General features: G+C 58.5%; 54 protein-coding genes, 1 tRNA gene, 2 pseudogenes and 1 riboswitch (2 of these 58 only partly in view). Of the genes and pseudogenes, 16 read left to right on the forward strand and 41 right to left on the reverse strand.

Annotated features, from left to right (window positions below):
* Positions 1–1,628, forward strand: partial view of a bifunctional UDP-sugar hydrolase/5'-nucleotidase UshA gene (gene ushA, locus CYR55_RS08230; protein WP_101815670.1) — the 3' portion only. The gene continues 25 nt to the left of window position 1, outside the view; only the last 1,628 of its 1,653 coding nucleotides appear in the window; the start codon falls outside the window, past its left edge; it ends in the stop codon at positions 1,626–1,628.
* 30 nt (positions 1,629–1,658) lie between these two features.
* Here the strand turns inward: ushA and ybaK are convergent, their stop codons facing one another.
* The 3 genes from ybaK to copA all read right to left on the reverse strand — a co-directional run bounded on the left by ybaK (position 1,659) and on the right by copA (position 6,079).
* The gene (gene ybaK / locus CYR55_RS08235) at positions 1,659–2,141 is read right to left on the reverse strand and encodes a Cys-tRNA(Pro)/Cys-tRNA(Cys) deacylase YbaK (protein ID WP_101815671.1); all 483 of its coding nucleotides are present in this window, start codon (positions 2,139–2,141) and stop codon (positions 1,659–1,661) included.
* Positions 2,142–2,405: 264 nt separating this feature from the next.
* Entirely contained in the window at positions 2,406–3,221 is an 816-nt protein-coding gene (locus CYR55_RS08240; protein WP_101815672.1) for a TraB/GumN family protein, read from the reverse strand.
* 110 nt (positions 3,222–3,331) lie between these two features.
* On the reverse strand, positions 3,332–6,079 hold the full coding sequence (copA, locus tag CYR55_RS08245; RefSeq protein WP_101815673.1) for a copper-exporting P-type ATPase CopA: 2,748 nt from the start codon (positions 6,077–6,079) through the stop codon (positions 3,332–3,334).
* Positions 6,080–6,186: 107 nt separating this feature from the next.
* Here copA and cueR point away from each other — a divergent pair, with 107 nt between their 5' ends.
* The gene (gene cueR, locus CYR55_RS08250; protein ID WP_101815674.1) at positions 6,187–6,609 is read left to right on the forward strand and encodes a Cu(I)-responsive transcriptional regulator; all 423 of its coding nucleotides are present in this window, start codon (positions 6,187–6,189) and stop codon (positions 6,607–6,609) included.
* A gap of 3 nt (positions 6,610–6,612) precedes the next feature.
* On the opposite strand, the gene CYR55_RS08255 is transcribed toward cueR, so the two are convergent.
* The 5 genes from CYR55_RS08255 to tesA form a co-directional block, all read right to left on the reverse strand.
* Positions 6,613–7,068 carry an NfeD family protein gene (locus tag CYR55_RS08255; RefSeq protein WP_101815675.1) on the reverse strand — a complete coding sequence of 152 codons (456 nt, stop codon included), beginning with the start codon at positions 7,066–7,068 and terminating at the stop codon, positions 6,613–6,615.
* A 2-nt stretch (positions 7,069–7,070) separates the two neighbouring features.
* A complete protein-coding gene (locus CYR55_RS08260) occupies positions 7,071–7,976 on the reverse strand; it encodes an SPFH domain-containing protein (RefSeq protein ID WP_101815676.1) in 906 nt (301 codons plus the stop codon).
* A gap of 202 nt (positions 7,977–8,178) precedes the next feature.
* Positions 8,179–9,036 (reverse strand): co-chaperone YbbN, encoded by an 858-nt coding sequence (locus CYR55_RS08265; RefSeq protein ID WP_101815677.1) that lies wholly within the window; start codon positions 9,034–9,036, stop codon positions 8,179–8,181.
* 73 nt (positions 9,037–9,109) lie between these two features.
* Positions 9,110–9,889 (reverse strand): SDR family oxidoreductase, encoded by a 780-nt coding sequence (locus tag CYR55_RS08270; protein WP_101815678.1) that lies wholly within the window; start codon positions 9,887–9,889, stop codon positions 9,110–9,112.
* Between the two features lie 28 nt (positions 9,890–9,917).
* Positions 9,918–10,553 carry a multifunctional acyl-CoA thioesterase I/protease I/lysophospholipase L1 gene (gene tesA, locus CYR55_RS08275; RefSeq protein WP_165699557.1) on the reverse strand — a complete coding sequence of 212 codons (636 nt, stop codon included), beginning with the start codon at positions 10,551–10,553 and terminating at the stop codon, positions 9,918–9,920.
* On the opposite strand from tesA, the gene ybbA reads away from it, so the two are divergent.
* Both ybbA and ybbP read left to right on the forward strand, forming a co-directional pair.
* A complete protein-coding gene (gene ybbA, locus CYR55_RS08280; protein WP_101815680.1) occupies positions 10,524–11,210 on the forward strand; it encodes a putative ABC transporter ATP-binding protein YbbA in 687 nt (228 codons plus the stop codon). The two genes, tesA and ybbA, sit on opposite strands and share 30 nt — an antisense overlap.
* Positions 11,207–13,639: a putative ABC transporter permease subunit YbbP gene (gene ybbP, locus CYR55_RS08285; protein WP_101815681.1), complete on the forward strand. Its 2,433-nt coding sequence runs from the start codon at positions 11,207–11,209 to the stop codon at positions 13,637–13,639. Before ybbA ends, ybbP begins: the two co-directional genes overlap by 4 nt.
* Positions 13,640–13,733: 94 nt before the next feature.
* On the opposite strand, the gene purK is transcribed toward ybbP, so the two are convergent.
* Both purK and purE read right to left on the reverse strand, forming a co-directional pair.
* Positions 13,734–14,798, reverse strand: a complete 1,065-nt coding sequence (gene purK / locus CYR55_RS08290; RefSeq protein ID WP_101815682.1) for a 5-(carboxyamino)imidazole ribonucleotide synthase — start codon at positions 14,796–14,798, stop codon at positions 13,734–13,736.
* Positions 14,795–15,304 carry a 5-(carboxyamino)imidazole ribonucleotide mutase gene (gene purE / locus CYR55_RS08295; RefSeq protein ID WP_101815683.1) on the reverse strand — a complete coding sequence of 170 codons (510 nt, stop codon included), beginning with the start codon at positions 15,302–15,304 and terminating at the stop codon, positions 14,795–14,797. Before purE ends, purK begins: the two co-directional genes overlap by 4 nt.
* Positions 15,305–15,481: 177 nt before the next feature.
* Here purE and CYR55_RS08300 point away from each other — a divergent pair, with 177 nt between their 5' ends.
* Entirely contained in the window at positions 15,482–16,093 is a 612-nt protein-coding gene (locus tag CYR55_RS08300) for a MiaE family protein (protein ID WP_101815684.1), read from the forward strand.
* Position 16,094: 1 nt separating this feature from the next.
* On the opposite strand, the gene lpxH is transcribed toward CYR55_RS08300, so the two are convergent.
* On the reverse strand, positions 16,095–16,817 hold the full coding sequence (lpxH, locus tag CYR55_RS08305; RefSeq protein WP_101815685.1) for a UDP-2,3-diacylglucosamine diphosphatase: 723 nt from the start codon (positions 16,815–16,817) through the stop codon (positions 16,095–16,097).
* A 15-nt stretch (positions 16,818–16,832) separates the two neighbouring features.
* Positions 16,833–17,327, reverse strand: a complete 495-nt coding sequence (gene ppiB / locus CYR55_RS08310; protein WP_101815686.1) for a peptidylprolyl isomerase B — start codon at positions 17,325–17,327, stop codon at positions 16,833–16,835.
* A 257-nt stretch (positions 17,328–17,584) separates the two neighbouring features.
* On the opposite strand from ppiB, the gene cysS reads away from it, so the two are divergent.
* Entirely contained in the window at positions 17,585–18,970 is a 1,386-nt protein-coding gene (gene cysS / locus CYR55_RS08315; protein ID WP_101815687.1) for a cysteine--tRNA ligase, read from the forward strand.
* A gap of 78 nt (positions 18,971–19,048) precedes the next feature.
* Here the strand turns inward: cysS and ybcJ are convergent, their stop codons facing one another.
* Positions 19,049–19,261, reverse strand: coding sequence for a ribosome-associated protein YbcJ (gene ybcJ / locus CYR55_RS08320; protein WP_101815688.1), 213 nt, complete (start codon positions 19,259–19,261; stop codon positions 19,049–19,051).
* 74 nt (positions 19,262–19,335) lie between these two features.
* A complete protein-coding gene (folD, locus tag CYR55_RS08325) occupies positions 19,336–20,202 on the reverse strand; it encodes a bifunctional methylenetetrahydrofolate dehydrogenase/methenyltetrahydrofolate cyclohydrolase FolD (protein WP_101815689.1) in 867 nt (288 codons plus the stop codon).
* A 254-nt stretch (positions 20,203–20,456) separates the two neighbouring features.
* Here folD and CYR55_RS08330 point away from each other — a divergent pair.
* Positions 20,457–20,533 (forward strand) — tRNA-Arg (locus CYR55_RS08330).
* Between the two features lie 21 nt (positions 20,534–20,554).
* On the opposite strand, the pseudogene CYR55_RS08335 reads toward CYR55_RS08330, so the two are convergent.
* Positions 20,555–21,139 (reverse strand): annotated as a pseudogene (locus tag CYR55_RS08335) (site-specific integrase); the annotation flags it as partial.
* A 73-nt stretch (positions 21,140–21,212) separates the two neighbouring features.
* On the opposite strand from CYR55_RS08335, the pseudogene CYR55_RS08345 reads away from it, so the two are divergent.
* Positions 21,213–22,003: pseudogene (locus CYR55_RS08345) on the forward strand (IS3 family transposase); the annotation flags it as partial.
* 738 nt (positions 22,004–22,741) lie between these two features.
* Here CYR55_RS08345 and CYR55_RS08350 read toward each other — a convergent pair.
* The 3 genes from CYR55_RS08350 to CYR55_RS08360 are packed head-to-tail and all read right to left on the reverse strand — an operon-like array spanning position 22,742 to position 24,892.
* Positions 22,742–23,971: a hypothetical protein gene (locus CYR55_RS08350; protein WP_146000968.1), complete on the reverse strand. Its 1,230-nt coding sequence runs from the start codon at positions 23,969–23,971 to the stop codon at positions 22,742–22,744.
* Positions 23,946–24,425 carry a hypothetical protein gene (locus tag CYR55_RS08355; RefSeq protein WP_101815692.1) on the reverse strand — a complete coding sequence of 160 codons (480 nt, stop codon included), beginning with the start codon at positions 24,423–24,425 and terminating at the stop codon, positions 23,946–23,948. The genes CYR55_RS08350 and CYR55_RS08355 overlap by 26 nt, the downstream gene beginning before the upstream one ends.
* Before the next feature lie 11 nt (positions 24,426–24,436).
* Complete coding sequence (locus CYR55_RS08360) at positions 24,437–24,892, reverse strand: hypothetical protein (protein ID WP_101815693.1); 456 nt, start codon at positions 24,890–24,892, stop codon at positions 24,437–24,439.
* A gap of 499 nt (positions 24,893–25,391) precedes the next feature.
* On the opposite strand from CYR55_RS08360, the gene CYR55_RS08365 reads away from it, so the two are divergent.
* Positions 25,392–25,928, forward strand: a complete 537-nt coding sequence (locus tag CYR55_RS08365) for a sterol desaturase family protein (protein ID WP_241522112.1) — start codon at positions 25,392–25,394, stop codon at positions 25,926–25,928.
* Here CYR55_RS08365 and crtB read toward each other — a convergent pair.
* The 7 genes from crtB to CYR55_RS08400 all read right to left on the reverse strand — a co-directional run bounded on the left by crtB (position 25,861) and on the right by CYR55_RS08400 (position 33,584).
* Positions 25,861–26,790 (reverse strand): 15-cis-phytoene synthase CrtB, encoded by a 930-nt coding sequence (gene crtB / locus CYR55_RS08370; RefSeq protein WP_101815694.1) that lies wholly within the window; start codon positions 26,788–26,790, stop codon positions 25,861–25,863. The two genes, CYR55_RS08365 and crtB, sit on opposite strands and share 68 nt — an antisense overlap.
* Entirely contained in the window at positions 26,787–28,268 is a 1,482-nt protein-coding gene (locus tag CYR55_RS08375) for a phytoene desaturase (protein ID WP_101815695.1), read from the reverse strand. The genes crtB and CYR55_RS08375 overlap by 4 nt, the downstream gene beginning before the upstream one ends.
* Positions 28,268–29,434, reverse strand: coding sequence for a lycopene beta-cyclase CrtY (gene crtY, locus CYR55_RS08380; RefSeq protein ID WP_101815696.1), 1,167 nt, complete (start codon positions 29,432–29,434; stop codon positions 28,268–28,270). Before crtY ends, CYR55_RS08375 begins: the two co-directional genes overlap by 1 nt.
* Positions 29,431–30,714 carry a glycosyltransferase gene (locus tag CYR55_RS08385; protein WP_101815697.1) on the reverse strand — a complete coding sequence of 428 codons (1,284 nt, stop codon included), beginning with the start codon at positions 30,712–30,714 and terminating at the stop codon, positions 29,431–29,433. Before CYR55_RS08385 ends, crtY begins: the two co-directional genes overlap by 4 nt.
* A complete protein-coding gene (gene fni / locus CYR55_RS08390) occupies positions 30,711–31,754 on the reverse strand; it encodes a type 2 isopentenyl-diphosphate Delta-isomerase (RefSeq protein ID WP_101815698.1) in 1,044 nt (347 codons plus the stop codon). Before fni ends, CYR55_RS08385 begins: the two co-directional genes overlap by 4 nt.
* Before the next feature lie 80 nt (positions 31,755–31,834).
* Entirely contained in the window at positions 31,835–32,740 is a 906-nt protein-coding gene (locus CYR55_RS08395) for a polyprenyl synthetase family protein (protein WP_101815789.1), read from the reverse strand.
* A 280-nt stretch (positions 32,741–33,020) separates the two neighbouring features.
* A complete protein-coding gene (locus CYR55_RS08400; RefSeq protein WP_101815699.1) occupies positions 33,021–33,584 on the reverse strand; it encodes a YtfJ family protein in 564 nt (187 codons plus the stop codon).
* A gap of 287 nt (positions 33,585–33,871) precedes the next feature.
* Between CYR55_RS08400 and manD the strand changes: the two genes are divergently transcribed.
* The 3 genes from manD to CYR55_RS08415 all read left to right on the forward strand — a co-directional run bounded on the left by manD (position 33,872) and on the right by CYR55_RS08415 (position 37,499).
* Entirely contained in the window at positions 33,872–35,086 is a 1,215-nt protein-coding gene (gene manD / locus CYR55_RS08405) for a D-mannonate dehydratase ManD (RefSeq protein ID WP_101815790.1), read from the forward strand.
* A 14-nt stretch (positions 35,087–35,100) separates the two neighbouring features.
* Positions 35,101–36,144 carry a Zn-dependent oxidoreductase gene (locus tag CYR55_RS08410; RefSeq protein WP_101815791.1) on the forward strand — a complete coding sequence of 348 codons (1,044 nt, stop codon included), beginning with the start codon at positions 35,101–35,103 and terminating at the stop codon, positions 36,142–36,144.
* Between the two features lie 68 nt (positions 36,145–36,212).
* Positions 36,213–37,499 carry an MFS transporter gene (locus CYR55_RS08415; RefSeq protein WP_101815700.1) on the forward strand — a complete coding sequence of 429 codons (1,287 nt, stop codon included), beginning with the start codon at positions 36,213–36,215 and terminating at the stop codon, positions 37,497–37,499.
* Between the two features lie 69 nt (positions 37,500–37,568).
* Here the strand turns inward: CYR55_RS08415 and CYR55_RS08420 are convergent, their stop codons facing one another.
* The 11 genes from CYR55_RS08420 to gatZ form a co-directional block, all read right to left on the reverse strand.
* On the reverse strand, positions 37,569–38,666 hold the full coding sequence (locus tag CYR55_RS08420; protein WP_101815701.1) for an NADH:flavin oxidoreductase/NADH oxidase: 1,098 nt from the start codon (positions 38,664–38,666) through the stop codon (positions 37,569–37,571).
* Positions 38,667–38,848: 182 nt separating this feature from the next.
* Positions 38,849–39,001 (reverse strand): DUF2474 domain-containing protein, encoded by a 153-nt coding sequence (locus tag CYR55_RS08425; RefSeq protein WP_101815702.1) that lies wholly within the window; start codon positions 38,999–39,001, stop codon positions 38,849–38,851.
* Positions 39,002–39,036: 35 nt separating this feature from the next.
* Entirely contained in the window at positions 39,037–40,044 is a 1,008-nt protein-coding gene (cydB, locus tag CYR55_RS08430; RefSeq protein WP_101815703.1) for a cytochrome d ubiquinol oxidase subunit II, read from the reverse strand.
* Between the two features lies 1 nt (position 40,045).
* Positions 40,046–41,470: a cytochrome ubiquinol oxidase subunit I gene (locus tag CYR55_RS08435; protein WP_101815704.1), complete on the reverse strand. Its 1,425-nt coding sequence runs from the start codon at positions 41,468–41,470 to the stop codon at positions 40,046–40,048.
* A gap of 418 nt (positions 41,471–41,888) precedes the next feature.
* The gene (locus CYR55_RS08440; RefSeq protein ID WP_101815705.1) at positions 41,889–42,767 is read right to left on the reverse strand and encodes a LysR family transcriptional regulator; all 879 of its coding nucleotides are present in this window, start codon (positions 42,765–42,767) and stop codon (positions 41,889–41,891) included.
* A 670-nt stretch (positions 42,768–43,437) separates the two neighbouring features.
* Positions 43,438–44,292, reverse strand: coding sequence for a tagatose bisphosphate family class II aldolase (locus CYR55_RS08445; RefSeq protein ID WP_101815706.1), 855 nt, complete (start codon positions 44,290–44,292; stop codon positions 43,438–43,440).
* 60 nt (positions 44,293–44,352) lie between these two features.
* Positions 44,353–45,402 carry a galactitol-1-phosphate 5-dehydrogenase gene (gatD, locus tag CYR55_RS08450; RefSeq protein WP_101815707.1) on the reverse strand — a complete coding sequence of 350 codons (1,050 nt, stop codon included), beginning with the start codon at positions 45,400–45,402 and terminating at the stop codon, positions 44,353–44,355.
* A gap of 47 nt (positions 45,403–45,449) precedes the next feature.
* Positions 45,450–46,826 (reverse strand): PTS galactitol transporter subunit IIC, encoded by a 1,377-nt coding sequence (locus CYR55_RS08455; RefSeq protein ID WP_101815708.1) that lies wholly within the window; start codon positions 46,824–46,826, stop codon positions 45,450–45,452.
* Positions 46,827–46,831: 5 nt separating this feature from the next.
* Positions 46,832–47,116, reverse strand: a complete 285-nt coding sequence (gatB, locus tag CYR55_RS08460; RefSeq protein WP_101815709.1) for a PTS galactitol transporter subunit IIB — start codon at positions 47,114–47,116, stop codon at positions 46,832–46,834.
* A gap of 26 nt (positions 47,117–47,142) precedes the next feature.
* Positions 47,143–47,613, reverse strand: a complete 471-nt coding sequence (gatA, locus tag CYR55_RS08465) for a PTS galactitol transporter subunit IIA (RefSeq protein ID WP_101815710.1) — start codon at positions 47,611–47,613, stop codon at positions 47,143–47,145.
* A complete protein-coding gene (gene gatZ, locus CYR55_RS08470) occupies positions 47,600–48,901 on the reverse strand; it encodes a tagatose-bisphosphate aldolase subunit GatZ (RefSeq protein WP_101815711.1) in 1,302 nt (433 codons plus the stop codon). Before gatZ ends, gatA begins: the two co-directional genes overlap by 14 nt.
* Before the next feature lie 73 nt (positions 48,902–48,974).
* Here gatZ and CYR55_RS08475 point away from each other — a divergent pair, with 73 nt between their 5' ends.
* Both CYR55_RS08475 and CYR55_RS08480 read left to right on the forward strand, forming a co-directional pair.
* Positions 48,975–49,298 (forward strand): hypothetical protein, encoded by a 324-nt coding sequence (locus CYR55_RS08475; protein WP_165699549.1) that lies wholly within the window; start codon positions 48,975–48,977, stop codon positions 49,296–49,298.
* Positions 49,285–50,076 carry a DeoR/GlpR family DNA-binding transcription regulator gene (locus CYR55_RS08480; protein WP_101815713.1) on the forward strand — a complete coding sequence of 264 codons (792 nt, stop codon included), beginning with the start codon at positions 49,285–49,287 and terminating at the stop codon, positions 50,074–50,076. The genes CYR55_RS08475 and CYR55_RS08480 overlap by 14 nt, the downstream gene beginning before the upstream one ends.
* A gap of 42 nt (positions 50,077–50,118) precedes the next feature.
* Here the strand turns inward: CYR55_RS08480 and CYR55_RS08485 are convergent, their stop codons facing one another.
* The gene (locus CYR55_RS08485; RefSeq protein ID WP_101815714.1) at positions 50,119–50,445 is read right to left on the reverse strand and encodes a hypothetical protein; all 327 of its coding nucleotides are present in this window, start codon (positions 50,443–50,445) and stop codon (positions 50,119–50,121) included.
* A 419-nt stretch (positions 50,446–50,864) separates the two neighbouring features.
* A complete protein-coding gene (locus CYR55_RS23530) occupies positions 50,865–51,017 on the reverse strand; it encodes a hypothetical protein (protein ID WP_165699550.1) in 153 nt (50 codons plus the stop codon).
* Positions 51,018–51,802: 785 nt separating this feature from the next.
* On the opposite strand from CYR55_RS23530, the gene cspE reads away from it, so the two are divergent.
* Positions 51,803–52,012, forward strand: coding sequence for a transcription antiterminator/RNA stability regulator CspE (gene cspE, locus CYR55_RS08490; RefSeq protein WP_146000969.1), 210 nt, complete (start codon positions 51,803–51,805; stop codon positions 52,010–52,012).
* Between the two features lie 59 nt (positions 52,013–52,071).
* On the opposite strand, the gene CYR55_RS08495 is transcribed toward cspE, so the two are convergent.
* The 3 genes from CYR55_RS08495 to crcB all read right to left on the reverse strand — a co-directional run bounded on the left by CYR55_RS08495 (position 52,072) and on the right by crcB (position 54,641).
* On the reverse strand, positions 52,072–53,262 hold the full coding sequence (locus tag CYR55_RS08495; RefSeq protein WP_101815716.1) for a multidrug effflux MFS transporter: 1,191 nt from the start codon (positions 53,260–53,262) through the stop codon (positions 52,072–52,074).
* Positions 53,259–53,861, reverse strand: coding sequence for a TetR/AcrR family transcriptional regulator (locus CYR55_RS08500; protein ID WP_101815717.1), 603 nt, complete (start codon positions 53,859–53,861; stop codon positions 53,259–53,261). The genes CYR55_RS08495 and CYR55_RS08500 overlap by 4 nt, the downstream gene beginning before the upstream one ends.
* 396 nt (positions 53,862–54,257) lie before the next feature.
* Entirely contained in the window at positions 54,258–54,641 is a 384-nt protein-coding gene (crcB, locus tag CYR55_RS08505; protein ID WP_101815718.1) for a fluoride efflux transporter CrcB, read from the reverse strand.
* A gap of 65 nt (positions 54,642–54,706) precedes the next feature.
* A riboswitch (Fluoride riboswitch) is annotated at positions 54,707–54,767 on the reverse strand.
* A 140-nt stretch (positions 54,768–54,907) separates the two neighbouring features.
* Between crcB and CYR55_RS08510 the strand changes: the two genes are divergently transcribed.
* Positions 54,908–55,580, forward strand: the 5' portion of a protein-coding gene (locus tag CYR55_RS08510; protein WP_101815719.1) for a deaminated glutathione amidase. 131 nt of this gene lie beyond the right edge of the window; only the first 673 of its 804 coding nucleotides appear in the window; it begins with the start codon at positions 54,908–54,910; the stop codon falls past the right edge of the window.

Consider the following 55,580-nt stretch of genomic DNA (forward strand, 5'->3'; position numbering starts at 1 on the left):
CCGCAGTGATGGCCGCCACGCTGGCGGGTCAGCCTGCCATCAGTTATGCCTGGGAAAAAGACAAAACCTACGACATCACTATTCTGCACACCAACGATCACCACGGCCACTTCTGGCAAAACCAGTATGGCGAATATGGGTTGTCGGCGCAGAAAACCCTGGTGGATGCCATTTGGAAAGAGGTAGCGGACAAGGGCGGCAGCGTGTTGCTGCTCTCCGGCGGGGACATCAACACCGGCGTGCCGGAGTCCGATCTCCAGGACGCCGAACCCGATTTCCGCGGCATGAAAATGATCGGCTATGACGCGATGGCCATCGGCAACCATGAGTTTGATAACCCGCTGAGCGTGCTGCGTCAGCAGCAGAAATGGGCCGGTTTCCCGCTGCTCTCCGCCAACATCTACCAGAAAAGCACCAACACCCGGCTGTTCCAGCCCTATGCGATTTTCCAGCCGCAGGGGCTGAAAATTGCGGTAATCGGCCTCACCACCGATGACACCGCCAAAATCGGCAACCCGGAAAACTTCACCGACATCGTGTTCCACAAACCGGCCGACGAGGCAAAAGTGGTGGTGGAGGAGCTGCGTAAAACCGAGAAACCGGACGTGATCATCGCCGCGACCCACATGGGCCACTATGATGACGGCAACCACGGCTCCAACGCGCCGGGCGATGTGGAGATGGCGCGCAGCCTGCCGCCCGGCTACCTCGACATGATTGTCGGCGGCCACTCGCAGGACCCGGTCTGCATGGCGGGTGAAAATAAAAAGCAGGTCGATTATGTGCCCGGCACGCCGTGTGCCCCTGACCGGCAGAACGGCACCTGGATTGTGCAGGCGCATGAGTGGGGCAAATATGTCGGCCGCGCCGATTTCACCTTCCGCAACGGCGAATTTACCCTCAAGCACTACCAGCTGATCCCGGTCAATCTGAAGAAAAAGGTCGAAAAAGCGGACGGCAGCAGTGAGCGCGTCTATTACACCCAGGCGATCGCCGAGAACAGCGACATGCTCAAATTGCTGACGCCGTTTGAAAACCAGGGCAAGGCGCAACTGGAGGTGAAAGTCGGCAGCGTCAACGGCCACCTGGAAGGGGATCGCAGTAAAGTGCGCTTTGTGCAGACCAACCTGGCGCACCTGATTCTCGCGGCGCAGAAAGAACGGGCCGGGGCAGATTTCGCGGTGATGAGCGGCGGCGGTGTCCGCGATTCGATTGAGGCCGGGGACATCACCTACAAAGATGTGCTGAAAGTGCAGCCGTTCGGCAACACGCTGGTGTATGTGGATCTCAAAGGCAGCGAAGTGGAGCGCTATCTGGCGGCGGTGGCCAATATGAAAGTCGATTCCGGTGCCTATGCGCAGTTTGTGGATGTCAGCCTCACGGCGGACGGCAAAGGCGTCAGTGACGTCACCATCAATGGCCAGCCGCTACAGGCGGACAAAACCTACCGCATGGCGACGCTCAGCTTTAACGCCACCGGCGGCGACGGCTACCCGAAAATCAGCGATCACCCCGGCTACGTCAACACCGGGTTTGTGGATGCGGAAGTGCTGAAACAGTACATCCAGACCCATTCCCCGCTAGATGCAGCCGCCTACCAGCCGAAAGGCGACATCCTGTATAAATAGCCGGACGGCCTGTGAAAGCAGGCCGTCATTTCAGGGCGACACGCGGGCGATATCCGCAAACACGCCGTTCAGCAGCCGTTGTAAATCCTGCGGGGCCAGTTCAATGTCCAGCCCGCGTTTGCCGCCGGAGACATAGATGGTGGCAAATTGCTGCGCCGGGCTGTCGATAACTGTCGGCAGCCGCTTCTTCTGCCCCAGCGGGCTGATGCCGCCCAGCAAATACCCGGTGGTGCGCTGCGCCAGTTCCGGGTCCGCCATGTCGGCTTTCTTCGCCCCCAGCGCTTTCGCCACTTTCTTTAAATCAAGCTGGCCTGCCACCGGCGTCACCGCCACCGCCAGCGCTTTTGCATCGCCGTTCAGCGCCACCAGCAGCGTTTTGTACACCTGGCGGGCATCCAGCCCCAGTTTGCGCACCGCCTCATCGCCAAAGTGGGTGTCATGGCTGTCATGCTCATAAGGATGAAGGGTGAATTTCACCTTCTGTTTCTCAAGGAGTGTAATTGCCGGTGTCATAGTCTCCGCCTGAAGTGGTTGCCGTTGCCGCTGAACATGCGGCCTGACGCAGGTTAAAAAAAGAGCCGGGTAATGTTTTGATTCGTTGCCGGAAAATAGCGTTTCTGCTATTGCCGGGCCGGAAAGCGCAGGATGAAGGTTGCAAACCTATTCACCGGGTTGATACCCTAGCGCCGCCGGCACCGCCTTCCGGGCGGGCTGAAGCCCATAATCAATAAAAAAGTCATTCCTCTTTGACGGCCAATAGCGATATTGGCCTCTTTTTTAGGCCGCGCCACTGCCCGCTTTCAATAACGCCGGCAAATTCCCTTCGCCATACAGATGCAGCGCCCCTACCGCCACCACATAATGCCCGGCCGGTAACGCCGCCAGTTGCTGTTGCCAGCGCTGGTTGCGCTGGTGCATCAGCACGTCATACAGATCATTACTGAAGGTTGAAGGCAGCACCTTCTTCAGCGCCCGGGGGGAGTTGTCCATCCACCAGCCCATCATGGTCTGCAACAGGCGGGCGTTGGTGTGCCAGTGGGTCAGGGTGTCTTCCAGCAGCATCAGCCCGTCCTGCGGCAGTTTCAGCAACAGCTCAACCTGCTGCTGCGGCCCCTCCAGCTCAATAATGCGTTTGTGCCCGGTGTGGGCGGCCGCAATCAACTGATAATCAACGCCATACTCCGGCCGCAGGCCGAGCTGTTGCGCCTGCCGCGCCTGTAACATCAGCGCCACCTGCCACGCGGGCAGCGGGTCAAGCTGCGCCTCATTGGCCGAAAGCGTGTCACAAATGGCGAGAAAGCGCTGATACTGGTCAGCCGGCAGGCGCTCGGCCAGCGGCGGTTGCGGTACCGGCTCGCCAAACGGCGACTCGCTGCCGCTGATGTCCGCTTCCACAATCAGCGCATCCGCCGTTTTCAGCCGCGCCAGCAACGTTTCCGGCAGCGGGGACATGTCCATGGTGCCCATATGGATGCTGCCCACCAGATGAAAATGGCGATCGCCCGGCAGGCTGAGGTCAATGGCCGGGTAGGCGTAAGCCATCGGCGAAATCAGGCCGAGAAAGGTGGCAAGACGGTACAGCATGTTACCCATACGACGAGGCTCCCAATCAGTAAGGGTTCCATGCTACCCGCTCGCGCCGCGCAGGTGTAGGGGGATTAGGCTGAATTCGCAGGCCGGGCAGGGTGCCCGGCCGGAACCGCTTATTTATTTCGTAAGGCTTTTTCAGGCGTAAAGCGCAGCAGCCGGTTGGCGTTGGCCACCACGGTAATGGACGAAAGCGCCATTGCCGCGCCGGCGATCACCGGGCTGAGCAGCGAGCCGGTGAATGGGTAGAGCACCCCGGCCGCCACCGGAATACCGAGGCTGTTATAGATGAACGCACCGAGCAGGTTCTGCTTCATATTGCGCAGCGTGGCGCGGGAGAGCGCAATCGCATCAGCGACCCCAGCCAGCGACGGCCGCATCAGCGTCACCGCGGCGGACTCTATCGCCACATCGCTGCCGCCGCCCATGGCAATGCCGACTTCCGCCTGCGCCAGCGCCGGGGCGTCATTGATGCCGTCACCCACCATCGCCACCCGGTGCCCGGCCTGTTGCAGGCGCAGAATGGCATCAGCTTTGCCGTCCGGCAGCACCCCGGCGATCACCTGATCAATCCCGGCCTCGCGCGCAATGGCGGCGGCGGTGTGCGGGTTATCCCCGGTCAGCATCACCAGCCGGTAGCCCTGCTGGTGCAGGCGTTGCAAAGCCTGTTGGCTGTCTGCCCGCAGCGGGTCGCGCAGCGCGAATAAGGCGGCCGGTTGGCCGTCCACCGCCAGCAGTACCGGCGTGGCACCCTGCGCCGTGTGCTGTTGCAGCGCCGCCTCCAGCGCGGTGATGTCCACCTGCTGCTGTGCCATCAATGCCGGGTTACCCAGCAACAGCACCCGGCCTTCCACCGTGCCTTGCAGCCCCAGCCCGCCCAGCGTGCGGAAATCCACGGCTTCCGGCAGTTGCTGTTCACCGGCGCGTGCCAGAATCGCCTGGGCCAGCGGGTGATGGGAGCCCTGCTCCAGCGCAGCGGCCCAGCGCAGCGCCTGAGGTTCTGCCATGCCGTTCACCGTCTCAATGGCGGTGATCGTCGGCTGCCCCAGCGTCAGGGTGCCGGTCTTGTCAAACACCAGCGTATCAAGGGTGCTGGCCTTTTGCAGGGCATCCGCATCGCGGATCAGCACGCCCAGTTCCGCCGCACGGCCAACCCCGGCGATGATCGACATCGGCGTCGCCAGCCCCAGCGCGCACGGGCAGGCGATGATCAGCACTGTGGTGACCACCACCAGCATATAGATGCCCTGTGGCTCGGGGCCGAACAGGTACCAGAGCAGCGCGCTGAACAGGGCGATCAGCACCACGACCGGCACAAACACCGCCGAGATCTTATCCGCCAGCCGGCCGATCTCCGGTTTGCTGCTCTGCGCCTGGCGCACCAGCCGGATAATGCGTGCCAGCGTGGTCTGGTTGCCGACTGCCTCGGCGCGAAACACCACGCTGCCGTCGGTGATTTGTGTCCCGGCGTGCAGGCGGCCGCCTGCGGCTTTGTGTTGCGCCACCGGTTCCCCGGTCAGCATCGCTTCGTCTACCCAGACTTCGCCGCGTAATACTTCGCCGTCTACCGGCACCCGGTCACCGGTGGTCAGCCGCAGCGCCATGCCCGGCTGCACCTCCGCCAGCGGCAGCGTGCGTTCACCCTGATCATCCACCACCCGGGCGGTGGGCGGGGTCAGATCCAGCAACCGCTCCAGCGCCTGGGAGGATCGCTGGCGCGCGCGCTGCTCCAGCGCATGGCCGAGGTTAATCAGGCCGATGATCATCACGCTGGCTTCGTAATAGAGATGGCGCGCCTGCGGCGGAAAATGCTGCGGCCACAGGTTAACGATGATCGAATAAATCCAGGCCGCGCCGGTACCCAGCGCGATCAGCGTATCCATGGTGGCGCTGCGGTGGGTCAGGCTCAGCCAGGCGTTACGGTAGAAATGCCCACCGGCGATGCACATCACCGCCAGCGTCACTACCCCGACCATCAGCCAGGCGGTCTGGTTCTGCGCAGTCACCGCCATCGTGCCGCCAAACAGACCCCAGGCCATCAGCGGAATGCCCACCGCCAGCGCCAGCGCCGCCTGCCAGCTGAACCGCCGGAACGCCGCACGGTTGGTCTGCTGCTGGCGTTCGCGCCGTTCGGCGTCATCTTCAATAATCTCCGCGCCATACCCGGCGGCGGCCACGGCGGCGATCAACGCCGCCTCGTCCGGCTCGCCGGTGACCAGCGCGCTGCGATCGGCGAGGTTCACCCGCGCCTGATCCACGCCGGGCACCTGTTGCAACGCCTGATGGACTTTACTGACACAGCTGGCACAGCTCATGCCGCTGATCAGCAGGTGGTGGCTGTGTATATCTGCCGCCTGTTGCGCATCGGCATACGGGGCGGCCGTTGCCGGAACCGTGTTCTGAGCCGCCGCCGCGTGTTCCGGCAGGGAGGGCGCTGCATCGGGCAGCGGCTCAGTTTTTGAGCGGCTGCTCTCCGTGGCCTGGTAACCGGCCTCCGTCACGGCGGCAATAAGCTGAGCCGGGTCGGCCTCGCCAAACACCCGCGCGCGTTCCAGCGTCACGTCGGCGACTTCCACGCCCGGCACGGCGCGTAATGCTTTTTGCACCGCCCCGATGCAGTGGCCGCAGCTCAGCCCGCTGAGGGTAAGTTCGGTGTCGGCCTGGTCAGCCAGCGTGGCCTGATACCCAGCCTGTTCGATACTCTGGATCAACTGCTCCGCCGGGGCCGTACCGCTGACGCGGGCATAGTGCAATCCGACGTCGGCTGCGCTGACATCCGGCAGCGCATCCAGCGTGCTTTGCACCCGCTTCACGCAGTGCTGACAGCTCAGCCCATTCAGGGCGAGCAGGGTAGTGGTTGACATGATCTCCTCCTCTCACCGGCCGCTGGGGCCGGTATGATAAGTGTACGGGTATTCCGACTTGTGACAGAATAAACCTTCCAGTAACAGGAAGGTCAAGGGGCAGTAACATGAACATCAGTGACGTGGCGAAAAAAACCGGCCTGACCAGCAAGGCGATTCGCTTCTACGAAGAGAAAGGGTTGGTCACCCTGCCGGCGCGCAGTGAGAACGGCTACCGCAGTTACAGTGTAAAACATATCGAGGAACTGACGCTGCTGCGCCAGGCACGGCAGGTTGGGTTCACGCTGGATGAGTGCCGGGAGCTGCTGGCACTGTTCCATAACCCGGATCGCCACAGTGCGGATGTCAAAGCGCGGACGCTGGAAAAGGCCGCCGAGATTGGGCGGCACATTGAAGAGTTGCAGAAGATGCAGGCGCGGCTGCTGGACCTGGCGGCGCAATGCCCGGGGGATGCGGGGGCGAGCTGCCCGATCATTAATAACCTGATCGGCATCGATACCGGCTGCTGCCCCCCGGCAGCGCAGGCGTAACGGTCAGCGTGGCGGGACGGGTCGCACTTCAAGCGTGATGCCCTCGACCGCCACCACCTCGACTTCCTCACCCGGCTGTACCGGCTGGGCGCAGTGCATGCGCCAGCTGCTGTCACCGATGGTGATGCGGCCATAGCCATTCTGTAACGGCGACGCCACGGTAGCGCGGGTGCCGATTAACTGCTCGCCGCGCCGGTTGAGCCGCCGGGCAGGGCGCTCAGCAGAACGGCGTGACAGCCAGTACCACCAGCCTGCCGCCGCCAGCAGGGTCAGCAGGGCGAAGATCAGCGCTTGTGCCTCCCAGCCCAGCGGGATAATCCACACCAGCAGCCCGGTCAGCATCGCGGCCATGCCGCTCCAGAGCAGGTAACCGCCGGCCCCAAGCATCTCCGCCACCAGCAGCACGCCGCCCAGCGACAGCCAGAACCAATGGGGGTGAATCACCAGCGTCTGCCACATGATTATTTTCCTTTGGTTTCGCCCAGTAACTCCGCGATGCCGCCAATCGACCCCATCAGGCTGGTGGCATCCACCGGCATCATGATCACTTTGCTGTTGGGCGCCGAGCCGATCTGCTGCAACGCATCGGTGTATTTCTGTGCCACGAAATAGTTGATCGCCTGAATGTTCCCGGCGGCGATCGCCTCAGAAACCAGCTGGGTAGCCTGCGCTTCCGCCAGGGCCGCCCGTTCGCGAGCCTCAGCCTGCAGGAAGGCCGACTGGCGCTCCCCTTCCGCTTTCAGGATCTGGGACTGCTTGTCCCCCTCAGCGCGCAGGATCGCCGCCTGCCGCACCCCTTCCGCCTCCAGAATATAGGCGCGTTTGGTACGTTCTGCCTTCATCTGGGCGTTCATCGAGTCAATCAGTTCTGCCGGTGGGCGCACGTCGCGGATCTCGATGCGGGTGATCTTGATGCCCCACGGATTGGTGGCCTCATCCACAATCTGCAACAGCCGGGTATTGATGTTGTCACGCTGCGACAGCATCTCGTCAAGCTCCATCGAGCCGAGCACGGTACGGATGTTGGTCATCGTCAGGTTTACAATCGCCAGCTCCAGGTTGCTCACCTCATAGGCGGCGCGTGCCGGGTCAATCACCTGAATAAAGCAGACCGCGTCAATCGAGACGTTGGCGTTATCACGCGAGATAATCTCCTGCGAGGGAATATCCAGCACCTGCTCCATCATGTTGATTTTACGGCCGACGCGGTCCATAAACGGCACCACCAGGTTCAGGCCGGGCATCAGCGTTTTGGTGTAGCGGCCGAACCGCTCTACCGTCCACTGGTAGCCCTGCGGCACCGTTTTGACCCCGGCAAACACAATCACCAGCGCCAGCACCACAATAATCGGAATCACGGTAAACATAGTCACACTCCTGTCAGTCAGTCCTGAGGATCACAGGCGAAACCCTTTCGCCTTAACCGGCGGATCATGAACCTGATGGCGAACACGGGCAAGGAACCGGCGATGATGGGTAAGAAAAACGGAAAAAGTGCATAAGAACAGGATGAAAAGGGCGGGGAGCCGGCCAGAACAGCCGGCTCCGGGGTGATGGATCGGGGCGGAATCAGTAAAGCAGTGAATAGAGCTGGCGGCGGTATTTCGCCGCCAGCGCATCACCGGTGCCCAGCGCCGCGAGAATGTCCATCAGCGTTTTACGTGCGCCGCCGTTGGCTGCCGCCAGATCTTTTTTCAGGAAGCCCATCAGCAGTTCCAGCGCCTCTTCATTGCGCCCGACCTGATGCAGTTGCAGCGCGAGTTTCAGCGCCAGATCGGCATCGTCCGGGGTCTCTGCCATCTGCTGTTGCAGTTGCTGAATCTCCGGGGTGTCAGCGGCCTGCTTCAGCAGTTCAATCTGCGCCACCAGCCCCTGGTAACGGGTGTCGCGGTCCTGCAACGGCACCACCGCCAGCACTGCTTCGGCATCGTCACTGCGGTTCAGCTGCAACTGAGTTTCCGCCAGCAGGAAACCGATCTCGCTGTTCTGGTTGCTGAGCTGCCACGCCTCTTTCAGCAGCGGCAACGCCTCGCTGTAACGCCCTTCCTGCATCAGTTCCGCGCCTTCGGCGGCCTTCAGCTCTTCCGGTTTCGGCAGCACTTTTTCCAGCAGGGCGCGTACTGCCGCTTCCGGCTGCGGCCCCTGGAAGCCGTCTACCGGCTGGCCCTCTTTGAACAGGTACACCGTCGGGATGGAGCGCAGGCCGAACTGGGAAGCGACCATTTGTTGTGCGTCACAATCCACTTTTGCCAGCACGAACTGCCCGGCGTAGTCGGCGGCCAGCCGGTCGAGCAGCGGAGTGAGCTCCTGGCAATGCGGGCTGCGCTCAGACCAGAAATAGAACAGCACCGGGACAGACATCGACTGTTCCAGCGTCTGGTGCAGGTTGGCTTCGGTAATCTCTACAACTGTGGCTTGTGCTAGCATGACATTCTCTCTCATCCGTTTTAACGGTAGATGGGGGCGGCCTGTGGCGCTTCAACCCCCCGGTCCGATTGATTTACCCGCCGCCGCCGCGCAGCAGCACATCCAGCACGCGGCCCGGCAGCACCCGGCGCAGCAGGCCGAGCGCATGGGCCACTAAGGTCACCGGGTAGCGCAGGCGGGCAGACGGGCTCTCTAAAGCATGGCGCAATTTGGGCAATACCGCCTCCGGCGGCAGGGTGAAACGTGCGGCAATGCCCGGATTTTTGACCGGCTTATCGTGTTGTGACTGGTTAACGTTCTGGGTGAAGCGGGTGCTCAGCGGGCCGGGCTCAATCAGGCTGACCTGAATGCCGGTGCCGTGCAGCTCCATGCGCAGCGTGTCAGACCACGCCTCCAGCGCATATTTGCTGGCGGCGTAGGCACCGCGGCCGGGGGTGCTGACCAGCCCCATCACCGAGCTGGTCTGGATGATGCGCCCCTCGCCGTGCGGCAGCATCGCCGGCAGCAGGCGCATGGTTAACTGGTGGACGCCGAACAGGTTGCTGGCAAACTGCCCCTCCAGCTGGCTGCGGCTCAGGGTGTTGAGCGGGCCGTAAACGCCGAACCCGGCGTTGTTGAACAGGCCATACAGCCGGTTGCCGGTCAGCGCCATTACCTCATCAGCGGCGCGATCGACGCTGGCCGGGTCATCCAGATCCAGCACCAGGCTCTCAAACCCGAGCTGGCACAGGTTGCCGACATCCTCTTCTTTGCGGCAGGCCGCCAGCACCCGGTAACCGCGGTTGCGTAGCTCCTGGGCCGCAATCAGGCCGATGCCGCTGGAGCAGCCGGTAATCAATACCGCTTTTTGCATAACTTTACCTGTCAAAGGGCCCTATTTCTCAAGACGCATGATTTACTAAAGGATTCAGGCGCTCAGCCATCCAGCCGGCAATAAACGGCTGGGCATCCCGGTTGGGATGGAGGCCATCTTCCTGCATCCACTGCGGCTTGATCGCGACCTGTTCCATGAAAAACGGCAGCAGCGGCACTTTGTACTGCGCCGCCAGCGCCGGGTAGATAGCGTAAAACGCATCGCCGTAACGGCGCCCGTAGTTGGGCGGCAAGCGGATCTGCATCAGCAATGGCTGGGCATCCGCCTGCTTCACCAGGGTAATAATCTTGCTCAGGGTTTGCTGAATGTCTTGCGGCGCAAAGCCGCGCAGGCCGTCATTCGCACCCAATTCAATCAACACCCAGCGCGGCTGGTGCTTTTTCAACAGGGCGGGCAGGCGCGCCAGCCCCTGGGTGGCGGTGTCGCCGCTGATGCTGGCGTTCACCACCTTTGGCGCGCCGGGCGAGGCCTGCCACTTGTCTGCCAGCAGTGACGGCCAGGCGTTCTCAAGGGGAATGCGGTAACCGGCGCTTAAACTATCGCCTAAAATCAACAGGGTATCGGCAGCGGCTGCCCGTACACTGAATACTCCCAACAGCAAAAGGAAGGGAAGATGCCAGCGGAAAACGTTCTTGAAGTTCATCATCTTAGTAAACACGTCGGTCAGGGTGAGCACAGGCTTTCCATCCTTACCGGAGTTGACCTGCTTGTCAAACCCGCGCAGACCCTGGCACTGATTGGCGAGTCCGGCTCCGGCAAGTCCACGCTGCTCGGGATCCTCGCCGGGCTGGATGACGGCAGCGAAGGCGACGTGCGGCTGCTGGGGCACTCCCTGCCCGCGCTGGATGAAGAGGGGCGGGCCGCGCTGCGGGCGCAGAATGTCGGGTTTGTGTTCCAGTCATTCATGCTGGTGCCGACGCTGAACGCGCTGGAGAACGTGCAACTGCCGGCGTTGCTGCGGGGCGACAGCGAGGCCAAAAGCCGTGAACAGGCGGGTCAGTTGCTGGAACAGCTGGGGCTGGGGCAGCGGATGACCCACCTGCCGGCGCAGCTCTCCGGCGGCGAGCAGCAGCGGGTGGCGCTGGCGCGGGCCTTTATCGGCCACCCGAAAGTGCTGTTTGCCGATGAGCCGACCGGCAACCTCGACCGCCAGACCGGCGACCGCATCGCCGATCTGCTGTTCTCCCTGAATCGCGACTACGCCACCACGCTGATTCTGGTGACCCACGATGCGCAACTGGCGGCCCGTTGCCAGCGTCGCCTGCGGCTGCGTGACGGCAAATTGCAGGAGGAAGCATGATCTGGCGCTGGTTCTGGCGCGAGTGGCGCTCGCCCTCGCTGTTGATTGTCTGGCTGGCGCTGACGCTGGCAGTGGCCTGTGTGCTGTCGCTCGGCACCATCAGTGACCGGATGGAAAAAGGGCTGAGCCAGCAAAGCCGCGATTTTCTGGCGGCCGACCGGGTATTGCGCAGTGCCCACCCGGTGCCGGAGGGCTGGCTGTTGGAAGCGCGTCAGCAGGGGCTGACGGTCAGCCGGCAGATGACCTTCATGACCATGACCTACGCCGGGGATCGGCCGCAACTCGCCTCAGTCAAAGCCACCGATAACGCCTACCCACTCTACGGCACGTTGCAAACTGACCCACCGGGGCAGCGGGTGGCGCCCGGCGCAGTGCTGGTCGCGCCGCGTTTGCTGGCGCTGCTGGATAAAAAAGTCGGTGATAACCTCGATGTCGGCGACACCACGTTGCGTATCGCCGGGGTGGTGGTGCAAGAGCCGGACGCCGGGTTTAACCCGTTCCAGATGGCCCCCAGGCTTATCATGGACATCAGCGACGCGGCGAAAACCGGCGCGATCCAGCCCGGCAGCCGCCTGACTTACCGCTACCTGTTTGCCGGCACCCCGGACGCGCTGGAGCGCTACGGTAACAGCCTGAAGCCGCAACTCAAACCCGATCAGCGCTGGTATGGGCTGGAGGAGTCAGAGGGCGCGCTGAGCAAATCCCTGCAACGCTCCCAGCAATTCCTGCTGCTGTCGGCGCTGCTGACGCTGCTGCTGTCGGTGGCCGCGGTGGCGGTGGCGATGAGCCACTACTGCCGCAGCCGCTACGATTTGATTGCGGTGCTGAAAACCCTGGGGGCCGGGCGGCGCGCCTTACAGAAACTGATTGTCGGCCAGTGGCTCTCGGTGCTGGCGCTGGCAGCGCTGGCGGGCAGCGCCATCGGCAAGCTGTTCGAATGGGGATTGATGCGGGCGCTGGCACCGGTACTGCCTGCACAACTGCCCTCCGCGGGCGGCTGGCCGTGGCTCTGGGCGCTGGGCGCCCTGGTGATGATCTCCCTGCTGATTGGCCTGCGCCCGTACCGGCAACTGCTGGCGACCCAGCCGTTGCGGGTGCTGCGGCGGGATGCGGTCTCCAACGTCTGGCCGCTGAAATATTACCTGCCCACTATCCTGCTGGTGGTAGTCGGCCTGCTGGCGTGGCTGGTGGGCGGCAGCCGCCTGCTCTGGTCGCTGCTGGCGGGCATTCTGGTACTGGCGCTGCTGCTGGGCGTGATTGGCTGGGGCGGACTGCTGCTGCTGAAGCGCCTTACGGTGCGGCAACTGGCACTGCGGCTGGCGGTAAACCGCCTGCTGCGCCAGCCGTGGGTGACGCTGAGCCAGCTGGCGGCGTTCTCCATGTCATTTATGTTGCTGGCGCTGCTGCTGGTGATGCGCGGCGATCTGCTGGACCGCTGGCAACAGCAACTGCCGCCGGAAAGTCCCAACTTCTTCCTGCTGAACATGACGCAGGATCAATTGCCGCCGGTCACGGCGTTCCTGCAACAGCATCAGGTGCAGCCCTCGACCTTCTACCCGGTGGTGCGGGTGCGGCTGACCAAAATCAACGACGAGGTCGCCACCGAACGGGTGAAGGAGAGCGATCCGGGCGGGGAAGCGGTGAGCCGCGAGCTGAACCTGACCTGGCAGAAGGATTTACCGGCGCACAATCCGCTGGTGGCCGGGCAGTGGCCGCCAAAAGCGGGGGAAGTCTCGATTGAACAGGGCGTGGCGGATCGGCTGGGGCTGACGCTGGGCGACCGCGTCACCTTCAGCGGCGACACACAGGACTTCTCCGCCACCATCAGCAGCGTGCGCAAAGTGGACTGGGAGAGCCTGCGCCCTAACTTTTACTTTATCTTCCCGCCGGGCGCGCTGGATACGCAGCCGCAGACCTGGCTGACCAGTTTCCGCTACCACGGTGACAGCCGGATGCTGACTGATCTCAACCGCCGGTTCCCGACCCTGAGCCTGCTGGACATCGGCGCGATCCTGAAACAGGTCGGGCAGGTGCTGTCGCAGGTGAGCCGGGCGCTGGAGGTGATGGTGGTGCTGGTGATGGTGTGCGGCACCCTGCTGTTGCTGGCGCAGATTCAGGTCGGGATGCGCCAGCGGCGGCAGGAGCTGGTGGTCTACCGCACGCTGGGCGCGGGCAAACGGCTGCTGCGCGGTACGCTCTGGTGCGAGTTCGCAGTGCTGGGGCTGGTAGCCGGCGTGGCGGCGGCGGTGGGCGCGGAGGCGGCGCTGTGGCTGTTGCAGACGCAGGTCTTCGACTTCCCGTGGGAACCGGACTTCATGCTCTGGTGGCTGCTGCCGCTGCTGAGTGCGCTGCTGCTGTCGCTGTGCGGGGGCTGGCTGGGCGTGCGGTTACTGCGCGGCCGGGCGCTGTTCCGGCACTATGAGGGGTAAATCAGGAGGGGTAAATCAGGAAAGGTAAAGCGAAGGGTGAAAACCGCGCCCCTGCGTCAATGCCAAACGGCGGAAGAGGCAGGGGCGCGAACTGTTACAGCTTACTCTGCGCCCATTCAATGCCGCTGCGGTACGCTTCCGGCAGCATCGGCACCAGATCGCTCAGCGTCTGTGTGATCAGCACCCGGTCTGGGTCATTGAGGTTAAGGTGACCGACCTTACGGCCCGGGCGTACCTCTTTCTCATACCAGTGCAGGTTGACCAGCGGCAGGCTGAGCCAGTCAATGTTTACGTCCGTGCCGATCAGGTTCACCATCACTGACGGCGCACTGACCACCGGCACCGGCAGCGGCAGGTTGAGAATCGCCCGCAGGTGCAGCTCAAACTGGCTGATCGACGCGCCGTCCTGCGTCCAGTGGCCGCTGTTGTGAACGCGCGGGGCCAGTTCGTTGATCAGCAACCCGCCTTCCACCACAAAGCACTCCATCGCCATCACGCCCACATAGCCCAGCTCCTGCATAATCGCAGAGAGCATCGACTCGGCCTGCTGTTGCAGCGCGATGTCCGGCGTCGGCAGTGCCACGCTGGTACGCAGGATGCCGTCCTGATGCAGGTTATGCGTCAACGGGTAGAACACCATGCTGCCGTCATGCGCACGCGCGCCCACCAGCGACACTTCCCCGGAGAAGTTGATCCCCTGCTCGACGATGCACTCGCCGTAGCAGTCGTCCGGCAGGGTGTGCGCCTCGTCGGCGCGCAGCCGCCACTGGCCGCGGCCGTCATAGCCGCCGACGCGGCGCTTGACGATCGCCAGTTCACCCAGTGCGGCAAACACCTGCGGCCACTCGGCGGCGGACGCCAGCAGCTGCCAAGGCGCGGTAGCCAGGCCGAGCTGATCCAGCAACTGTTTCTGCGTCAGGCGATCGGCGAGGCGCGGGAAGATGTCGCGGTTAACAAATGCCGGGTGGCCGGCCAGCTCACGGGTGAGGGCGGTTTCCGGCCAGCGCTCAATCTCGGCAGTGATCACGCTCTGGCGGAACGGCACCGCTTCCGGCTCGGCGTCCAGCCCGACCGGGTAAACCGCGATGCCCAGCGGCTCCCCGGCCTGACGCAGCATCCGGCCCAGCTGGCCGTTGCCCAGTACGCAAACCGGCTTCATGCCTCCTCCCGCGGGTCAGGGTTATTCAGCACCTCATCGGTCTGCGCCTGACGCCAGGCGGCCAGGCGTGACGCCAGTTCCGCATCATGCAGGGCCAGGATCTGCGCGGCCAGCAGGGCGGCGTTGGCGGCCCCGGCTTTGCCGATCGCCAGCGTGCCGACCGGGATGCCGCGCGGCATCTGCACAATGGAGTAGAGGCTGTCCACGCCGCTCAGCGCGGCACTCTGCACCGGCACACCCAGTACCGGCACCAGCGTTTTCGCGGCCAGCATGCCCGGCAGATGCGCCGCGCCGCCTGCACCGGCGATGATCACGTCAAACCCGTTGGCGGCGGCCTGCTCAGCAAAGCTGAACAGTTTGTCCGGCGTGCGGTGGGCAGAGACCACTTCAACGTGGAACGCGACATTCAGCGTGGTGAGGATTTCAGCGGCAAATTGCATGGTAGCCCAGTCACTCTTGGACCCCATGACGAGGGCGACATTTGCCGGGGAAAGGTTGGATGACATGCCTGTAATGCTCCTGTGAATATGCTGGCGTCGCCAGAGGGGTTGTATCTGGCGGAGAGGGCGCAAATAATAGCATGGCAAATCCGCAAGGAAAACGGTTGCGTCGCTGCCGGAGGCTGGGAAAGCCAGGGGTAATTTGTATAATCGCCACAAAACCATTAAGCAGGACAATACCTTATGACTGACGCCCTTCTGGCCCCGATTCACGCCTTTCTGCACTGCAAAACGCCGGCGCGCTGGATCGATGTGGCGCTTACCCAGCAGGATATTCTGCTGATCGATCACGCCAACTGCGAGAAGAAAGCGGCGGCCTCGGCGATGGCGCTGATGACCCGCTACCTCGACCGCACCGAGCTGCTGATCTGCGCGGCCCGCCTGGCGCGTGAGGAGCTGCACCACTTCGAGCAGGTGGTGGAGATCATGACCCGGCGCAATGTGGCCTACACCGTGCTGTCGCCGTCACGCTACGCCAACGGCCTGCTGAAGCATGTCCGCCATCAGGATGAGCTGGGGTTGCTGGTGGACAGGCTGATCATCGGGGCCTATATCGAGGCGCGATCCTGTGAGCGTTTCGCGGCGATTGCCCCGCATCTGGATCAGGAACTGCGGCGGTTCTATCTGTCGCTGCTGCGCTCTGAAGCACGCCACTATCAGGATTACCTGTCACTGGCACAGCAATATGCCGGGGAAGATATTACCGATCGGGTGGAAGAACTGGGGCGGATTGAGGCTGAACTGATCATGGCCCCGGACGAGCAGTTCCGCTTTCACAGCGGCGTGCCGGTCTGAGTCAGAACGGGAACGTGACCAGATCAATCCCCTGCGGGCTGACAGCGATCATCGATCCTTCCTGATGCCAGGCACCCAGTACCGCGCGGTGCGCCTCGCCATCCGGCAGGGCAAGGGTGTGGATCGCCGGGCGGTGGGTATGGCCGTGGATCAGCCAGTGTACCTGATGGCGGCGCATCGTGTCCGACACGGCCTGTGGGTTGACGTCCATGATCGCCATCGATTTCAATTGGTTAGCCTGCTGGCTGTCGGCGCGCATCTTACCGGCAATCCTCAGGCGCAGGCGTAACGGCAGGGCAAGGAACAGCCGCTGAATCAGCGGATTACGCACTTTTTTACGGAAACGCTGGTAGCCTTCATCGTCCGTGCACAGGGTGTCGCCGTGCATAATCAGCACCCGGCGGCCATACAGCGTCAGCACCTGTTCTTCCGGCAGCAGCGTCATGCCACTGGCGCGGGCAAAACGCCGGCCGAGCAGGAAATCCCGGTTGCCGTGGATGAAGTAGCAGGGCACGCCGCTGTTAACCAGCGCCTTCAGCGCGGCCGCAATCTCCGCGTGCAGCGGTTGCGGGTCGTCGTCCCCGATCCAGGCTTCAAACAGATCGCCCAGGATATACAGCGCCTCGGCGCGGCGCGCTTCACCGGCCAGAAAACGCAGAAAACCGGCAGTAATTGCCGGTTCCTGTACGCTCAGATGCAAATCAGCGATAAACAGTGTGGTCATGCCGCGGGGCTAACCTTACTCGCTGACGGTCACGCTGGTGATCACCACATCTTCTTTCGGCACGTCCTGATGCATGCCGCTGCGGCCGGTCGGCACAGCCTTGATCTTGTCAACCACGTCCAGGCCTTCCACCACTTCGGCGAACACACAGTAGCCCCAGCCCTGCGCGTTTTCACCGCGGAAGTTCAGGAAGTCGTTATCTACCACGTTGATGAAGAACTGGGCAGTCGCTGAGTGCGGGTCGTTGGTGCGCGCCATCGCCAGGGTGCCGCGGGTGTTTTTCAGGCCGTTGTTGGCTTCGTTGTTGATTGGTGCGTCGGTGGCTTTCTGTTTCATGCCCGGCTCAAAGCCGCCGCCCTGAACCATGAAGCCATTGATCACGCGGTGGAAAATGGTGTTGTCGTAGAACCCTTTACGGCAGTAGTTCAGGAAGTTTTCAACGGTTGCCGGCGCTTTGTCTGCGAAGGTGTTGATGACGATGTCACCGTGATTAGTGTGGAAAGTAACCATAATAGTTCATCCTGCTTGATTGAAGGTGTGCGCCGCGGGGCGGCCTGCACAATAGAGGGCTTTTATAACATAAACCGGCGGCGGGCGTCAGCAGCGGGAGGATTAGCATGTTTGCTGATATGCTTATGCGAGGGAAACCGGCCGGATGTTGCAAACACCGGACGTTCAAGGTTCAATACGCCTTTCGGTGAAGATCCCGGCGGATTTTTTCACCCCTGTTGATTGCCATCCACACATGTAAACCATGGAATGACCTGATGCTGAAAATATATAACACCCTGAGTCGCCAAAAAGAGGAATTCAAACCTATCCATGCCGGAACCGTCGGCATGTACGTGTGTGGCATCACCGTTTACGACCTCTGTCACATCGGCCACGGCCGGACGTTCGTCGCGTTTGACGTGGTGGCGCGTTACCTGCGTTACAGCGGCTATCGCCTGAAGTATGTGCGTAACATCACCGATATTGATGACAAGATCATCAAACGTGCCAATGAGAACGGCGAAAGCAGCGAGGTGCTGACCACCCGCATGATCGCCGAGATGCACGCCGATTTCGACGCGCTGAAGATCCTGCCGCCGGATGAGGAGCCGCGCGCCACCCGCCATATCGCCGACATCATTGAGCTGGTGACGGAACTTATCGCGCGTGACCACGCGTATGTGGCCTCCAACGGCGATGTGATGTTCGCCGTAGACAGCGACCCGGATTATGGCCTGCTGTCGCGCCAGGATCTGGAGCAGCTGCAGGCGGGCGCTCGCGTGGAAATCGCCGAGGTAAAACGCAACCCGATGGACTTCGTGCTGTGGAAAATGTCCAAGCCGGGTGAACCGAGCTGGCCGTCGCCGTGGGGCGAGGGGCGCCCGGGCTGGCATATTGAGTGCTCGGCAATGAACAGCAAACAGCTTGGCCACCACTTCGACATCCACGGCGGCGGCTCCGATCTGATGTTCCCGCACCATGAGAACGAGATCGCCCAGTCCACCTGCGCCCACGACGGCCCGTACGTTAACTACTGGATGCATTCCGGCATGGTGATGGTGGATCGCGAGAAGATGTCCAAATCGCTGAACAACTTCTTTACCGTGCGGGATGTGCTGGCTTATTACGACGCCGAAACCGTGCGCTACTTCCTGATGTCCGGCCACTACCGCAGCCAGCTCAACTACAGTGAAGAGAACCTGAAACAGGCACGTACCTCGCTGGAGCGGCTCTACACGGCGTTGCGCGGCACGGATAACGCCGCCGCACCGGCCGGGGGCGAGGCGTTTGTCACCCGTTTCCGTGAGGCAATGGATGATGACTTCAACACGCCGGAAGCCTATTCGGTGCTGTTTGACATGGCGCGTGAAGTGAACCGCCTGAAAGCCGAAGACATGGCCGCCGCGAACGGGCTGGCGGCTGAGCTGCGCCACCTGGCGGGCGTGCTGGGCTTGCTAGCGCAGGAACCGGAGCAGTTCCTTCAGGGCGGGGCGCAGGCGGACGAGGGCGATGTGGCGCAGATTGAGGCGCTGATCAAACAGCGTAATGACGCGCGTGCCGCGAAAGACTGGGCGATGGCGGATTCCGCCCGTGACCAGCTCAACGCGCTCGGCATCATTCTGGAAGATGGCCCGCAGGGCACCAGCTGGCGTCGTAAGTAAGCTGAACGAATAGCAAAAAAGCAGCATAAAAAAAGGCGACGCTTCTGCGTCGCCTTTTCTATGGCCGCAGCCACGGGATCAGGGTTTGACCACCACGGTCGCGCCGTCAAACTCAACCTGCTGATCCGCCACAATTTTGCAGCGCTTGCGGGTTTCTACCTGGCCGTTTACTTTTACCAGCCCATCGGCAATCACCGCTTTTGCCGCCGCGCCGCTTTCGCACCAGCCCTGGAATTTCAGCAGATCGCACAGTTCAACGTGCGGGTGATTGTCGAGATTAAAAATGTCCATCGTGTTCCTGACTTAACGCGCCTGGCGCGCAGAGAGTGCATGAGTGCGCCGCCCCGGGGGCGGCCGCATAAGGCTTAACCGGCGTTATTGTCGTGGTATTCCTCGCAGGCCTGCAAGGTATTTTGGATCAGCGTTGCCACCGTCATCGGGCCGACACCGCCCGGCACCGGGGTAATAAAGGAGGCGCGCTCAGACGCCGCCTCAAAATCGACGTCGCCGACCACTTTGCCGCTCTCCAGCCGGTTGATCCCGACATCCACCACGATCGCACCCGGTTTGATCCAGTCACCCGGGATGAAGTTCGGCTTGCCGACCGCCACCACCAGCAGATCGGCGTTCTCCACATGGTGGCGCAGGTTTTTGGTGAAGCGATGGGTAACGGTGGTGGTGCAGCCTGCCAGCAACAGCTCCATGCTCATCGGACGGCCAACGATATTGGACGCCCCGACCACCACGGCATTCAGGCCGAAGGTGTCGATGTTATAGCGCTCCAGCAGCGTCACGATGCCGCGCGGGGTACAGGGGCGCAACTTCGGCGCACGCTGGCAGAGGCGGCCGACGTTATACGGGTGGAAGCCGTCCACGTCTTTATCCGGATGGATGCGCTCCAGCACTTTCACGTTATCGATGCCGGCCGGCAGCGGTAACTGCACCAGAATGCCGTCGATGTCACCGTCATTGTTCAGTTTATCAATCAGCGCCAGCAAGTCGGCCTCTGAGGTGCTGGCCGGCAGATCGTAGGAGCGGGAGAGGAAGCCCACCTCTTCGCAGGCACGGCGCTTGCTGCCGACATAAATTTGCGAGGCGGGGTTCTCACCTACCAGCACGACCGCCAGCCCCGGCGCACGTTTTCCGTCCGCCAGACGTTGTTTTACACGCGCTGCAACTTCGCTTCGAACCTGCTGCGCAATCGTTTTACCGTCAATAATTGTTGCTGCCATCAGTGGGGGAGTCCATCAAAAGTAATTATGCAGGGGAATGCCTCTATTTTGTCAGAAGCCGGGCGTGCTGTCAGGCGCTGTGTGGAGATAATCTGCCCGCGGTGGCAGGTAACGGCCAGGCGGACGCGACGATATCTCATTGAGTTGTACATGGATTCGTCGCCTGATGGGATTCCGGTGTGATTTCGTTGACTCACCGGGGCGGGTGCGTATAATTCGAGCCCACTGCCGCTTACCGGCAGCCGCATCCCCATGCGCCCTTAGCTCAGTTGGATAGAGCAACGGCCTTCTAAGCCGTAGGTCACAGGTTCGAGCCCTGTAGGGCGTACCATTACGAATCAATCACTTACCCTCACCCGCTAACTTTCAATTTTCCTTCGTGGGACGGATTTGGGACGCGAGCACCAAAAATTGCATCAATGTGACGTGCGTGCTCAGTCAAATGGTTGGGCGCCAAGTGAGCATATCGCTGCACCATCTCTATGCTTTCCCAGCCACCCATCTCCTGCAACGCAGAGAGTGGAACACCGGCCTGAATTAACCAACTCGCCCATGTGTGCCGCAGGTCGTGAAAACGGAAGTCTTCAATGCCGGCTCTTTTCAATGCAGCCCGCCAGGCAGTATTGGAATCGACACGCATCTTCCTGACGGCCGGCATCACTTTTCCTTCGCTGTTCTTCACTGACTCGGTGTGTACGAACACCCAGTTGTGATGACGTCCCAGTTGTCTCCGGAGAATTGAGCACGCCGTATCATTCAGTGCAACGCCAATTGCTCTGCCTGATTTGCTCTCCTCTGGATAAATCCACGCTACCTTGCGCTGCATGTCAATCTGCTGCCATTTCATATCCACGATGTTCGACCGGCGCAATCCTGTTGCCAGCGCGAACTCTACGGTAGACTTGAGGGGTTCCGGGCATTCTTCAATCAGCCGCTGTTGAAGTGGTTTACTGAATTTGGCCATCTGAACAGAGGTGATATGCTCACCTCAGAACAACACAGGTGCTCCAATGAAAAGAAGAAATTTTAGTCCTGAATTCAAACGCGAATCCGCTCAGTTGGTTGTCGATCAAAACTACACCGTCTCTGACGCCGCTAAGGCTATGGATGTCGGTCTTTCCACGATGACAAAATGGGTCAGGCAACTGCGTGAAGAGCGTCAGGGCAAAACACCAAAAGCCTCTCCGATAACACCGGAACAAATCGAAATACGTGAGCTGAAGAAAAAGCTACAACGTATTGAAATAGAAAACGAAATATTAAAAAAGGCTACCGCGCTCTTGATGTCAGACTCCCTGAACAGTTCTCGATAATCGGGAAACTCAGGGCGCGTTATCCTGTGGCAACTCTCTGCCATGTGTTTGGGGTTCATCGCAGCAGCTATAAATACTGGAAAAATCGTCCTGAAAAACCAGACGGCAGACGGGCTGTGTTACGAAGTCAGGTACTTGAGCTGCATGGCATCAGCCACGGTTCGGCCGGAGCAAGAAGCATCGCCACAATGGCAACCCAGAGAGGCTACCAGATAGGGCGCTGGCTTGCTGGCCGGCTCATGAAAGAGCTGGGCCTGGTCAGTTGCCAGCAGCCGACTCACCGATATAAGCGTGGCGGTCATGCACACGTTGCTATCCCGAATCACCTTGAGCGACAGTTCGCCGTAACAGAGCCAAACCAGGTGTGGTGCGGTGATGTGACCTATATCTGGACAGGCAAACGCTGGGCATACCTCGCTGTTGTTCTCGACCTGTTTGCAAGAAAGCCAGTGGGCTGGGCAATGTCGTTCTCGCCGGATAGTAGACTGTGCTGGGTGGGTGTTTCGATACAGCCATTACCGGGAATAGTGAAATCACTGGTGATACAAACTGCATTTATTTGCTTTCCCAATCTGATTCCTTTTGCGAAAGGGTGTCGATTACTGGCAATGCTATAAATTGCCAAAAAACAGGCGCAGTATCGGTAAGGATTTCGAATACAGATGGTGCTGGGTATTGTAGAAACATTACAATTGCATCTAACGACATTCGCGGAACTGGAACAAATACGGATTTAACATACGGGATTTTTGTAGCAGGGAGTTATGCTATAACGAATGTGGTAGTTTGTGGGAACAACTTCATTGATCACACATACGGCGTTTTCTTTGGTGGGGTTAGCTCAGTAGGAGCCAATACAGATTGGATATTTCAGGGAATGGGTTTTCTTTATACAGCGGAGGATTGGCTGTGCGTTTTCCTGAGCGAATTTCACCAAGAATCTATTATCGCTATAATTCGACAAGTACATTTAACGCAACTGCATCACAGTCCACGTTATCTATTGACGTTTCAGCTGCCGGATTCCTTGAGATCCCGATCTACGCAAACGCCATGCTTACAACACAAAACTCCGTAAGGCTTGTATATTCATATGATTCAAGCAGCACCTCTACCCTGGTATTTACAGTCGTCGGAACGGTAACTGCTGGCACTGCCAGATATTTACTTGACGCAGTAGGTGAGTCTCCCTATGGATATTAAAAAAGCCCCGAAAGGGGCTTTTCTTACTTTCCATTAGCAGATGAAGATATAATCGACATACATGAAATTATACACATAATCTCGAATATAAAATCAACTCTATAACCTGACGCGTAAACAGTAGGCGAAAGGCCAAGCATTGTTACAGTCATGAAGCCTATTAGCATCGCTATAATTGGTGTGCAATTTGACTTGGCATTCATTACAAGATCAATAAGTACCAAAAATAGAGATGATATAACAGCGAAAATATAGAAATATGATATGTAGACTTTACCAGCAGACCAACGAGTTGCGTCAACGGTAGCGCTATTAAAAATAAACCCACCCGAAAATAGACCAGTCAGTGAGTTAGCAATTGATATTGATATGAAAGTTGCAATAATAAACAATGCACACTTCGTCGAATTCCTCATGCCAGAATAAGAGCACCTAACATAGAATGCTGAAATCATAAGTGCTATTAGTGGGATATTGTATCTGAATGTCATCAGCTGGTGAAGCTTGTCAAACCCCAGCGAAAGCTTATTGATAAGTCCATAAGTCTGATACTGCGGATACCATCTCCATACCTCAAGGGCAAACCTTTTCTCGTTGCCGGGTGCTTTGAGGCAAATAATTAGGTTTATGATAACCAATAAGGTAATCACTAAATTGAACCTGGATAACATCCTCCCCTGATAGCATATAAAGAAAATCATTGCAACAACAAAAGCCAGCCCGGCCTGTTCCATGTACGGGAAGTAGAAACATAGCAGAGCACAAACAATTTTTTTGAAACTCCCGCCTTCTCCTGAATAGCACACTGAGAATACATATAGCGCAACTGCAGTGGGAAGCAGGTAATTATAAAAGCCTGTAATCCACCATGAAGCATCGATATTTATTTGATAAGGCATGGTAGCGAACAGAATCAATGCGAAGGCAAATGGCACAACCGTAGGGCGGAATCCAGATATTTTGCTGCAGGAATAGCACACGGCTGCAACAGAAATAGGAATTCCAACTTCCCATAGGATGGGGTAACCAATCGTTGAGGTCATCAACAGTTCTAAAGAAAACCTACCACTCCATGAATTAAATCTATGCACAAGAATGTCAATGATGTGCCCGGAGTTGAAAATTGATAGAAAAACTTGATCATCATCAGCGCCACGAAGGCTGACAGTTTTAGATATAAATAAAAGGTATGTCAATATCGATAATACAAGTAATGATTTAACCCACTTATTTACAAGTGTATGTGGCAGCATGACCAACTCCTTTCTCGTCAAAAGAAACTATCAACAACTTTTTAGTAAAATCTTCTCTTGCCGAAGAGTCATGACGAGTTGCTATGAATCCTGATTTGTCGTACATTCCACCAACATTGAATGCATCACCTACATCTCTTCTTGGCTGGAATGAACTCATAAGCTCAACCATATTCCCATTACTTTTTTCAGCGTAAACCCTATTCAGTATCTTCCAGTTGCCCGGCAGAAAAGCCCAGCCAGTAACCGCGACATCCCTCTCTCCAAAAGCACACGAATCTATATGAAAAAACTTAAGCGCACCACCGCTTGTGTCAGGCGCTAAACTCCTTGGAGAATTCCATGCCATATAAAACGCATATGTCATAGCCAGCGACAGGGTTAACATGATGGCGAATATAACATCGATGTTAATTCTTTTGTTTTTTCCGATCTTTCCTGTTTCAGAAGACATTAACTTTCCTTTTATTGTTGGCAGGCATAGTGCTTCTTTTTTATGGTGCCGTCCTCAATGATATTGACTGAGATATCCGTGGTGTCGGCAGGGATTCTAATTTTCCTGATGGAGGCAGAGAAGCCGTATCTCTCAAATTCCTGATTGAGTTTCAACGCGGTAGAGACGTCGCGTCTTAGTTCTGTCTTCACAGGTACGACATACTCATGATCGCCTGGCGAGAGGGTGACTGTCAGAGTCCCTTCCTTTGGATACTTGTCAGAGTATATCCACCCGCGGATCATCACTCGGCTGGAGTTGTTAACGCAGTTATCGATGTGCATCGTAACGTTATCGCTGCCTTCCTCTTTCAGTGAGGAGTAGTCCACAACCTCCGCCTTGTTCCATGAGAAGAGCATGATGGCGCAGACTGCGGCAACACAAACAACCATCACCCACAAGGCATTCTTTTTCAAAACATCCAACATATCTCTTCCTCTGATTTATAAATCATTGATGCACCCTGTAGTTGTCATCCAATCTGTACATCTAGCGGCAGCATTCTAGGCGTAACAGGCGCCAGGCGCAAAGCACGTGAGAAGATGGGGTGAGGATTGTGATGGGACGGATTTGGGACATGCAAAGGTTTGTGACCTTTACCAAGCCTTTGCATGTTTTGGCATCGTGGGACGTGTGAGCGTGGTCAGATGCGGTAAGTTACTGTGTTAAAAGGCGGTTCTAGGAACTTCTAAGCCGTAGGTCACAGGTTCGAGCCCTGTAGGGCGTACCATTTCTTGCCACGTGCCTGCATCTCGTCTTTGCTTCCCCCTCGTCTGGTTTTTGTTCTGCGTGTTGCCGCCTTTGTATCCGTACCCCATCCCCGTGCTACCAACACTGCTATACTTTGCTGCGCCAATCCTGTTGGAACCACAGGAGATTTTCCGGCCGCCGGAAACACCCAGGAGGGGGAAACACCCAGGAGAAAGTATGCTTGTGCTTTGGAATACCGGAATTGTGCTGTTAACGGTGGCGGCGATGGAGATCATCGCGGCAGTGTCACATAAGTACATCATGCATGGCTGGGGGTGGGGCTGGCACCATTCGCACCATGCGCCGCATACCTCCTGGTTTGAATTGAATGATCTTTATGCGGTGCTGTTTGCGGTGCTGGCGATTGTGCTGATCGCGTTCGGCACAGCCGGTTACTGGCCGTTGCAGTGGATAGGGGCGGGCATGACGCTGTACGGGCTGCTCTATTTCATTGTCCATGATGGGCTGGTGCACCAGCGCTGGCCGTTCCGCTACATCCCGCGGCGCGGCTACCTGAAACGCTTATATCTGGCGCACCGGCTGCACCACGCGGTGCGTGGGCGTGAGGGCTGCGTCTCCTTTGGTTTCCTGTATGCGCCACCGGTTGCCAAATTACAGGCGACGCTGCGTGAACAAAAAAACCGCGCTAACGTGGACGTTGCCAAAGGCCGGAAGGACGGGCGGGCGGTGACGCCGCGACCCGGGAACGAATAGCCAGCCCGGCACCGGCGATCAGCAGGCCGAGTTTCTCCAGCTTGCTGGTGCCCTGCCGCCGGTCCCAGGCGCGTTCACCGGCGCGATCCACTTTCACGCCAATCTCCCGGTAGACCCCACGGGCGGTAGCAATCGCCCAGGCGGAACGTAACGGCAACCCGGCCAGCCCGGCGCGCGCCGAGGCGTAATAGGGCTCAGCTTCCGCCACCAGCCGTGACGCCAGCGGCACCAGCGCAGCCCGGTGCGCCGGGTCGGCGACGTTCGCCGGTTCAATACCCGCCGCCGCCAGCCAGTCAGCCGGCAGATAGCAGCGCCCGACCTGCGCATCCTCGACAATATCCCGCGCGATGTTGGTCAGCTGGAATGCCAGCCCGAGATCGCAGGCACGGTCCAGCACCGCCTCGTCGCGCACGCCCATCACCCGCGCCATCATCAGCCCCACCACACCCGCCACGTGGTAGCAGTAACGCAGGGTATCGTCAAAAGTCTCATACCGTTCGCCGCGTACGTCCATCGCGAACCCTTCCAGGTGGTCAAACGCCTGCTGCCGGGGAATGGCATGGGCCAGCGCCACCTCCTGAAATGCGGCAAACGCCGGGTCTTCCATGGTGACCCCCGCATAGGCGCGGCGGGTCATCGTCCGGAGCATCGCCAGCCGCTGTTCGGGGCTGTCAGGGGCGGTACCGGGCGAGGCAAACCCCAGCGTCTGGTCATCGATCACGTCGTCACAATGGCGGCACCAGGCGTAGAGCATCAGCGCACTGCGCCGGGTACCGGTGTCGAACAGTCTGGAGGCGGTGGCAAAACTTTTGGAACCGACCGCCATGGTCTGGGTGGCGTGGTTCAACAGGGGCTGATTCATGGTGCCAGATCCTCCAGCATCAGGCCCGCCGTGGCTTTGGCCGAGCCAATCACCCCCGGCACCCCGGCGCCGGGATGGGTGCCCGCGCCCACCAGGTAGAGGTTCGGGAAGCGGTCATCGCGGTTGTGTGGCCGGAACCAGGCGCTCTGGGTCAGCAGCGGTTCAATGGAGAAAGCGGAACCCAGGTGCGCACCCAGTTCATCCCGGAAATCAAAGGGCGTGAACATCCGGTGCGTGACCAGCTGTTCGCGCAGCCCCGGCATGTAGTGCTGTTCCAGGTAAGCGAAAATACGGTCGCGCAGGCGCGGCCCTTCAACTGCCCAGTCCAGATCGGCGGTGCCGAGGTGCGGCACCGGGGCCAGCACGTAATAGCTGCCGCAGCCGGGCGGGGCGAGTGATGGGTCGGTCACACAGGGTGCATGGAGGTAAAGCGAGAAATCTTCCGACAGCGCGTCCCGGTTGAAAATATCCTCAATCAGCTCCCGGTAACGAGGGCCAAAACAGACGGTATGGTGCGCCAGCTGGCTATGCTGTTTGTTCAGGCCAAAATAGAGCACAAACAGTGAGTTGCTCATGCTTTTGCGTTTCAGCGCCCCGGCCCGTGCCGCGCCCGCCGGGTGGTGGCCGAGCAGCGTGTCATAGGTATGCACCACATCGGCATTGGAGGCGACGGCTGGGGTGTCAAAATGGCGGCCATCCGCCAGATGCACGCTGCTGATGCGGGAGCCGGTGGTTTCCATCCGGCTGACTTTCGCGTTCAGTTCGATCTCCCCGCCTAGATCCTGGAACAGCCGCACCAGCCCCTGCACCAGCGCACCGGTGCCGCCGCGTGCAAACCAGACGCCCCATTCACGCTCCAGCGCGTGGATCAGCGTATAAATCGACGAGGTGGCGAAAGGGTTGCCGCCTACCAGCAGCGAATGGAAAGAGAATGCCTGCCGCAAATAGTCATCTTTAATAAAACGGGACACCATGTCATACACGCTGCGCCACGCCTGCAGGCGCGCCAGTTGCGGCCCGGCGCGCAGCATGTCGCGGAAGGAGAGGAACGGCACTGTGCCAAGCTTCAGGTAGCCCTCTTTAAACACCGCGCGGGAGTAGTCGAGGAAACGCCGGTAGCCCTCGACATCCTGCGGGTTGAATTGCTGGATCTGGCGCTCCAGGCTCTCCTGATCGTTGTCGTAATCAAATACCCGGCCGGACTCCCAGCACAGGCGGTAAAACGGCGTGACCGGCAGCAGATCAACATAATCAGCCATGCGTTTACCGGCCAGCGTGAACAGCTCCTCAATGGCGCTGGGGTCGGTGATCACCGTCGGGCCGGCATCAAATTTAAAACCCTGATCTTCATAAACATAGGCGCGGCCGCCGGGTTTATCACGCTGTTCAAGCAGCCGGGTGGGCACGCCCGCCGCTTGTAAGCGGATGGCGAGGGCCAGGCCGCCGAAACCGGCACCAATTACTATCGTTCGTTTCATCAAAAAGCTCGCAGCCGGGGAGTGTGCTTCAGCACGGCTTTCAGGGCCTCGCCCACCGGCACCGGTGGCTTGCCCGTCAGGATCCGTGCCATGTCAGCCGGGGTGAGGCGGCCGGCGTAAAACCGGGCGATCAGACCTTCCCCCAGACCGTAAAAACGTTGCATAACCTGCCAGCGCTGCGTCGGGCGTCCCGCCAGAAACAGCATACGGTTAAGCAGGCGGAAAAAGCGCTGCCGCTGCCATTGTTGGGCGGCATAACGGTGAATCAGCGTAAACAGCGGCCCGGCCAGAAGGGCTGGCTGGGCGGCAATCAGGTCTGCCAGCGCTACCGCCTGCGGCAGTGAATAGCCGGTTGTGGGGTGGAACAGCCCGGCACGCAGCCCGGCGCAGGGCTGGCCCTGACGCTGCTGCCAGAAGGCCGCCGGGTGGCCGGCCAGCGTAATCGGCAGATTGCCCTGTTCCTCCCGTTGCAGGCTCTGTAATGCCCAGCCCTGCGCGGCGGCATAATCCGCGATGTTCTGCCGCGCCTGCCCGGCAGAGAGTTCGCTGTGGTCGAGGTAATGGGTATCCTCAATCAACAGCGTGTCAGCGGTGAGCGGCAGGGTATAGACGAAGCGGTAGCCGTTTTGCTGGTCCACCGTGGCATCCATCAGAATAGGGCGCACCAGCCCATGCGGGCGCGCCAGCTGCCACTGCTGGCCTAAAAAGGCCTGAAAACCCACCGCCAGGTGCGGGCCGGGCTGATAGCCGCGGCCGTCAATCACTGCCCCGGCGCGCAGGGTCTGCCCATTTTCCAGCTGTACCTCAGTGGGCGTCAGCCCGGCAATGGCGGTGCCGGTCAGCAACTGGCCGCCCAACTGCTGGGTTAATACCGTCGCGAAGCGCTCCGAGGTGACGCTCAGGTAACCGCCGGGCAGGGTACGGGTGAGGTGAGGGAAACGGACGTCGTAACCCTGCCAGCGGTGCGCCACCAGCGGGGCAACCCACGCATGCTGGGCTTCGGTCAGGTCATCCTGATGGAATGACCAGGTGTGGTTGCCGCCGGGGTGCGGCGCGGCCTCAATCACCAGCAGGTTAAGGTGCGGCTGACACTGGCGCAGGCGCAGGGCGATAAGCCCGTTCGCCAGTCCGCCGCCCACCAGAATCAGGTCATAAGGGCGGCTCACGTCACCGCCTCTGCTAGCACCGGCCGCCGCGCATAGAGCGCCTGCTCCACAATCGCGGCCGCACGCACCGCCCCCCCGGCCTGCCGGATCTGGACACGCAGCGGGGCCATCTGCTGCCGATAACCGGGGTCTTCCAGTAACCGGTACAGATTATCCGCCAGGGTGCGGCGGCAGGCGAAGCGCGAAACCCGGCGGCCAATGCCCTGATACACCACCCGCGCCGCCACGCCCGGTTGATCAAAAGCAATCGGGATGACGAGGATCGGCGTCCCGCTGCTGACGGCATCCATCACCGTATTCAGCCCGCCGTGGGTAATCACCGCCTGCGCCTGCCGCAGCACGGCCGGTTGGTCGGCAAAATCGGTGACATGGGTGGCACCGCAGGCATAGAGGCTTTCGGCCTGCGCGGGCGTCAGGCCGCCGCAGTGTGCCACCAGCAGTTGTGCATCCAGGCTGCGGCAGGCGCGGGCCAGCGTGCGGAACAGGCCGTAACGGTGCCCTTGCAGGGTGCCGAGCGAGGCGTAAACCAGCGGCCGCGCCGGGTCCACCGGCCAGGCCTCTGCCGGATGCGCAGCCGTGGCGGGTGGGCGCAGCGGCCCCACGGCATGGAAACCGGGCGGCAGCGCCTGCCGGGGGAAGTCCAGGGCGGGTAAGGTCTGGCTGATTTGCGCCAGCGGGGAGAGGCACTCATGCAGCCCATGGCGCGGCGGCAGGCCAAAGGTGCGGGCATGGCGGGCGATAACCCGCCCGTGGCCGCGCATCATCCAGTCATAGACTTTCTGGCTGGAGGCGTACAGCGTCAGCGCGCGTTCATCCGTAGCGTAGTCAAACGGCATCACCGGCAGCGGCAGGCCCGGTTCACGGTTGAGCGGCAACGCACAGGCCACCGAGACAAACGGCAACCCCAGCGCTTCCGCCACCAGCCCCCCGGCCGGTTCCATCTGGTCGGCAATCACGCCGTCGATCGCCAACTGGTTAAATGCCGTGGGGAGCGTGCGGCAGAGCATATCGGTGGAGGCGGCCATATCCTTGATTAAACGAAGAATCGCCAGCCCGGCCGGGTTGGCCGCCAGCCGCAGGGTATGCGCCAGGCTGCCGGGCGGGTGGCTGGCTGCGCCGACCGGGTGAAAAGCAATACGCGGGTCATTCAGCAAGCCCGCTGCATCGGCCTGCTGAATAAAGGTGATCCGGTGGCCGCGGGCGATCAGCGCCTGTGCGAGCGCCTGCAACGCCCGGACATGGCTGTAGAGCGGCGGGGCCACCACCGCGTAGTGGCTCATGCCGTGGCCTCAGCGTTCAATAAGGGGGCTGCTTTCAGCGCAGCGAGGTTGGCACTGCCGGTGCAGAAACAGACTACCCGCAGCTGATCGATAATCGTCTGGAAATGGGCGGCCACCGCATCGGTGGAGGCGGTGGCGCTGCCGAGCACCGCTGCCGCCTGGCCCACCAGATCGGCCCCGAGACGCAGCGCCTTGGCCGCATCAATGCCGTCCCGGATGCCACCAGAGGCGATAAGCGGCATCTCAGGTAACTGTTGGCGCAACTCCCGCAAGGCGTCAGCGGTCGGGATGCCCCAGTCGGCAAACGCCATGGCCACTGCGCGCGCCTGGGGGGTGGCGGCGCGTTCGCCTTCCACCGCGGCCCAGCTGGTGCCGCCCGCGCCGGCGACATCCAGCATGGTTACGCCGGCCTCCGCCAGCCGACGCGCCACGGAGGGGGAAAGCCCCGCGCCGACTTCTTTGATCACCACCGGCACCGGCAAGGCCGCCACCACCTGGGTAATGGCGGCCAGTACGCCGCGCCAGTCGCGGTCACCGTTAATCTGCAACGCTTCCTGTAACGGGTTGAGGTGCACAATCAGCGCGTCGGCCTCAATCATCTCTACCGCCCGGCGCGCAAAATCCAGGCCGTCGCGGCCGGTAATCTGTGCCGCGCCGAGGTTCGCCAGCAGCGGGACATCGGGGGCGATATCACGCAGTTCACGCGTCAGCCCGACATTGCTGTTCCCCTCCAGTGCCACCCGCTGGGAACCGACGCCCATCGCCAGCCCCAGTGCCTGCGCGGCTTCCGCCAGATGGCGGTTAATACTGCGGGCGCGGTTGGCCCCGCCGGTCATGGAGCTTATCAGCAGCGGGGCATTTAACGGGCGGCCAAAGAGCGTGGTGCGCAGGTCGATACGGTCAAGGTCGAGTTCCGGCAGGGCGCAGTGTTCAAAGCGCCAGCGCTCAAACCCGGTGCGGACACGGCTTACCGCACGCGCCGGGTGCAGCACAATATCCAGATGGTCGTTCTTGCGTTTGATGAGCTCCGCGTCCTTCATTGACACTCCGGTAAAGACATCCTGTTGAAACGTCCGTTGTACAGTGGGCCGTGGGGCGGAAAGCCGCGCCGGCCCGGTGTTCAGCTAATCAAGGCGAGCTTCTGGCCAAACCAGGCGTGCATAAAACGCCGGGTTGCCATGCCCTGATCGCAGGCGCAGGCGAGGTGCTCATCGGCCCGGCGAAGATGGTGGTGCAGGCGCTGTTGTACCGCTTCACTGCCGAGCATCGACACCAGCGTGGATTTCCCGGCGTCCTTGTTCATATCTTTGCCGGTGCCCGCCAGGCCGTCGACCAGATCGTCGAGTAACTGGAAAGCCTGCCCCAGATCCAGGGCAAAACAGCGCAGCTTCTGCCGGACATCCGGCGCGGCCCCGGCGGCGATGGCCGCCATTTGCAGGGTGGCACCAAACAGCATGCTGGTTTTGAGTTCGTTGGTGGTGAAGATAGCGTCTGCGCTGCGGGTGTCGTTGCCTTCGGTCAGATCCTGATATTGCCCCTGCACCAGCCCTTGCACGCCGACGGCGGCAGACAACTCCGCAACCGCCTGCGTGCGGGCCTGGCTTGGCAGATCGTTGGCAGCTGCTACTACGCCAAAGGCTTTGCTGAGCAGGGCGACCGCCGCCAGAATCGCCACATTTTCACCGAACTGACGGTGAATCGTGGGGCGGCCGCGCCGCAGTAACGCATTGTCCATGCAGGGGATATCATCCAGCATCAGGGAGGCGGCGTGGATCATCTCCACGGCACAGGCCAGATCAAGCAGCCCGCTGTGCCCGGCATCACAGCCGAGATCCTGGGCGGCCAGCATCAGCAACAGCGGGCGGATGCGCTTCCCCGGGGCCAGCGTGCCTTCACGCATCGCCACGTTTACCCGATCACGCTCGCCGCTTTCCGGCAGCAGTTGATCCAGGCGGGTTTCAAGCGCGGTGATCAGCGCCGGGAGTTCACTGTCCAGGCTTAAGGGTTTATCGGCATAGGCTGTCATGATCGCGTTCCCTGGTTGCCCGCGGTGGCCGGCGTGATTGTCGGTAACCAAAAAGCGGCCGCCGCCCTCAGGCACACATTTATTGCTGCCATACCGGGCCGGCGATGACGTCTTTGATTAATCATACGATTGATTGTTCTATTAAATCTGGCGAAAAGTCCCTTTAGATCAGGATAGTTTATTATTTTAAAAAAGCCCGCGGACGCGGCGAACAATCCCCTTTTTCTCATCATCGCCGGGCAAAAAATGGCCGGAATTTAACCGGTAAACGCACATAAAATCAGGAAGTTTTCAGCAACTGGTGAAGTAAGGCCATCACCTGCTGAACCTCGGCCGGCGTCAGCGCGCCGTCTCTGGCAAACCGCACCGTGCCGGTGGGGTCCAGCACCACTACGGCAGAGCCGCCATCCTCCAGTTGCCAGGCACGTTTTGCGGCGCCACGGCTGTCGATAATAAATTGCGACTCAGGCAGGGCTTTTTTACTGGCCTCAATACTGCGGCGGACGAACAGGGCGCTGCCGGTAATCGCATCGTCGGTATTGATAATGGTAGTGGTCTGGTAGCGGTCAGGGGGTAACGCTGCGCGGTTTATCGCCTCCGTCAGGGCGATGTTTTTGTCTTTCGCCGAGAGGCGGCCGGCAATGTGCAGCATCACCCGCACTTTCCCGGTCAGGCGGGCGCTGTTCCATGGCTGGTAGCGGCTCTCCGCTTGCTGTTGAATCACTTCACCCCGGTCAGCAATACCCACCGGCGGCACCCGCTGCCCCTCGACAAAATCATGCGCCGCAGCCCATAAAGGCAACAGCAACCCCACCGCGCACGCGATCCCTGAACGCATTCTCATTCTCTTCTCCACTTTTGGCCGCCGGGAAGCCCGGGCAAGGTGCCGTAAAAATGCCTGCGTACGGTCGTCCCGGCAGGCATGCCCCTTTTGTATAGCATAGGTGGCTGAATAGTGATGAAAAGCGGGGAAACGGCGGCCAACCGGTGACGCGCGGCGGCGCCCGGCTCGCCGGTATTCCGTGATCAATCGTCCATTTTTCACACATCATACTTGTATGGTAGTTATGTCAGATTTAGAGTCACTGCCTGATGTGCGCTGAAGTGGCGCTGGCCGATAAGGAACAGACGATGAAAATTGTGAAGGCTGAGGTATTCGTGACCTGCCCGGGGCGGAATTTCGTGACGCTGAAAATCACCACCGATGAGGGGCTGACCGGGCTGGGCGATGCCACATTGAATGGCCGGGAGTTGTCAGTGGCCTCCTATCTTCAGGATCATCTTTGCCCGCAACTGGTGGGGCGCGATGCGCACCGCATTGAGGACATCTGGCAATTCTTCTACAAAGGGGCGTACTGGCGGCGCGGGCCGGTGACGATGTCCGCAATTTCAGCCATCGATATGGCGCTGTGGGACATCAAAGCCAAGGCCGCCAATATGCCGCTCTACCAGTTGCTGGGCGGTGCCTCGCGGGATGCGGTGATGGTCTATTGCCACACCACCGGGCACTCCATCGATGAAGTGCTGGATGACTACGCGAAACACAAAGAGATGGGCTTCAAGGCGATCCGCGTGCAGTGCGGCGTGCCGGGCATGAAAACTACCTATGGCATGGCGAAAGGCAAAGGGCTGGCATATGAGCCGGCCACCAAGGGCAACTGGCCGGAAGAGCAGCTCTGGTCCACGGAAAAATACCTCGATTTCACCCCGAAATTGTTCGATGCGGTGCGCAGTAAATTCGGCTTTGAGGAGCATTTGCTGCATGACATGCACCACCGCCTGACGCCGATTGAAGCGGCGCGCTTCGGCAAAAGCGTGGAGCAGCATCGCCTGTTCTGGATGGAAGACCCGACCCCGGCCGAGAATCAGGCCTGCTTCCGCCTGATCCGCCAGCATACCGTGACGCCGATTGCCGTAGGCGAGGTGTTCAACAGCATCTGGGATTGTAAGCAGCTGATTGAAGAACAGCTGATTGACTATATCCGCACCACGCTGACCCACGCCGGCGGCATTACCGGGATGCGCCGTATTGCCGATTTTGCCGCGCTCTACCAGGTGCGTACCGGCTCGCATGGCCCGTCTGACCTTTCGCCTGTCTGCATGGCGGCGGCGCTGCACTTTGACCTCTGGGTGCCGAACTTCGGCGTGCAGGAGTATATGGGCTACTCCGAGCAGATGCTGGAGGTCTTCCCGCATCACTGGACCTTTGACCGCGGCATGATGCACCCCGGTGATAAACCGGGTATCGGCATCGAATTTGATGAAAAGCTGGCGGCGAAATACCCGTTTGAACCGGCCAACCTGCCGGTGGCGCGCCTGGAAGACGGCACCCTGTGGAACTGGTAACCGAGGATAAGATCATGAAAAGTGTTGTCATCCAACAGCCGGAACAGCTGGTGATTGAGGAACGGCCGCTGCCGGAGCCGCAGGCGGGCGAGGTGCGGGTCCGGGTAGTGAGTGCCGGCATCTGTGGCTCGGACGTGCACATCTTCCGCGGCCATAATCCGTTTGCGAAATACCCGCGCGTGATCGGCCATGAGTTTTTCGGCCTGATTGATGCAGCCGGTGAGGGCGTTGACCCGGCGCGCCTCGGCGAGCGGGTGGTTGTCGACCCGGTGGTGAGCTGCGGCCACTGCTACCCCTGTTCGGTGGGCCGCCCCAACGTCTGTACCTCGTTGCAGGTGATTGGCGTACACCGGGACGGCGGCTTCAGCGAGTATGCCTGCGCCCCGGCCGGGAATGCCTACCGCGTGCCGGACAGCATCCCCGATCGCGAGGCGACGATGATCGAACCCTTCAGCATCGCGGCCAATATCTGTGCGCAACTGCACCCCACGCCGCAGGATGTGGCGCTGGTTTACGGCGCGGGGCCGATGGGGCTGACGGTGATTCAGGTGCTGCGCGGCGTGTACGGGGTGAAACAGATTATCGTCACCGATCGCATCCCGGAACGGCTGGCAATGGCGCAGGAGAACGGGGCAGACCTGACGATCCATAACGGGGAAACCGATCTGGCTGCTGCGCTTCAGGCCCAGGCGATCCGCCCGACGCTGATTGTGGATGCTGCCTGCCACCCGTCGATTCTGCCGGAGGCGATTACGCTGGCCTCCCCGGCGGCGCGCATCGGCATCATGGGGTTTTCTGCCGAGCCGTGCACCATCAACCAACAGGCAATTACCGGCAAAGAGCTGTCGATCTTCAGTTCCCGCCTGAACAGCGTGCGCTTCCCGCAGGTGATTAGCTGGATGACGGAGCAGCGCATCCGGCCGGAGAAGCTGATTACCCATGCGTTTCCGCTCAACCATGTTACCGATGCCCTGACGCTGTTTGAACAAAACCAAAAAACCTGCTGCAAGGTGCTGCTGACGTTCAGCGACCCGCACCTGAGACAGGTGCCTGCATAAGAAAAACGGCGGCCACGTATCCAGCCGCCAATGCACCCCTTACCCTGCAAAGACTGCGTGGAGTACTTATGTTTAAGAACTTACGTTGGACCATCGTGTTTCTGCTGTTCCTGGTTTATATGATCAACTACCTCGACCGGGTGGCGTTATCCATTACCCTGCCGATGATTGAGCAGGATCTCACCCTGAACGCCGAACAGTTCGGCATCATTTTCGGCAGCTTTTTCTTTGGCTACGCGCTGTTTAACTTTATCGGCGGGCTGGCGGTGGACAAATTTGGCCCGATGCTGGTGCTCGGCGTGGCGGTGGGGCTGTGGTCAATCTTCTGCGGCATGACGGCGCTGGCCTCCGGCTTCTATTCAATGCTGATCCTGCGCGTGCTGTTCGGCATGGCGGAAGGGCCGATCTGCTCCTCGGCCAATAAGATGATTAACGGCTGGTTCCCGCGTAAACAGGCCGCAACCGCGATGGGGCTGCTGAGTGCCGGTTCACCGTTAGGCGGTGCCGTGGCCGGGCCGATTGTAGGCTACCTGGCGCTGGCCTTTGGCTGGCGGCCGGCTTTTATGATCATCTGTGCGGTGGGCATCGTCTGGATGCTGGTCTGGTTCTTTGTGGTGGCGGACTCGCCGGAGAAAAGCCGCCGTGCCGGTGAGCAGGAGCGCGCGTTGATCCGCGAGCTGAAAGCGGCCGACCAGGGCAGTGAAGAGGCGAACCAGCAGCCGGGCCATTCGCTGATGTTCTACCTGCGCCAGCCGATTATCCTGGTCACGGCGTTCGCCTTCTTCTGCTACAACTACATCCTGTTCTTCTTCCTGAGCTGGTTCCCCTCCTATCTGGTGCAGGCGCACGGGTTGAATATCAAAGAGATGAGCATCACCACCATGATCCCGTGGATTGTTGGTTTCGTCGGGCTGGCGCTGGGCGGCATCATCTCGGATGCGATTTTCCGCCTCACCGGTAAGTTGCTGCTGTCGCGCAAAATCGTGCTGGTGGTCTGCTTGCTGGCCGCGGCGGCCTGCGTGGCGCTGGCGGGTACTGTCAGCCAGGTGGTACCGGCGGTGCTGCTGATGTCAGTGTCGATCTTCTTCCTGTATGTCACCGGCTCTATCTACTGGGCGATTATTCAGGATGTGGTGCACACCTCACGCATCGGCGGGGCCAGCGGCTTTATTCACCTGATTGGCAGCGTCTCCGGCATCATCGGCCCGGTGGTGACCGGCTATATCGTCCAGAATACCGGCAAGTTCGACAGCGCCTTTATTCTGGCCGGGGCAGTGGCTGCGCTGGGTGCGGTGCTGGTGCTGTTTGTGGTGCGCCCGTCACGGGCAACCACCACACCCGCCGCCAGCCACTAACTCTGTTCTCATAAAAAAAACAGCGTGCCGCAAAAAGGGCACGCTGTTTTTTTGGCGAAAGAAAAAACATTATTCGCCGCGATAACGTTCCAGCCAGTGGGCGTAAGGCGGCGGCATCACCCAGGAGGGGTTTTCAATACCGAGGCGGCGGGCCGCCATGTAAGGCCAGTGCGGGTCAGCCAGCATCGGCCGTGCCAGCATTACCATATCCAGCTGGCCGTCACGGATCATCGCATCGGCCTCTTCCGGTTTGCTGATGTTCCAGCTGGTGGCGCAGGGCAGGCCGGTTTCCTCTCGCACTCTGGCGGTGAGATCCGCCAGCATGTTCGCGCCCCACGGGATGTTGGCTTCCGGCGTGGAGAACCCCATGCTGACGTCAATGAAATCCAGCCCCGCCTCTTTGAATTTCTTGATCAGAGCGATGGCGTCGGCGGTGGTTTCCTCGTCGCGCCCGTCAAACTCGATCACCCCGAAACGGGCGGTGAGCGGCAGGTGTGCCGGCCAGACCTGCCGCACCGCTTCCAGCGTCTCCAGCAGGAAACGCCCGCGCTTCTCTGCACTGCTGCCATACTCATCACTGCGCTGGTTGGAATGCGCGGAGAAAAAGCTCTGGCCTAAATAGCCGTGGGCAAAGTGCAGCACCAGCCACTCAAAGCCGGCATCCCGGGCGCGGGCAGCGGCGCTGACGAAATCCGCTTTCACCCGGCCGATATCCTCCTGCGTCATCTCTTGCGGCACTTTTTGCAGGTTGGCCCCAAACGGCAGGGCAGAGGGGGCCAGCGTCTTCCAGCCGCGCGGGTCATCTTCTGCGATATGGTCATCCCCCTCCCAGGGGCGGTTGGCACTCGCCTTGCGCCCGGCATGGGCAATCTGGATACCCGCTACCGCCCCGGCGGCTTTGATGTCACGCACAATCGGCACCAGCCGCTGTGCCTGCTCATCATTCCAGATGCCGAGGTCAGCCGGGGTAATGCGCCCCTCCGGCGACACTGCCGTGGCCTCCACCACCACCAGCCCGGCACCGCCGCGCGCCAGTGAGGCGTAATGCGGCCCGTGCCAGTCGGTGACCAGCCCATCTTCCGCCATGTACTGGCACATCGGTGATACGGCGATGCGGTTGCGCAGCGTCAGCCCTTTCAGGGAAAAAGGTGAAAAGAGTGAACTCATGGTGTCTCCTGGTTGCGGTAAGGAAAACGGTTGCGGTAAGGAAAACGCGCCCGGCGGGCGGAGAGATCAGTGTAATGGTTAACGGGGGGCTTTGCGTAAGGGGAGGGGGCAATAAAAAAGCCATCTCCGGGGAGATGGCTTCGGGGTGTCAGCGTAAACGTATCCGCTATGGGGTCAGGTGCTTAGTGGGAGCGCATACCGGCGGCGGTCATCATAAACCGGAACACCGTCGCCACGCAGCCCAGCGCCAGCACGCTGCCCGCATAAATCGCGACCAGCCACAGCACGCGTTTCCACAGCGGGGAAGGTGCCTGAGTATGGGTATTCTCAATCATCTTTTCTTCCTCAGTTATGCCAACAGGGTATGTCATCAGTGGTAGTGTTCATCCGGGGTGATCTTCCCGCGGAACACGTAGTAGCTCCAGAAGGTGTAGGCCAGAATGATCGGGATGATCAGCAGGCCGCCGACCAGCATGAAGCCCTGGCTCTGCGGCGGGGACGCCGCCTGCCAGATGCTGATGCTCGGCGGGATAATGTTCGGCCAGATGCTGATACCCAGGCCGGTGAAGCCCAGGAACACCAGCGCCAGCGTCAGCAGGAACGGCGAGTAGTGCGCGTGGCGTTTCACGCTGCGCAGCAGGCCCCAGGCCGCCGCTACCACCAGTACCGGTACCGGCAGGAAGTAGAACAGGTTCGGCAGGGTGAACCAGCGGGCCGCGATCGCACCGTGCTGCAGCGGGGTCCAGGCACTTAGTACCGCAATGGCCAGCAGCAGCAGGATAACCAGCGGTTTCGCCAGCGCAGACATTTTACGGTGCAGCGCGTGGTCGGTTTTCATAATCAGCCAGGTGCAGCCCAGCAGCGCATAAGCGATAACCAGACCAACGCCGCAGAACACGGTGAACGGCGTCAGCCAGTCCATCGCGCCGCCGGCAAAGGTACGGCCTTCTACCGGGAAGCCGTTGATGAACGCACCGACCACCATGCCCTGGCTGAAGGTGGCGATGATGGAGCCGGCGATGAAGGACTTGTCCCAGAACGCACGGTGCCCTTCAGTCGCTTTGAAGCGGAACTCAAACGCTACGCCGCGGAAGATCAGGCCAATCAGCATGATGGTCAGCGGAATGGCGAGGGCATCAGCAATCACGGCATAGGCCAGCGGGAAAGCGCCATACAGCGCCGCGCCGCCCAGCACCAGCCAGGTTTCATTGCCGTCCCAGACCGGGGCGACGGTGTTAACCATCATGTCACGCTCAACGGCATCTTTGTTGAACGGGAACAGCAGGCCAATCCCCAGGTCAAAGCCGTCCATCACGATATACATCAGCGTGGAGAAGACGATGATGGTGAACCAGATAATAGAAAGATCGATACCCACGTTATTTACCCTCTTCCGATTGGTTTAACGGTTCTTTCACCGCAGAGAGCGGACGGGCAGGGGTATGTTTCGTCCCCGGGCCGCCTTCCGGCGTATGGCTGCCTTCACCCATCTCCGGGCCTTTCTTGATCAGGTGGAACAGGTAGGTGTAACCCACGCCGAACACCGAGGAGTAGACCACGATAAAGGCGATCAGGCTGATGCTCATCTGCAGGTCGCCATGTGCCGACACCGCGTCTTTGGTGCGCAGCAGGCCATATACCACCCACGGCTGGCGGCCAATCTCAGTGGTAAACCAGCCTGCCAGAATTGCGATCAGGCCAGACGGGCCCATCAGCAGGGTGAACCACAGGAAAGCGCGCGAGGTGTAGAGGCGATCTTTAAACCGCAGCCACAGGCTGATTAAGCCCATCAGCACCATCAGCATGCCGAGGCCGGCCATCACGCGGAACGACCAGAACACAATGGTGGAGTTCGGGCGGTCTTCTTTCGGGAAGGACTTCAGCGCCGGGACTTGATCATGCAGGCTGTGCGTCAGGATCAAACTGCCGAGATACGGGATCTCCAGCGCATATTTAGTCTTTTCCTGTTCCATATCCGGAATACCGAACAGGATCAGCGGCGTCGGTTCATTCGGCGGGTTTTCCCAGTGGCCTTCAATCGCGGCAATTTTTGCCGGCTGATGGTGCAGGGTATTCAGGCCGTGCATGTCACCCAGCATCGCCTGAATCGGCGAAACAATCAGCGCCATCCACAATGCCATGGAGAACATCTTACGGATGGCCGGGGTGTCATGTTTGCGCAGCAGGTGCCAGGCAGCGGACGCGCCCACAAAGAAGGCGCTGGCCAGGAAGGCGGCGGTGGCCATGTGCATCAGGCGGAACGGGAATGACGGGTTAAAGACGATCGCCATCCAGTCAACCGGGATCACCATGCCGTCTTTCAGCGCAAAGCCTTGCGGGGTCTGCATCCAGCTGTTGGACGCCAGGATCCAGAAGGTAGAGATGATGGTACCGAGTGCAACCATGCAGGTGGCAAAGAAGTGCAGGCCACGGCCTACGCGGTTCCAGCCAAACAGCATGACGCCGAGGAAGCCGGCTTCGAGGAAGAAGGCGGTCAGCACTTCATAAGTCAGCAGCGGGCCGGTGATACTGCCGGCAAACTGGGAGAAACCGCTCCAGTTGGTACCGAACTGATACGCCATTACCAGGCCGGACACGACGCCCATACCAAAGTTTACGGCAAAAATTTTCGACCAGAAGTGGTAAAGATCGCGGTAGACCTCGTTCTTTGACTTCAGCCACAGCCCTTCCAGCACAGCCAGGAAACTGGCCAGCCCGATAGTGATAGCCGGGAAAATAATATGGAAGGAGACAGTAAAGGCGAACTGTATCCTGGCGAGATGAAAGGCGTCTAATCCAAACATTGCTTACCTCGATCTAGCATAGCATCCTCGTTTATTTTTTATTTACCAGCAATTAACAGGTGAGCTACATTTTTGTGCGGTTCAGATAATTAACTGCGGATTTCTTTCCTTCTTTGATCACAAAATCAAAGCGGGTGAAAGGACAAGCACAATAATATTGATCTGCGTCATGGCGGTTACGATTATTGATATGAATTGTTTCTGATGGAGGTTATTTAGACTTTGTTTCAATGTTGCGGATTTATCGGTTAATGATAATGAGATGTGAAAATGGTGTATTTTATGTGGCTATATTGGAATAAAAATCAAAATTCCCCATTAGCATAATTGACTGTGATTTTTGCATACTGCGGGGTGAAATGTTGCCCTAATCCCTTAGGGCGGGGCGCAGATTAGCAGGAAAACGGGAAGCCGTGCGTCAGGAGGTGAACAGGCTGCGGGTAAAATCGATAAAATTGATCACCGTGGGCGAGCGCTCCCACTTACGATAAATGATATTGATTTCTGAAGGAATTGCCGGTGCCGCCAGCGGGCGATACACCACTTCCGGCAGGAAAACCGTATTGGATAATACATCCGGCACTATGGCCACCCCCTCATTAAACGAGACGCGGGAGAGCACATCCACCAGGCTGCCCGGGCTTTCGCTTTTTTTAACCTTAAAGCCTCCCCGCCGTGCGACTTCAATGGTGCCGTGCGGCTGCTCAGGAATAATAAATTTTTCATTACGCAGCTCAAAAGGTTCAACCGGTTGCTGGCGGGCCGCCAGCGGATGCGCCGCAGGCAGCGCGACGCAAAATATATCCTGCTGAATATGCAGGCTTTTTATGTCATCCGGCAGGCGTATTGGGCTACGGATAAAGGCAATATCCAGCTTTCCTTCACTGACCATTACCGGCAATTCGTTCATGGGGTATTCGCGCGGGGTAATGGTGACGTTAAGGTTCTGCTTTCTGAATTGCGACAATAACTTACTTAAAATGCCTGACCAGAGCGCTGAACTGACGTAGCCCAATCCCAGATGCCCCACTTCCCCCCGGCTGGCTAACCGGCCAATCTCCCTGGCCCGTTCTGCCTGGGCCAGGGTCGCGTTGGCCTCAACCAGAAACAGGGCACCGGCCTGAGTCAGGCTGACACTGCGCTTGGTGCGGGTAAATAACTCGACGCCAATCGACTCTTCCAATTGCTTGATCTGCACTGAAAGGGTAGGTGCAGCGATGCCGAGTTTCTCTGCCGCAGCGCCAAAATGCAGCTTTTCTGCCAGCACCACGAAGTAGTGAAGATGCCTGAGTTCCATGTGTTACCTATAATTAGCTTTTACCTAATAGTATCTAAAAAAATCCGCATGAGCAGTAACTAAAAGTTTTCACAGCATGAAAAATATTGTTACATAGGTGCTTAATATATAACCGACCAGAAATTACGTGCGATAATGCGGGTCAATCACGCCATAGAAATAGCGCCAGGCTTAAGGCACAAAAAGAAAGGCGGATCGGGCCGGGTTATTATTCAGCCGGTCTGCCCGGGGCACGTTATAAGGGTTTACCCGCCGTGCCGGCCCTGCGCTATTTGTAACAGGACAGCAGGTTGGTAATAGCAATAATTCTCATTTGAGTAAAATAAGCAAATATCTCTGCTTTTCCCTCCGCATTTTTGCTGCTTACTTCTTGATGATTACCCCCGCCTATTTATTACCGCCTGTATCTATTACCTTCTTCCGGAGTACACCTTGTCAGTGACACGTATTCTTCGTGGCACGCACAACCTGACGTGATAATTATTAGTTACAACGTACTAATAAAGGAACATCTTTATCGCTTCTACATTGTGCACCTAAGCAAGCAGCGGTTTGCTGGGCAAGTAGCCATCAAAACAGAAACGGCGCTTTTGTATGGGTAGAGTAGGTAGCATAACCGTGTCAGGCTGTTACGGAGGCATAATCCGCCCCCGTACCACTGCACCAAACATCAGAGTTTGTCTGCGCTGCCGCACATCAGGATCTTCTCTTCGACCACCTTACGCATGGCGTCTTTACCGGGCTGAATGTAATGACGCGGGTCGTTGGCCTCAGGATGGTCGCCGAAATAGGCTTTTACCGCATCAGCAAACGCAATCTTGAGTTCTGTCGCCACGTTAACTTTGCAGATGCCGGAGGCGATGGCATGTTTCACCATGGCGTCAGGTAACCCGGACGCCCCATGCAACACCAGCGGGGTGTCGGTGTGAGCGCGGATCTGCGTCAGCCGGGCAAAATCAAGCTGCGGTTCGCCGTCATACAGCCCATGTGCAGAACCAATTGCCACCGCCAGCGAATCGATACCGGTTCTGCTGATAAAGCCTGCCACGCTGAGCGGATCGGTAAAGAAGCTCTCTTTTTCTGACACTGACAGATCATCTTCCTGGCCGCCCAGCCGGCCCAGTTCTGCCTCAACGCTGGCATCATAGCGGTGGCAGAACTGCACCACCGCCGCCACCTGGACGATGTTTTGCTCAAACGGGGCGTGGGAGGCATCCATCATCACTGAGCGGACACCGGCACAGACTTTGCGCGCGATGTCAGCAGGGTCGTCATGGTGATCAAGATGTAACGCCAGCGGGCGTTGGGTGGTGCGCGCTGCCTGGCGGCAAATTGAGACCAGATAGTCCACGCCGGCATAATTAAACGTGCCGGGGGTGCCTGCCAGAATCACCGGCGACCCCATGCGGGCCGCGGTGTCAGCCACCACCTGTATGGTTTCCAGGTTATGGATATTAAAAGCGGGTACCGCGTAGCCTTCACGTTGTGCTTTACGCAGCATTTCCCGGGTTGATATCAGATACATACTCTTTTCTCAGCAAAGCCGCAGCTACCCCGCTTATGCGCCGGAGAGCTGCCGGCAAGTTTATTGGGCAGTAAAGTTAAGCAGCAGTTTTCCCTGCATCGGCCGGCCCTGCAGGGCGCTGACTTCTTTGGCAAACTGCGGGGCATCACCGATATGGGCAATCAACGGCGCCAGCGTCAGGGCACCTTTGCTGAACAGGGCTTGTGCCTGTTGCCACTCCACGCCCGGCCAGGGGGCGGAGTAGTTCATCCAACTGCCCAGCAGCGTGAGTTCTTTCCGCAGGATCTGGCCGAACACCGGCGCAGTCAGCGTCAGGTCTTTATGTAAAGTACCGATTAACGCCAGTTGCGCGCGTGGTCCGGCAATCTCGATTGCCAGGGCGATGGTTTGCGGGGTGCCTGCCGTTTCAAGGATTAGCTGGTCAAAGCGCTGTTCATGCAGTTGTGCGGCGATCTCCTGTGCGCTGAGTTCTGCACTGTTGAATGCCTGGGTGGCACCGCTGGTTTGTGCCTGGATCAGACGCTCTGCGTTAATGTCCAGGGCCGTGACCGAGGCCGCGCCCAGCGCCCGGGCACATTGGATAACCAATTGCCCGATAGTGCCTGCACCAATCACCACCACATGTTTGTTTTCACAACCGCCTGCCAGATGCAGCGCATGCAGGCCCACGGTGATCGGTTCGAAGAAGGCCCCCTGTAATAAAGAGGCATCTGCCGGGAGCCTGAATAGTGCCGATCGCCTGACCACGATATATTCGGCATGGCCACCTTCTGAGCGTGAGCCGATAAACTGATAGTGTTTGCACTGTGAATAGAGATGACGGCGACACTCCTCACAGGCAAAACAGGGTTGCAGCGGCACACAGGCCACGCGGTCGCCGGCCACCAGATCCGTGATGCCGTCACCGCATGTCACCACCTCACCACTGAATTCATGTCCCAACGTGATGGGGTAGTAATGGGCACCGGAGGCAAAGATACGCGGGATGTCAGAGCCGCATAGCCCGGAATAGGCGATGCGCACCAACACGTCATCCGGTTGGGTAATGCAGGGTTGCGGCCGTTCTTCTACCACCACCTCACTGTTCGCGTGAATCACAACAGATTTCATAACCAGCTCCTGAAGGGGGGCATGCGCCCCCATGAAAGTAGAGGGCATCAGACGTTTGCCGCTTTTTGCAGTGCCGCTGCCTGCGATTCTGCCCGGATAAACCCGCGGGCACGCCGCCAGGTGAGGAACACGCCCAGTGCATACATCCCCCCGATAACCAGCAGGCCCGTCAGGTTTTGCCAGGTCAGGAGTTCAATCAGCAGGTAGGTAATGGGCGAGCCGCCCTGATCCATTGACGCCACCAGCCCGCCGCCCTGTTTCAGGGTGCCGGCGTTGGCCGCCAGTTGGGTGTGCAGACCAATGGTCTGGGTCGCTATCCACAGGGTAATACTCATGATGAGGGTACCTGAGATCAGCGTACGGAACAGGTTGCCCTGATGCACCGCCACCGCAATCGCCACAAAGAAGCCGATGGTGGCCAGGTCGCCGAACGGCAACACCTGGTTCCCCGGCACCAGCACGGCGATCAGGATAGTCAGTGGGATAAAGATCAGGCTGGCGGACACCACCGAGGTATGCCCCAGCAGCAGGGCAGGGTCGAGGCCGATCAGGAACTCCTGGCCACCAAACTTCGCCTGCAGCTTCGTACGGGCATGGCGCGCAATGGGAGTCAGGCCATCCATAATCGGCTTGATGACCCGCGGCATCAGCAGCATGACGGCGGCGGTTTTCACCGCCAGTTGCAGCACGCTTTTGGCATCGTAACCGGCCAGGTAACCAATCAGCAGCCCCATCACAAAGCCCACGGTGACCGGCTCGCCAAAGGGGCCGAAACGGCGCTGTACGTCATCCGCGCTGAAATGGATTTTGTTCAGGCCGGGGATCTTGTCGATGATGGTATCAACCAGCACGGCGATCGGCCCCAGATAGGCTGAGGAGCCGTGTGGAATAGCGATCCCTTCCAGGGCGAAGTAGTCACGGGTATCTTTGGCAAACCAGTCACCCAGTTTGTAGATAAAGGCCGCATGCACTACCACGCCCAGGATCGCCAGCCAGTAAGAGCCGGTAGCGATATGAACCAGTGCGCCGGTAAAGGTCATGTGCCAGATATTCCAGATATCGACATTGACTACCCGGGTCATGCGGGTCACCAGCATCACGATGTTGACCGCAATGACAATAGGGATCGCCACCAGCGCAATTTGTGATGCCCAGGTCATTGGTGAGGACCCGGGCCAACCGATATCCACCACCTGCAGGTTAATTTCAAAATGCTCAGCCATGGCTTTGGCCGCCGGGCCGATAGAATCGAGCATTAATCCAATGACCAGCCCTATACCAACAAATCCGATGCCAATATGGAGGCCGGACTTGAACGCATCACCCAGTTTCATGCCCAGCAGCAGGGAGAACAGGATGATCACAATCGGCAACATGACCGTGGGGCCGAGATCGAGGATGTAGCGCATGATGTCGGTGAACATGGCAATTACTCCTGCAGCAGCGTCAGTATCTTCTGTTTCAGCCCGTCAATGCCGACACCGGAAACGAACGGCATACCATGCACCACCGGAATGGTGCCGAATTGACGATCCACCCTGGCAGTGGTGCAGATCAGATCCGCGCCATCCATATAGGTTTCAATTTCCGTTACCCGGCACTGCACCAGATCAAGCTGAATATGATGTTCCGCGCACAACTCTTTGATCTCTTCGGCGGCCAGGGTGGACGTCGCTACCGCACCGCCACAGGCCACAATAATTTTTCTTTTCATGAGAGAACTCCTTGCTGTTGTTGATGTTAGGACGTAGGGGAAGAGGGCAGTGAAAACAGACGCCGGCGGAACAGTTCGCCCAGCGTCTCATCCGGTGCGGCCAGGAGCGCATCCAGAAAATCGGCATCCTGTAACTGCCCAAACAGGGTGCGCAGTAAAACAAGCTGCTGCTGCGGATCCGTGACAATCAGCGCAATAATCAGCGAGACTGCGACGGTGCTCTCTTCGTCAGCCTGCTGAAAGGGGACGGGCTGTGCCGGCCGGATCAGGTAAAGACAGGGGCGGCGGGCGTGTTCCGCACCGCAGTGGGGAATAGCCACGGCATGTTGGTCCAGCGCAATACCGGTCGGGAACTGGGCTTCCCGTGCCAGCAAAGCCCCGGGGTAACTGGCATTGACCACGCCCTGGGCCAGCATCTCCCGGCCGATATGTACCAGCGCCTGCTCTGCATTTGCAAAGTGAATACCGGACGTGACAAAGAGTTCACACGGCTGCATGGGAATGCTCCTCACAGGCTGGGTGGGTGGGTGTGCAGCCCACGCGATAAGCACGCAGCACATCCTGAATTTTGTCGATTATCAGGGCATGGGGGGTGGCAGCCAGTTGACCGGCCAGCACACGCTGGAACTGTACCGGCAGATGCTGGCTGAGCAGCCCAAGCGGAATAGCCGTGTGCTGGAGATTGGCGAGCAGGGTATCCAGCGCTGCCTGGATACGGGGATGGGACCAGTAGTAACGGATGCGGTCTGACAAGCTGAAATGCAGATCAACCAGCGCCTGACTGAACGTGGGGTGATAATATTTTTTCCAATAGTGCGGTTCATCCAGCATCACGCGGTCAATGACCTCCAGGAGCTGGCTGCGTGACTCCGGGGGTGTCAGGGCGTGCTCGATGGCCGCCAGGGCAAAGATCGCCTCCCGCAGGGCGAACGTCAGCGCCGGCCCGACTTTGAGAATGGCGTAGTGATCCCGCACTAGCCGGCGGTAAGCCTGCGGCGTCTGGTAATCCGTGGAGTGCGCCTCGTACACCAGAGGCGTGGTGGTAATGTACCTGGTCAACGCCTGGGCGGCATCAGGCTGATAATGCACGACCCGGGTATGGTCAAACTCGACACCCGGTTGCACCACCAGCGCGATAATGCGGGGAATAGCCTCTTCAAGACCGGCTTGCTGAAAAGCCTGATGGTGCAGCCGGAGGGTGTCGGCGGCATCTTCCGGGGTCGTGATATGGACTTTCTCAATGGCAGTGGCTTCCCCGCCGGGTACCGGCACTTCTGTACCAATCACATACGTCAGTACCTTCCGCTGTTCTGGGGTGGCCGCCGCTTCCGCCACACGGCAGAGGCGGGCAGCGCGCTCCGCCACTACCGACGGCGGCAACGGAACCGGATCATCCGCACAGGACATGGAAGCATCCAGGTGGATCTTACTGAACCCGGCACTCACATAGGCCGCTATCATCACTTCCGCTTTTTGCATCGCGACATCGGCGGATTCATGCTGCCAGCAATTTGGGCCAAGGTGGTCACCGCCCAGGATCAGGCGCTCCACCGGGAAGCCGGTATGATGTGCCTGCGCGAGCACGGCATCACGGAAGGCGGCGGGTGTCATGCCGGTGTAGCCGCCGAATTGGTTAACCTGATTGGAGGTAGCTTCAATCAGTACTTTGCGTTGGCTGGTGAGATCAAAACGCAGTGCGGCTTCAATCACCCAGGGGTGGGCAGAGCAGACAGAACAGATGCCGATGGCCTCGCCCTGTTTATGTTGCTGGATAATCTCTTTCATTCTTAATCTCCGTTTATTTTCGAATAACAATCGGTTTATTTCGTATTGTCCGCAATCCTGCCTTTTGTAATTCGTGATGAAGATCGTAATTATTTTACGCTTTCTTTCTTTTATGCCTGGGGTTTTCGAAGCGCTTCGCAAGATTTTGGTGGGGCGCAAGGGCGTAATCAAAACACGCATGAATGGATGGCTTGTTTATATAATTCGCTTTTATATATTGATTTATATAAAAATAGTTAGCCTGATCGCCATTGCTTGTCACGTCATTGCACGCGGCAGCAGAGAGAGGATGGGAAGAGGAATGTCGGTTGATAAAATTTCTCTCCCCTTTCGGATGCTGTTTGTTTACACTGTAATGAATATGAAAAAGCGGGCTGGATATTATGAATTCTTATGAAAGACGCCATAAAATAATAGAGCTGGTGAATCAGCAGGGCAGCGTATTGGTGACTGAGCTTTCAGATGCTTTCGATGTGTCGGAAGTCACCATCCGGGCCGATCTTCGCTTGCTGGAGGAACGGGGCCTGGTACTCCGCTTTCATGGGGGCGCAGCCAGGCCGGGGGAAGCCGCAGACACCTGGCTGAATGAGGGCAGCAAAGAGGCCGTCGAGGTTATTCTTGAGGATCGTTACCGGCTGGCTAAAGATCCGAAGAAACGGATCGCCCAGGCGGCGGCGGCAATGATTAAGGCGGGGGACACGGTAATTCTCGACAGCGGCAGCACAACCATGCTGATTGCCGAGGAACTGGTAGAGCGCGCGGACATTACGATTATTACCAACAATTTACCCGCAGCCTTTGTGCTTTCGGAAAATAAAGATATCACGCTGGTGATCTGTGGCGGCACACTGCGCCATAAAACCCGGTCAATGCACGGCACGGTTGCAGAGTTCGCGTTACAGGGAATTTCTGCCAACCTGATGTTTGTTGGCGCAGATGGGCTGGATGCTGTTAACGGCATTACGACCTTTAATGAAGGGTACTCGATCAGTGCCGTGATGGCGAAAGCCGCGAAGCGGGTGATCGCCGTTACCGACGCGTCGAAATTTGGCCGCCGTGGGTTTAACCAGGTCCTTCCTCTGGCACACATTGATACGGTGATTACAGACAGCGGCCTCGGCAATGATGAACACCAGGCATTAACTCAACGTGGTATGCAGGTGGTCATCGTCTGAGGCTGACATGAGGCAAGAAGCCCCGCAGGGCTTCAGGAGAGATTAGTGTGCTGCAGGGGCCGGGGGGGCCGGCGGCAGTTCAACCACTGACACCCGGACTTCATAATGTCCGCCGCTTTTTTGGGGCATAACAGAAAGCAACTTATTCAGACCTTCGGTTGGATTGTCTGTTTGCAAGGAAGCCTGATAAAGGGGAATCATCGGCGGCGGAGGCATCTTGCCTGGGAAGTTGCCATGCGGCCCTTTGCCTTCCATCATAGAAGGGGGCGCATCAGGCGCTTTTTCTGCCGGTGCCGCCACAGCAGCGAGGCTGGATGCCGAAAGGGCCAGTGCCAGCAGGCCAGCCGCCGTTAAACAAATCTTGTTCATGATAACCTCCAATAACCGTGCAACATCGCCCGGTCCCCTATCAAACGCTTTCCTGCAAAGGCGCTCAAGGCGCTTTACGCAACCTTTTCTCTGCTAACGTAAACCTGAATATTGAGACACATTTTTAGTGTCTGGCAGGTGTTTCAAAGGGTTAATCGCTGAAAAACAACGCGTTTATGGTCTGACAGTTTTGTCATGGTTAATGCGGGAAGAAAAAAAGGGGAATTCTACTGGGGAAAACATGAAACCCAGTAATGCTCCTGTCACTGCCCTGACTGTAGGTGCACGCACGAAAAAGTGCATCCTTTTACCCAGTGTAAGCAGGCTGTTTTTTATTTTTCCCGGACAAAGGTGGTAGCACCTTTTGGGACAGGCTAAAGAGAAAGGAGCGGCCTGAACAGAAAAGTCACGCTGGCGACTTAGAAAATCTGGCAAATCAGGGCGATAACCGCGATCCAGAACACCGCACAACCACCCAGAATCAATTTCCAGGCTACAGGGCTGCTGACAGAATCGATGTTGAAAACCGGTTGCTGCTGCTGTTGCTTGATAACGTGCTGATGGCTATTCATGATGCTCGATCTCGCAATGAAATTTAGGATTAATCGTATACGATGGCGTAACGGAGCGTGAATATAAACTATACAAACTGATAATGCATTCTAAAAAATGAGATTCAAGAATGTAATTTCTTCTAAGAATAGTCCTATCCATGAATAATAGTGGTTTAGCAACCAGTGGTTTTGTCCTTCCTTTAAGTATTTAATTTTATCTTTTTGATTTTAAAGTTTTTTATTTTAAATTACTAACGGAGGGGGCAGGAAGTGACGGCGATCACATATCGTATTCGGTGGGTTCAGGTGCCTTTTTTACAAAAGAACGCACAAGGAAAGCGAGGTGCCTTTAGTAAAAATAGGTCAATAAAAATGATAAATAGAGGCAATTAAAGAAATTGTTTAAAAAGAGTTTTTTAAAAATAAATTATATAGAATCTAAATGATTAGCTTGTTATGTATTTTCTCGTTCCTTCTTACTGTGTTCCTGCCGGGTCTGGAATGCATAAATTTACCCATCTAATTGTTAATATTGAAATAATAATCATTATAAACAATAGACTGGGAGAGGAGGGCTGTTAAAGGGACGAGGAGAGGATAAAAGAGAAACATCATGCTGTTATAAATAACGACAAGAGAGAAAAGTGGCCGTCCAGTTTTTTTTGCAGTAACTGTGAGGTAAAGAAGAAATTTGCGACATTTATCGCTTTATCCGCTTCTGCCACTGGACAAACCTCCGCCTAATTGCTGTACTGTTACCCGACACACACTTTGTGTCGTTCATTCACGTAAAGGTAAGTTTGATGTCTAAGATTAAAGGTAACGTTAAGTGGTTCAATGAGTCCAAAGGCTTTGGCTTCATTACTCCTGAAGATGGCAGCAAAGATGTATTCGTACACTTCTCCGCTATCGCCAGCAATGGTTTCAAAACCCTCGCTGAAGGTCAGCGCGTAGAGTTTGAAATCACTAACGGTGCCAAAGGCCCGTCAGCCGCTAACGTTGTTGCGATCTAATCGCCCCAATTCTGAAAAAACCCGCCTCGGCGGGTTTTTTTATGTCCGGCAGATGGGAGTCACAGGCTCTGTTTACGCACCAGCATCGTAAAGCACAGAATCGCCACCAGGTAACAACCAAAGATGGTGTAAGCCATAGAGAAGGCCGAGGTACCGTGTAACCCGGTGATCGGCACACTGATGGCACCCAGGGTAAACATCGTCATGCCTATCAGGGCGGAGGCACTGCCTGCACTTTTACCTTGCGATTGCATAGCCAGGGATGATGCGTTTGGCCCCACAACTCCAATGGTAAAGACTGAGAAGAATAGTGGGATCAGGAGCATAAATAGCGGGGCATGCAGATAACCGGCAATCAGCAGCAGGAAGGAAGAGGTCGCTGCAATACAAAGACCCAGTTTAACCACTTTCAATTCCCCCCAGACCAGGCTGAGGCGGGTTGAGAGCTGAGCCGCGATGACCAACCCAATGCCGTTTAGCGCAAAGCAAAAGCTGAACATTTGTGGCGTGAGGTGATAAATCTCTTGCAGAACAAAAGGTGAGGCACCGATATAGGCAAACATGCCGGCAGTCACACACCCTTGTGTCAGGCAGAGGCCCATGAATTGCCGCTGGCGCAACAGCTGGCCAAGGTTACCCAGCAGAGAACCGGGCCCTCCCTGGGCGCGGCGTTCGGCGGGCAGTGTTTCATGCAACCGCCAACGTGTAATGACCATCAGCAGGGCCGCGATAACCGCCAGTACCACGAAAATCCCCCGCCAGTTCATGATGCTCATCAGCCCGCCACCCAGCACCGGCGCCAGAATCGGGGCCAGCCCGTTCACCAGCATCAAGAGCGCAAAAAAACGGGTCAGCTCATGTCCGGCATACAGATCGCGCGCAATAGCGCGGGACAGCACAGCGCCGCCGGCACCTGCCAGACCCTGTAACAGCCGGGCGGCAATTAACTGGTGGATGTCCGTTGCGACCGCACACCAGACCGACGCACCCAGTAGCAGCAGCAAAGAAAACAGCAGTGGCCGCATCCGGCCCAAATTGTCACTCAGAGGGCCAAAGATCAACTGCCCCAATCCAAGACCAAACAGCCCGGCCGTCAGGCTAAGCTGGGTAAGTGCGGTAGCGCTGTGTAATTCAACGGAGAGTTGCGGCAGGGCCGGCAGGTAGAGATCGGTACAAAGGGGGCCAAGTGCGGCCAGGGATCCTAAAGCCAGCGCATAACCTAAACGCTGACGGGCGATGTGTTTACTCATTTCTTTTCCGAAGCAGGTAAAATTGTTGTGAATAGCGACAAATAAAATCTATTGAGTAACGAAGGATTGGCTTTCTGATGGTTCAGCCGGCGAAACGCCGTGCCTTCACACATCACGGCCATAAATTCAACCCACACGGCGAGCTGTTCCTGGTTCAGGTCGGGCCGCAGCCCAGTCAGCATATCCATTGCCTGGCCAAACAGCCTGTCATCCGCTTCCCGCAGAATGCGGGCAACGGTAGGGTTGCGGGTGGCTTCTGCGGCCACCTCCAGCATTAATGCGTGGTCAATTTCCCGTTCTTGCGGATCACCTGCCAATAACCGGTGGGAGAGCATGGCTGCGGTCTCTTGCACATCGCCTTTTTTAAACTGCATGTGGTTCACTTTCGTTTCCACAATGCGGCGGACGATCTCTTCGATAATGGCATCTTTATTGGTGAAATAACGGTAGATCTGGCCCACGCTCAGGGCTGACATCTGGGCAATTTCTGCCATGCCGGCACCATGAAAACCATGATTACGAAAGCAAATGCGTGCAGCGGTGATAATTTGATCGCGCCGTAAACGGGCTCGCTCTTCTTTATTAAGCGGCAGGTTCATCGCATGCTCCGGGTCATCAATGGCAAGGTACTCTCATGCCGGGGCAAACTTCGCAGGCAAGTGAGAACGAACGTTCACAGCGAATTGTATGACATTAAATTACACAGGGAAATAACAAATTACCGGCAGCAGACCGGCCGGCCAGGTAGCCGTAAAGGGGGAGGACTCGCTGCCGGCGCACCAGAAAAACGGGGCTGCCGGCAATAACAGAGGGGATTACAGATGAAAATACTGGTAGAAAAAACTGACTACGACGGCCAGGCAGAACGCCAGCGTAAGGTATTCAACAGGCGTTTTTGGCAGGGTAAACATCATCAGCATCTCCGTCAGGCTCAGGAGTGGCTGATTATCCCCCGTTAAGATGAAGGAAACATTAAGGCGTTTCCTGACCGGCCATCAGCGCCCGCTGTACCAACTGACAATCAGAAAAGCCAGGCTGGTCATCAATAATGACCCGGCGAGATTAAGCAGGAGATTCAGGCCAGCCGCCGCCAGCCGCCCCTCTTGTAACTGATACACCATTTCCAGCGAGAAGGTGGAGAAGGTCGTCAGCCCGCCACAAAAGCCCGTGGTGATGAGCATTTTCCAGACCGGGTCAATCTGTGTCAGCCGGGCCAGGGTCGCAATACCCAGCCCGATGATAAAGGCCCCGACCAGATTAACGGTCAGCGTTCCGAGCGGCAGCACAGCAGAAAGCGGGTTCATTTTCATGCTGACATACCAGCGGGTGACGCTGCCCAGACCACCACCAATAAATACGGCAAGAAGAGTAGCGAACATAAAAAAACCTGTCTTAATAAAGGAAAGAGCACTTAGCAGACGCGATCCTATGAATTCGGCTAAGCAGTGACGCAGGCATCATCAACCCTGGGGCGGTCAGGGAGGAATGCCCTCTCCGTAGCGCGGCAAGAGTAGCCTATTTACACGCGGCCCGTCATCTTGCGCTATAGAAAGCACGTCAGAAAAGCATGTATTGTGCGTGATAACGATGATCTCGCCCGCACCGATACGCCGTTAACCCGCGATGCACCAGCAAGGAGTGAAACATGAAAGTTGCCCTGGGTCAGTTTGTTATCTCTTCCGAATGGCAGAGTAACGCCGAAACCTGTCAGATTTTGATGGCCCGGGCAGTGCAGGCCGGAGCCGAGTTACTGATTTTACCTGAAGCCTGCATGGCGCAGGATGGCAGCGATGCGGATGGCGTACTGCGCCTGGCCCAGCCGCTGGATGGGCCTTTCGTCAGCCAGCTGCTCACAGCAAGCCGCGGCAGTACGCTGACGACCATTGCCGGTATGCACACCCCCAGCGGCGATGGGTTGGTCTATAACGTTTTGGTGGTGGTACGCGATGGCCGGCTTATCGCGCATTACAACAAGCTCCATTTATATGATGCCTGGGAAATGAAAGAGTCGAAAAACGTTAAACCAGGGAGTGAGGTACCGCCTCTGCTGGAGGTCGCCGGTTTCAACGTGGGGCTGATGACCTGTTACGATCTGCGGTTCCCGGATATGGCCCGGCGTCTGGTGATGGACGGTGCAGACGTGCTGGTGGTGCCTTCTGCCTGGGTGAAAGGTCCGCTGAAAGAAAAGCATTGGGAGGTGCTGGCCACGGCCCGCGCGCTGGAAAATACCAGTTACCTGATCGGGGTAAGTGCCTGTGGCGGGCGCAATATCGGGAATAGTCTGGTGATTGATCCCATGGGCATGGCGATTGCCCATG

The organism is Chimaeribacter californicus (assembly GCF_002858675.1).
Lineage (GTDB): Bacteria > Pseudomonadota > Gammaproteobacteria > Enterobacterales > Enterobacteriaceae > Chimaeribacter > Chimaeribacter californicus.

Bases quoted from the DNA above. Each gene is read 5' to 3' on its own strand.
- crtB (WP_101815694.1), bottom strand. From the start codon at position 26,790: ATGAATCAGCCCCTGTTGAACCACGCCACCCAGACCATGGCGGTCGGT.
- CYR55_RS23530 (WP_165699550.1), bottom strand. From the start codon at position 51,017: ATGAATAGCCATCAGCACGTTATCAAGCAACAGCAGCAGCAACCGGTT.
- ppiB (WP_101815686.1), bottom strand. From the start codon at position 17,327: ATGGTTACTTTCCACACTAATCACGGTGACATCGTCATCAACACCTTC.
- ybbP (WP_101815681.1), top strand. From the start codon at position 11,207: ATGATCTGGCGCTGGTTCTGGCGCGAGTGGCGCTCGCCCTCGCTGTTG.
- CYR55_RS08445 (WP_101815706.1), bottom strand. From the start codon at position 44,292: ATGTATCTGATATCAACCCGGGAAATGCTGCGTAAAGCACAACGTGAA.
- CYR55_RS08360 (WP_101815693.1), bottom strand. From the start codon at position 24,892: ATGTTGGATGTTTTGAAAAAGAATGCCTTGTGGGTGATGGTTGTTTGT.
- purK (WP_101815682.1), bottom strand. From the start codon at position 14,798: ATGAAGCCGGTTTGCGTACTGGGCAACGGCCAGCTGGGCCGGATGCTG.
- gatB (WP_101815709.1), bottom strand. From the start codon at position 47,116: ATGAAAAGAAAAATTATTGTGGCCTGTGGCGGTGCGGTAGCGACGTCC.
- CYR55_RS08400 (WP_101815699.1), bottom strand. From the start codon at position 33,584: ATGAGAATGCGTTCAGGGATCGCGTGCGCGGTGGGGTTGCTGTTGCCT.
- CYR55_RS08300 (WP_101815684.1), top strand. From the start codon at position 15,482: ATGACTGACGCCCTTCTGGCCCCGATTCACGCCTTTCTGCACTGCAAA.
- CYR55_RS08240 (WP_101815672.1), bottom strand. From the start codon at position 3,221: ATGGGTAACATGCTGTACCGTCTTGCCACCTTTCTCGGCCTGATTTCG.
- CYR55_RS08410 (WP_101815791.1), top strand. From the start codon at position 35,101: ATGAAAAGTGTTGTCATCCAACAGCCGGAACAGCTGGTGATTGAGGAA.
- manD (WP_101815790.1), top strand. From the start codon at position 33,872: ATGAAAATTGTGAAGGCTGAGGTATTCGTGACCTGCCCGGGGCGGAAT.
- lpxH (WP_101815685.1), bottom strand. From the start codon at position 16,817: ATGACCACACTGTTTATCGCTGATTTGCATCTGAGCGTACAGGAACCG.
- CYR55_RS08265 (WP_101815677.1), bottom strand. From the start codon at position 9,036: ATGCTAGCACAAGCCACAGTTGTAGAGATTACCGAAGCCAACCTGCAC.
- cspE (WP_146000969.1), top strand. From the start codon at position 51,803: ATGTCTAAGATTAAAGGTAACGTTAAGTGGTTCAATGAGTCCAAAGGC.
- CYR55_RS08385 (WP_101815697.1), bottom strand. From the start codon at position 30,714: ATGAGCCACTACGCGGTGGTGGCCCCGCCGCTCTACAGCCATGTCCGG.
- CYR55_RS08415 (WP_101815700.1), top strand. From the start codon at position 36,213: ATGTTTAAGAACTTACGTTGGACCATCGTGTTTCTGCTGTTCCTGGTT.
- gatZ (WP_101815711.1), bottom strand. From the start codon at position 48,901: ATGAAAGAGATTATCCAGCAACATAAACAGGGCGAGGCCATCGGCATC.
- CYR55_RS08350 (WP_146000968.1), bottom strand. From the start codon at position 23,971: ATGCTGCCACATACACTTGTAAATAAGTGGGTTAAATCATTACTTGTA.
- CYR55_RS08255 (WP_101815675.1), bottom strand. From the start codon at position 7,068: ATGTGGCAGACGCTGGTGATTCACCCCCATTGGTTCTGGCTGTCGCTG.
- CYR55_RS08375 (WP_101815695.1), bottom strand. From the start codon at position 28,268: ATGAAACGAACGATAGTAATTGGTGCCGGTTTCGGCGGCCTGGCCCTC.
- crcB (WP_101815718.1), bottom strand. From the start codon at position 54,641: ATGTTCGCTACTCTTCTTGCCGTATTTATTGGTGGTGGTCTGGGCAGC.
- copA (WP_101815673.1), bottom strand. From the start codon at position 6,079: ATGTCAACCACTACCCTGCTCGCCCTGAATGGGCTGAGCTGTCAGCAC.
- CYR55_RS08395 (WP_101815789.1), bottom strand. From the start codon at position 32,740: ATGACAGCCTATGCCGATAAACCCTTAAGCCTGGACAGTGAACTCCCG.
- CYR55_RS08260 (WP_101815676.1), bottom strand. From the start codon at position 7,976: ATGTTTACCGTGATTCCGATTATTGTGGTGCTGGCGCTGGTGATTGTG.
- folD (WP_101815689.1), bottom strand. From the start codon at position 20,202: ATGGCAGCAACAATTATTGACGGTAAAACGATTGCGCAGCAGGTTCGA.
- CYR55_RS08355 (WP_101815692.1), bottom strand. From the start codon at position 24,425: ATGTCTTCTGAAACAGGAAAGATCGGAAAAAACAAAAGAATTAACATC.
- CYR55_RS08420 (WP_101815701.1), bottom strand. From the start codon at position 38,666: ATGAGTTCACTCTTTTCACCTTTTTCCCTGAAAGGGCTGACGCTGCGC.
- tesA (WP_165699557.1), bottom strand. From the start codon at position 10,553: ATGAACTTCAAGAACGTTTTCCGCTGGCATCTTCCCTTCCTTTTGCTG.
- CYR55_RS08495 (WP_101815716.1), bottom strand. From the start codon at position 53,262: ATGAGTAAACACATCGCCCGTCAGCGTTTAGGTTATGCGCTGGCTTTA.
- CYR55_RS08270 (WP_101815678.1), bottom strand. From the start codon at position 9,889: ATGCAAAAAGCGGTATTGATTACCGGCTGCTCCAGCGGCATCGGCCTG.
- gatD (WP_101815707.1), bottom strand. From the start codon at position 45,402: ATGAAATCTGTTGTGATTCACGCGAACAGTGAGGTGGTGGTAGAAGAA.
- cysS (WP_101815687.1), top strand. From the start codon at position 17,585: ATGCTGAAAATATATAACACCCTGAGTCGCCAAAAAGAGGAATTCAAA.
- CYR55_RS08365 (WP_241522112.1), top strand. From the start codon at position 25,392: ATGCTTGTGCTTTGGAATACCGGAATTGTGCTGTTAACGGTGGCGGCG.
- CYR55_RS08480 (WP_101815713.1), top strand. From the start codon at position 49,285: ATGAATTCTTATGAAAGACGCCATAAAATAATAGAGCTGGTGAATCAG.
- CYR55_RS08425 (WP_101815702.1), bottom strand. From the start codon at position 39,001: ATGATTGAGAATACCCATACTCAGGCACCTTCCCCGCTGTGGAAACGC.
- cueR (WP_101815674.1), top strand. From the start codon at position 6,187: ATGAACATCAGTGACGTGGCGAAAAAAACCGGCCTGACCAGCAAGGCG.
- purE (WP_101815683.1), bottom strand. From the start codon at position 15,304: ATGTCATCCAACCTTTCCCCGGCAAATGTCGCCCTCGTCATGGGGTCC.
- CYR55_RS08500 (WP_101815717.1), bottom strand. From the start codon at position 53,861: ATGAACCTGCCGCTTAATAAAGAAGAGCGAGCCCGTTTACGGCGCGAT.
- ybbA (WP_101815680.1), top strand. From the start codon at position 10,524: ATGCCAGCGGAAAACGTTCTTGAAGTTCATCATCTTAGTAAACACGTC.
- ybcJ (WP_101815688.1), bottom strand. From the start codon at position 19,261: ATGGACATTTTTAATCTCGACAATCACCCGCACGTTGAACTGTGCGAT.
- CYR55_RS08455 (WP_101815708.1), bottom strand. From the start codon at position 46,826: ATGTTCACCGACATCATGCGCTACATCCTCGATCTCGGCCCCACGGTC.
- CYR55_RS08435 (WP_101815704.1), bottom strand. From the start codon at position 41,470: ATGTTTGGATTAGACGCCTTTCATCTCGCCAGGATACAGTTCGCCTTT.
- CYR55_RS08485 (WP_101815714.1), bottom strand. From the start codon at position 50,445: ATGAACAAGATTTGTTTAACGGCGGCTGGCCTGCTGGCACTGGCCCTT.
- CYR55_RS08440 (WP_101815705.1), bottom strand. From the start codon at position 42,767: ATGGAACTCAGGCATCTTCACTACTTCGTGGTGCTGGCAGAAAAGCTG.
- ybaK (WP_101815671.1), bottom strand. From the start codon at position 2,141: ATGACACCGGCAATTACACTCCTTGAGAAACAGAAGGTGAAATTCACC.
- fni (WP_101815698.1), bottom strand. From the start codon at position 31,754: ATGAAGGACGCGGAGCTCATCAAACGCAAGAACGACCATCTGGATATT.
- gatA (WP_101815710.1), bottom strand. From the start codon at position 47,613: ATGCAGCCGTGTGAACTCTTTGTCACGTCCGGTATTCACTTTGCAAAT.